The sequence below is a fragment of the Stenotrophomonas sp. YJH_SMC_54 genome, from assembly GCF_059368435.1.
This window is the reverse complement of record NZ_JCAFRS010000005.1, coordinates 227474-283681: the sequence shown is the minus strand read 5'-3', so window position 1 is coordinate 283681 and position 56208 is coordinate 227474. Positions and strand designations below refer to the sequence as shown.

Here is a 56208-nt window from a genome sequence, read left to right as displayed (position 1 = left end):
AGGATGCCCCCGGCGATTTCGCACTGGTCAAGGGCGTAGCGCAGTACGACGTCACCAACGAGGATCAGTGCGGCCACATCGAGCCGGCCACCGGCACAGCTGCACGTATCACCAGCCAGGAACCGGTGGAGCTGCGCAAGGTCGCTGAGGGCGAGTACCGCGGCACGCTATATGTGGACCGCATGCTGGATGAGGACTACTACGGTCGTGGCGTCTGCAAGTGGGAGTTCACCGGTGCCGGGGCAATGCTGAAGGCGACGGGTGCCGAAGAAGAGACCCGCTTCCTCACCTTCGTCGACGCCAAGCCGCTGACCGAAGGTGGCGCCCATACGCTCTACTATCCGGATCTGGTCTATCCGAAGGCAGATCGCGTTCCCAACTTCCCAGCCAGTGGCGAGCCCGATCGCAGCAACTACGCCGCTGATCTGCAGGACAAGCTGTTTACGATCACCCTCTCCGCAAGTGAGGTCGCGCCGTGACCATCACCTCTCAGGACTACGCCGCGTTATCCAATGACGCCTACAAGGATCGGGCCGTCGGCCGACGTGAACCCGGCCAAGAAGAAAAAGTCACGTTAAACGGCCATGAGTACAAGATACTTGAGCATGTCAACAATCGTCTCAACGGCTATCAGGGCACCGTCTATCAGCGCGTAGACACCAAAGAGATCGTCATTGCGCATCGTGGCACCGAGCAGATCGCTCGCGATGCGATTCTGACCGACGGCGGCATGGTGGTTGCGCGCACCAACGTGCAGGCGCCTGACGCGATTGCTTTGACACAGAGGACGCTCGAAGGCGCCGCGCTTCAATCCCGCTTGAACGGTGTGCCCGCGCCCCAGGTCACCGTCACCGGTCACTCCCTCGGCGGCGCTCTTGCCCAGATCACCTCGCACCACTTCAACGTCAAGGGCGAGACATTCAATGCCTACGGCGCGGTCAGCCTCAGCTACCGCATTCCGGAAGGCGGCAACACCATGATCAACCACGTCATGGCCTCCGATCCGGTCAGCGCCGCGTCACCGCATTTCGGCCAGGTACGCATCTATGCCAAGCCCGACGAGATCAAGACGCTCGCGGCAAACGGCTTCAGCAATCACGCCCTGCGTGATCTGATTCCGGACCGGCCGATCATTGCGGCGACCAGCTCGTTCGGCGCGCACAAACTGGGCAACTTCCTCGACGAAGGCTCGGTGCTGAAGCACCCGGAAACGCAGAAGCTGGCGAAAGACAACGCCAAGATGATCGAGGAGTATCGCGACGACGTCGAGTCACTGCGTCGCGGCGTCACCCGCGCTGCACGCGGCATCCCGGGCGGCGCCATCGATCTGTACGACCACATCCGCGGCCCGCTGCAGCCCGGTGAACCGGCACGCCGCGAAGCGGAGAAGAATGGCCATCACACCAGCATGCTGCGCATGGACGATGCCAACCATCTGGGCAACCCGCTGTTCAACGACGCGATCCGCGGCGTGCACGCACATGACGTGCGCGTTGGCCGCGTGCCGGACGTGATGAGTACGCAGCTGGCGGGCAGCCTGGCGGCGGAGATGCACGCTGCAGGCGGCAAGCGCATCGACGAAGTGGTGATGAACGCCGATGCCTCGCGCAGCTTCGCCGTGCAGGGCCAAGGCGGTGACCCCGCCCACCTTCGCGTGTCGGTGGATACGGCAGTGGCGATGAACACGCCGCTGGAACAGAGCAGCCAGCGCATCGACCAGCAGGCTGCAGGCCAGCGCCTTGCGCTGGAGCGCGACCAACAGCTGGAACAGCAGCAGCATCAGACCCGCAGCCTGCAGGCCTGATGGACAGCGCGGGAGCCGGTCATTCCGGCTCCCGCCTCAGCACCGTGACTCAGGGGCTGGTGGCCGCGACCGGCGCAGATGCACTGGCGGTCACGAACAGATCCGGCCCGGAATCCGGGAAGCCGCCGCAGGCGCGATCGCCCGGCGCGACCGGATCACACGGCCACTGGCTGCGCGGGACCTTGTCGCGCAACTCGAAGCGATCGCCGGTCCAGACCACGAAGGCGAGATGCTCGCGGTTCCAGTCACTGAACGCACGCGCCCCACCCTTCGGCACCGTCTCCGGATACTGCACGAACCAACGCATGGCCGGCCCGAACTGCAGCTTGCTGTGATCCAGCGTGATCCTGCCCTCACGCGCCAGCTGGCGTGCGCGATCCGCCTCGGTCACCTGTGGCATGGCCGGCATCGCTTCGGCGGTAACATCCCTCGGCGGCGCATCGCCACGCACCTGGTACACACGCTGGCCCACATAGGCCTCGCGGCAGCTACCCGCTGGCACACGTACCGGCTCCGCGCTGTAGCCATCGCGGTTGGCGACCTGGTCGCTGCAGGTGAACGGCGCGGACACCAGGTAGAACGTGCTGTCGGCGTCGCGCCCTTCCAGCGAGCGCACCCAGACGTCGCCCATCCGCACGATGAAGTCCGGGCGCTGGCCGTACCCAGGCACCGCCTTGAACCAGGCCTTCTGCTGTACCTCTCGCTCGCGCCAGTTGCGCGGCAGGTGGATGTCCTGCTCGGGCAGCGCAACCAGCAGAGCGGCCAGATGCGCCGGCATGGTGCCCTGGCAGGCGCCGGTCAGCAGGTCGCCCTGGGTCGCCAGTCGCCCGGCCAGATCCACCGGGCAGCGCGCACCGAGCGCCCGCTCGGCCGCCCGTTCGGGCGGCAATGGCACGATGGCCAATGCGGGCGGTGCGGGTGCTACCGCCGGAACGGTTGGCTCGGCGGTAGCAGGCGGTGCCGTTCCTGCGGGCGCATCAGCGATCGCCTGTGCCGCGGCGGGCGTTTCCGCGACGGGCGGCGCTGTCTCCTGAGCCTGTGCCGAGGCTGCGGCAAGTCCAAGTGACAGCAGCCAGAGCGGCGGCAGGCGGCGCGCGGATGCATTGCAGTGGGCGGCGGCCTGCAGGGCATTCAAGGGAACGATTCGCATGTGGTGTCCTTACGGGTGGGTTTCCATGTCGGCGCCACAGGGCGCCACGCGTCGTACGTAAAGCGCCAGCGGGCACCCTGCCCGCCGGCACCAAGTGCTACAGGGATCGGGAACGCTGCTCCTGCTCGCGGGCGAGCGCGGCCGTCGGATCCTGCTGCGCAACGCTGGCCGCCAACTGCTGGCTGCTCTGCGCCAGTGGCTGCTGGGAGGCCTGCTCCCGGTCAACAGACGCACGCAGCATGGCCGGATCACCCAGCGCGCCCTGCACTGCAAACAGCGTACGGCCGTCGTTGCCCGCCAGCAGATGATCGATGCGCGACAGGCCGGCCTTCTGCGCCCCCAGCGCCAATGCGCCAGCGGTATTGTCGAGCTCCTGTGCACTGCGCAGTCCACTTTGCGGCCCCATCTGCCGCAGGTGCTGGCGCGCATCCTCGAACAATGCGTTGCCGGGCTCACCGGCATGCGACATGTCGCGTGCAACGGTCTGCGCCGGCGCACCGACTTCGCCGCGATCCAGTCGCGCCATCACGTCCGGCGTCAACTTCTGCTGCCAGACCTCAAATCGTTGCCGGCGCGCCTCGATGCCATTGAGCGCGCCGTTGAGCGCATAAGTTGCTTCGCGCACATCGTGGCGCGCCCCCTCCGGCACCCGTGTCTGCCACTGCCATACGGCAATACGGCCTGCGTGCTCGGGCTGCGCTGCCAGCTCCGGGTGATTCACCAGGTCCAGATCCAGCGCCTTGCCGGCACGCTCGTAATTCTCCTTGCCGACCAATGGCAGATAGCCGCGGCCGTGGTACTTCAGCGCGTCACCAGGCGCGTCGTTGCCCATGCGCCCGCCGTACATCAACTCAGCCAGGTTTTCCGGGCGACCACGCAGCGCTTCCTGGCGGGCGCTCTCCAACGCGGCGTTGCCATTGCGCCACGCAGCCTCCACCGGGATCTGCGAGATTCCCCGGGTGAAGTTGAAGCTCTCGTTGAGCCGGCTCAAGCCGCGCGACTCGTGCCCTGCCTGGGCCATGAAATTGGCCAGTTCAAGCGGGGAGTCGATGCCGGCTTTGGTCGCCTGTCGCAGCAGCTGCGACTCTCTATCGGTCGACACAGTGCAACTCCTGAATCTTCATCAGCGCGGATTCCCTTCCGCCGGTTGGAGCTTGGCTCATGGAAGCGACACCTCGGCAACACTGGATGGGTCGAAGTCCTCGAACCTCACCCTGCCCAGCTCCGCCGCCGAGTAATCCCGGATGTTGGTCGCTTCGGTCTCGATATCCACGACCTTGCGTCTCACCCCGTCAACCCAGCAGGCCTTGTCCGCGGGCGCATAGCGGAACCGGTAGGTGCTGCTCCAGCGCTCGCGGCTACCGCCGTTGGTGATCACGCTGAAGGTGCCCTTCTCGACCATTGCATACGCAAAAGGGTCGCCGGCCAGGCCACCTCGGGTGGAACACGGCACCAGCTTGTCGTTGCGCGCGGCCAGCTGCCAGCGCCCGCGCCCATCACCGCGCAGCAACAGCAGCACCCGGTTTGGCCCGTGCTGGCCGGGCACCAGCCCTTCCGGCGTCGGCTGGTCGATGACCAGCAGCTGATACTCGATGCCATCGCCGTTGAGTTCGCCTCTTACGGCTTCCAGCAGGTTCGCACCGGACGGAACAAATGCCAGGGCATCGTCCATGTGTGCGCCAACCCTGTCTTCCATCCCCTCCCACTCCTTCAATGTGGTCATGCCGATACCCGCCTCCCTGCCCAGCCGGAACGCGTTCCGGCTTATCCGCGCCTGCGCGGACAGGAATCATAGCCTTGCGTACGGCAAGACCGCGATGATGGCGAGCGTCACCCGACGCAGGGGCTGACAGCGTCCTCATTGGACGGAAGAACCCCTGCATTCGGCGGCACTGGCGCGTCATTTTCATGACGCGTGGGGAGCTTACCGCGAGGCGTTCTGCCGCGTCGAAGTGCGAGGAAATCGAAAAGCGGAATTGATCACAGAAAACGGGGCTTAGCGTGAATGGCGCCTTACCTGATGAACAGATCCGCCGTGCAGGCCGTTCTGGCGATCCCGCATTGTCCCTGCGGCAGCTGCTTCCATGCCGCCTTCGCGTTGCATTGCTGCATCGCGACAATGACCGCTCCCTGTTCGGACATGGCGGTGGCGACGCTGGTGGTTTCAGTGCCCAGGCCCGCGTGGGCGACCGCCACGCATTGCGCCTGGAACAGGGTCGCCAACGTACATTCGCCTTTCCCGAACTCCTTGCACTCCTTCATGGATGCACGCTTGGCCTTGCCCCGCGAGCGCATCGAGTTGCTGATGAAGGTGTCGCCGCGGGCATCCATCGCCACGCCACGCACGGTCTGCGCCCAGTTGGGGCGATTGTTGTACGGGGAGCCTGAGCTGCTCACCGGAATGGGCGCACAGCCCTGTACACCCTGGCCACCGATGGGATACATGCCCTGCGGGCAATTGCCTTCGGCAAGCGCGGTGAACGGCAGCAGGCCTGCAATCAGCAGGCACGGGAGAAAAGCGAGGTGGATTCGTTTCATGGGGAGACCCATTCCTTTGCTGCCCATTGTGAGGGGTGGGATGACCTGAGCGGACGATCGTTGCCCACTGTCGATGCTGGAGCCAAGAGAACAAACGGAGCTGCGCCCAAACACATGAAGCTTTCCGCCGCCATCGCGAGTTGCGCTGACTACCAGTCCGACAATCCGATCAACGGGCCAGAATGACTCATAGACCGGCTTCGTACAGTCCTCGTATGCAACCTGACACGCCTTTCCATCGGTGTCGACGCACGACTGCTGGGCAAACTTCCGCGCTTCGGCGGAGTCCTTGGCGCTGGCAAAACCGGCGCGGGAAGCCCCGCCCTGGCTATTGGGAACCTACCATGCAACGCACTGGTTTCTATACGTGTAGATGACTCGGCAATCGGAAGCACCGCGCCTACCGTAGTCTGCCAGAGCAAACTGCTCCGCGTTCTCCTTGCTCGGCCGGCCCGTCGCAACACCGGCATCTGCGGTCGCGTCGGACGACGCAATTGCCCCCCACGTCTTATGCCACTGACCCGCGGGCCCGGGTTCGCGGGCAGTTACCCCTGCCCCAGGAATCGGGGCGCACCCACCAACCCCTTGATCGCCGATGGGGTACTGGCCGGACGGGCATCGGCCATCGGCACTGGCGTTGCTGGCAACAAGTAATGCAGCGAACAGCAGAGCAGAAATCACGAAAGCTGAATCACCACGCAGAGATTTGAAGTCGGCCATTGCCTTGAATCTCCGTGTGATGTCACAACCGATCAGTCTTGCTGGAAGAACGGCTTGGTACAGTCAGAATGGAAAACGGAGCAAGCCTGACTTCCCAAATCCTTGCAGTCCTTGATTGCCCGCTCCTGCGCCTGTTCTTTCGTCGCCCCGGTGTTGAATCTCATGCCATTGTCCGGTCGTGCAGCCCGGACAACCGCATAGCACTGGTTGTAGTAGGTAAAAACGACTGTGCAGTCGGTAGCTCCGCCCTGCCGGCATCGCTCGACCGCTTGGCGCTCTGCCGAAGCCTTGGCCTGATGCCCAGTGGCCGAACCTGCATCTCCTCCAGGCGAGCTGGCGACAGCACCCCATGTCTTGACCCAGTACCCGGGATTCTCCTGCGGGGCGCTCTTAGCCGCGCCGGGTATGGGTGCGCAGCCACCAACGCCTTGGTCGCCAATCGGGTACTGACCCGGAGGGCAGCGCCCTTCAGCGAACGCCGAACTGACGTGCACAGAGCCCAGTAGGATCAGGGACAAGCACAGATGCTTTAGAGAGGCGCTTACGTTCATCAACTGAATCTCTAGTTTCCATGACTCGGATTTGCCGCACCACGCTGACCGGGAACCGCTGAACCCGGGCCTCCGGTTCCATCAAACATCTTCCCCATCGCCGACTGCTGACCATGGGAGTTTGAGCCAGAAGACGACTCCGGAGCCGCCGGCGGCGGAGCCGACATGCCCGGCGGACGACCATCGGCACTCGGCGAGGCACTTGCACCACCGCCTATCTGCGAATATGCCATGAAGGTGCCCAGGGTACCCTGGAAGAACATCGCTGCCATTGGGGGTGTAGTCAGGATCAACGCGGTGAGGATCAGGCCCATGCCTCCCTGCTGCATTGCCTGGCTGGTCATGCCGTCGGACATGCTTTCCTTGAGGATGAATTCCTGCACCAGCGCTGTGGTCCAGAAAGTGGCCGCCACACGTACCACCATGTCCAGTGCGATGGAAACCATCGCTGCAAGTACGGCCATGGAGAACATCGTGCCAATGCCGTAGAACAGCCAACGTTGGAACAACTGCTTGGTCTGGTCGAACAACAGGCAGAGGATGAACAGGGGGCCAAAGCCGATGAACAGCGCCATGGCGATTTCATACAGCATCAGCATCGCACCAGCGGTGATGGCTGGACCTGCGGTGCCCATGCCGATGAAGAACAGTGCCCGCTTCTTGTCCTCCAGCAGCTCCCCGTCATTCATGATCTGGATGGCGTCGATACTGGAAAGTGCCACCTGCATCCATGCCAGGCTCTTGTCGATCTGAGCTTCGGGTGACTCGTTCGAGCCTGTCACGACCTTCGTGATTTCTGCCTTGACGTCGTGGGTGAGGAAGCTCTGAAGGTTGGTGCCGAAAGCGCCCATCGTGGTGGCCGCGCTGACGATCAACGCCGCACGCGCCATATTGGTCACCAGCACCATCATTGAGTCCCGGCTGCGGCCGGTCACGATGCGGAAGCCCTGCACCAGCACCCACAGGGTCATGAGCGTGAGGGCGATGCCGCCGACCCACTGCATCATTTCCCCCATCATGTCGATGCCGAACTTGTTTATCTTGCTTCGCAGGAAGTCGAAGATGAACTTGAAGAACACGAAATCCCCGATCGATTGGACACGTGCAACGTGCCCCATCAAATCCTGGAATCCGCCATTGAAATCAAAATTGGCAATCGACCTGATCATTTCCGCAATCCCTTGATGTATCCCTACCGGACAACCTCGTGGAGCGGGTGCCTATGCACCTGCCCCAAGCGGCGTCAGTCGACGTGCAAAGCGCGTTCCAATGCGGCCGTCTTGACCAGCTGCGAGATGACGCCCGGCTTGCCCTTCAATGCCACGCGCGCCAGCACGCGCTGATTGGCCATCATTGACTCCTGATAGGCGTCGTAGGACCGCATGCGCGCCTCCCACTCCTGCTGCAGCTTGGAAATATCGTTTGCCGTACGCAGGGAGTCACTGTTCACGGCCGAAAGAGTTCCCGCAAGATTGCCATCGGCGCCGCCTCGCCAGCCCATGATCTCAGACAACGACGCGTTGATGCTGGGAATGGTCTTCTCGATGAAATCCACCGTCTCGTTGCGCTTCCGGTTTTCCATCATCTGGATGTTGACGCACAGCTGCTGCTGCTGCGCGTAGAGATCACCGGAGGTATCCAGCACAAACTTCTTCAGCAGGCTGCCAGCGCTGAAGCCCGCCGACGTACGGCAGAGGTCGGCGACCATATAGTCGTCTGGAACCCGCTCCAATGTGGCGCCTGGCGGCAAGCCGAAGTTGTTGATCATGCCCTGGATCTGGACAAGCGCATTTTGGTACTCCTGGAACGTCCTTCTCCACCGAGTTACCTGAGCCGCGTACTCCAGCCCGTCAGCCTTCATTTGCGCCTTCCCTTGGGCAAAGTCCTTCAGTGCCTGCATGAGATTACTGAGGTCGAAGACAGGGTAACCACCGGCCGAAACCGACGTGGTGGAGAACATGACCATGCTCCCCAGCAGGATGGCTGCCAGGCGCTTCTGACGCAGACCGCGGTGGCGCTTGTGATTTCGGGATGTCATGCTCATGTTCTTCTCCAGGGGAATGGATTTCATTCGGCGCTGTCTGATCCAGGGCTTTCAAGCCGCATCGGTTTCGGCAGAGGCCTTGGCTTTACCAGAGCCCTTTCGGTTCTTGTAGAAGTCCTCCAGCCACTGTTCCGGCGTGAGTTCGTCCACGGTGATCCGATTGCGGACTGCAGCCGTCTGCAGCACCCGATGCATGATGTCGATGTTGTCGGTCGAGGCCGAGATCACCGACAGGATGTCGTCCATGCCACGCAGGTTGAGCTGGCAGACACTGGAAGCATGGCCCTGCTTGACCAGGAAGCAGCGCGAGCGCTCGTCCAGTGCCGTGACCACCTTGAACTCCGCCTCGGTCAACTTCAGGCCATCCATGTAGTCGCTCTTGCTGGCGTTCGGGTTCGGCAGCAGGATGAGCGTGGCGGTCTGCTCGATCAGGGCAGCGGAGATATCACTCTTCAGCGCGTCTTCCGGGCTCTGCGTGGCGAAGATGCCCAGGCCGTTCTGCTTACGGATGGTCTTCTGCTTGTTCTTCGCGAACTCCTTCAGGCCACCCTCGCCGTCCAGGATCTTCCAGAATTCGTCCATCACATAGATCAGCGGTCGACCGTCGATCAGCGATTCCAGGCGGTGCAGCAGGTAATTGATGACCGGCACGCGCACTTCGGGATTGTCGATGATGTCGGTGTAGTCGAAGCCGATGATGTTGGCCTTGCTCAGATCCACCGTATCGATCGGATTGTCGAAGACCCAACCCAGCGAATTGCCCGAAGTCCAACGGCGCATGCGCGCATAGAGGCCGTCGTCGCCCATGTTGGGCAGGCTCTTCTGGAAGTTGGTCATGCTGCGCAGATGCATCGGCGTATCGAGCATGCTCTCCACCGCACGGTAGATGTCCTCTTCCTCGCGGGCGCTGTACTCGCGCTTGCCGGCCAGCACCTTGATCAGGTCGGCCAGGAACTGCACGTTCGCTTCGTTGTTCTCGCACTGGAACGGGTTGAAGCCAGTCGGCGCACCGTTCTCCAGGGCCAGATAATTGCCACCGCAGGCACGCACGAATATCTCCGCACCACGGTCCTTGTCGAAGAAGAAGATGGTCGGTGACGGCTCGTACTTCTGAACCTGGCTGAGCAGGAAGTTGATCAGCGCGGTCTTGCCGGTACCGGACTTGCCGATCACCATGGTGTTGGCGATCGCCTTCTCACCCAGCGAATTCTCGGATGGATGGGTGGCATGGAAATTGAAGTAATACGGCTGACCGTTGGTGGTCTGCAGCGTGGTCACGCAGTCGCCCCACGGGTTGTTGTGCTGCTTGCCGGTGGCGAAGTTGTGCAGCGGCGACAGGCCGAGGAAATTCAGCGAGCTGACGTTGGCCAGCCGCGTGCGGAAGCGCCAGTTGGCCGGCAGCTGCGAATAGAACGACGAGGTGACTGCCAGATCCTCCTTGGTCGACACGAAACCGGCGTTGGACAGCTCGGCACGGGTCGAGGCCACGTTCTGCGACAGCTTCGCCTGGCTGTCGCCATACACCGCGATGATGAAGTGGTATTCGCCCAGCACGAAGTTGCCTGACGACAGATGATCCATCGCCTGGTCGAGTTCGACGATCTGACTGACCGCCTTGTCGCCCGAGGAGATCATCATGCCCTTGGTCCGGTCCAGCACCTTCAATGCGTCCTGGCGTCCCATCGGGCTGAACGAATGGGTGATGACGTACTCGTAGTCCAGATACTTCAGACCATTGAGGATGCCCGGATAGGTGCCCTCGGCATATTCCTTGATATTCAGGATCGCGCCGAAATGGTTGACGCCATTGGGCGTATTGATCACGAAATCGCCGGTCTTGGCCGAGAACATATGACGGCTGACCGGAAGATAGTCTTTCACAGGCGCCGACAGCACCGGTACCGGCTCATCGATGCGGTTGATCAGGTAGCCGAACAGCTCAAGCGTTTCGGAAAACACCACGCCGTTCTTGGCTTCGTACATACCGAGCCGGTAAGGCGCGTAGTCGCGGATCACAGCTTCGACGTTGCCGGCGAGCTCCATCAGCTTCTCGACGGCCTGCTCCTGCTCGGCGCGCAGCTTGTCCACGTTCGCGGACTTCTCCACGAAGCGCTTTCCCGCCACCACCGGACGATAGATCATCGTCAGGTACAGCTCGTTCTGCATGATGCGCTGGGAGGACAGCATGCCCATGTACTGGTCGGACACATCCTGGTTGAAGCGCTGCTTGTAGTAGCTCTTTCCCTTCAGGGTGCGACGGCGCCGGATGTCATGCACCCAGAAGGCAACGTTGACGAAATCCGGCGCGCGCAGCGTCTGCAGCAACCGGTTGAAGGTGTTGTGCCGATGCTCAAGCTCCCATTCTTCGCGCCCCACGAACGGCAGCCCTTCCAGGTGCCACGTCAACAGGTAGTCGCCGCCCGTGGTCTTCACCACATTCGGAGCCACGTGCGACGACAAGGGGATGAATTCGCTGATGGAGGTATCTGGGTTGAACATACGACTGCTTCCAAAAGGTACTGCCGACAAAGATGCGGAGTTGGCCAGGCGGGCGCTCAACGCCCGCCTGGCCGGATCCAGCCCTCAATCCCTGGGGGCTGGCTTGTTGCGGTAGTGATTCGGGTTGAACACCCACATGCCATCATGCTCCTGCACGTTGCGCACCTTGAGCTTGAACATCAGGCGCAGGCCCAGCAGGCGGAAGATCATCTCGTCACGCTTGGCCATCTGCCGCATGATGAAGATGGCCACCGGGATGGTCAGCAGAAACCAGAAGTTCGTGTACATGCTCAGCAGCAACAACCCACCCGCCACCATGAAAAATGGCAGGTAGGGAACGCCCAGGAACATCGCTGGGCGCGTGCATCCCCGGAACAGGACGTTCTTATGCACTGTAGTACTGGACGGCGTGCTTGATCATTTCAAACGCCATGCCAGCGCCGTCGCCACCACCGACCTTTTCGCAGCTGCCAGCCTCCTTGCCGAGCAGCATGCGCGCGATCTGGCCTGCCGCGCCGATCAGCACACCGCCGATGAGGATCGGGGCCACGTCACCGATGCGCTTGTGGGCAAACGCAATCTGGTAACCGGCGAAGATCACGGCGATCGTGACCACGGCGATCGAGGCCATGTTCAGCAGACCGTTGATGTTGGAGAAGAAGCCGCAGACCTTGCCATCGGTACCACCGAAGTCAGTGCCGGCCAGGGCCTGCGGAGCGAACACAGCACCGGCGAATGCGACGGCCATCAGCATGGTCTTCAGCGTGCGCTGGGCCTGGACGAGGTCGAGATTGAATCGCTTCATGGATTGATTTCCTTGTTGATGGACTAACACAACTGAATCGACCAGCCGGGGGACCGGTCGCACCACGACTTCGTCAGAACACGAAGGCCGCATCCCCTGCGGGAATCTGCTGCACCGGCGCACGGGGCGCCGGTGCGTTGTAGAAATTCTGGGTGTCCGCTGCCGGCGCGTTACGCTCATTCCACGGGCGCAGCATCACCGGCGCGTTCGCGCCGGCAGCCATCCCGGGAAGCTGTTGCGGCATGGCTGCCCCGCCCTGCGCCGCACCAGGCTGCTGATACGGCTGCGGAGCCTGCTGCGGCATGTCGTTTCCACGCTGTGCCTGTGGCTGCATCATTCGATCGACCGAGCCCAGCACCACGCGCGATACCGCCTGGTCGGCGATATTCAGCAGGCTGCCGCGGGCCATCGCACCGGTGGATGGGTAAACGGTGTAGGCGCGGGCCGGGTCATTGGACGGCACGTACACCGGCGCACTGGCCTGGGCGACGATGCGTGCCTGGGCCGGCGAGGCCGTCTGCGGATGATGTTCGACCCTGACCACCCGACGCTCGCCGCGGCTGACCACGTCAATCGGCGCGACGCCGTTGCTTGCGACCTGCTGACCGCGGCGGATCGAGTCGTAGATCTTCTGCACGTACCCGTGACGGAAGCCGGTCTCGAAGTTGCCCGAGTAGTAGCAGCTGAACGACTTGCCCCAGTCACCACCGGAGCGCTTGTAGCAATCGGCGAGGATGCGCGAACCAGCCTGCAGGTTCGGGCACTGCTGGAAGGCCTTCTCGTAGGAATCCAGCCCGTACTTGCCCAGGTTGTAACGGTTGACCTGGGCCAGGCCAATGGAGAAGTTGTAGCCCTTCTCCTCCAGCATGCGAACGGTGGCCAGCGCCTCGTCGAGGGCCTTGGGCTGGCGCACCAGGGCGCCGCCGACCACGCCGATGGCATAGGGGTTGCGCGACGATTCCACGTTGATGACGTGCTGCATCACGTCCATCGAGACGGCCATTTCCGGGCACGCCATCATTTCCAGTCCTGGCAGCATTGGTCAGCCCTCCTGCCCTGGGCACGCCCAGGATTGAAGTCGATGCCGGTGATGTAGCGCGAGCCGGCATGCGCCTTGATATGCACGACGATGTCGATGGTCATCATCAACAGTCGCTTGATCACGTTGAACTCCAGGCCCGAACCCTCGGCCGAGGCCTTCACCATCAGCGCCAGCTGATCCCAGGTCTGCTCCGGGCTACCGGCATGGCAACTGGTGATCGAGCCCGGGTGGCCCGATGCGCAGTTGCGGATGAAGTAGAACGCCTCGTCACCGCGCAGCTCGGCCAGGATGATGCGTTCTGGCTTCATGCGCAGGCAGGCTTCCATGCAACTCTTTGCGCTGACATTGCTGGTGCTCTGCCCGCCCTTGGAGTACAGCAGGTGCACCACATTGGGTTGGGTCAGAAACAGCTCGCGTGCGTCCTCGATCGTGACCAGGCGCTCGTTGTCCGGGATATGATTGACCAGCGCTTTCATGAAGGTGGTCTTGCCGCTACCGGTCGCACCGGAGACCACGATGTTCTTGCGGTACATCACCGCACGACGGAAGAACTCTGCGTACTCGCGCTGCTGGCGCAGTTCCAGCAGCTCGCGGTCCTGCTCGCTCAGACTGCCATCCTGTTCCAGGATCTGGTTGAAGAAACCATCCTCGTGGTACTGGGTGAGCGACTTGGTGTGCTTGGACGGCAGGCGGATCGTGATCGAAACCTTGCCGGCATCACAGGCAGGTGGAATCACGAACTGCGCACGCTGGCCGGTGGGGAACGTGAGCGACACCACCGGATCGGCATCGGTGATGCGCTGGCCGGTGTTGCTTTCGTTCACTACGGCGGTGCAGAACTGCCGGGCCCGCTCGAAGGTCAGGCCCGGCACGTCCACCCGCTGCCACCCGGCCCGGGTTTCCAGGTACAGCTCACCGGGACGGTTGATGCAGATTTCCGTCACTTCCGGGGATGTCATGTACTCGGCGATGCCCAGCACTTCGTACTGATAGCGCAGGAAATCGCTGGAAACGAGGGCGAGGGGTGACACTTCGGCGTCCATGGTTGTTCTTCGGGTTACCGGCGCGGGTTGAGCACGTTGGTGAAGTCAACGTCCTTGGCGACGTAGACGTTCACGATGGTGCCCTGGTTGATGGTGACAGTCGGCGGGCGATTCGAACTGGTGAGGGCTTCGTTGGCGAGACGCTCCATCGTGCGCGCGGTGGCGCTTTCATAGGGCGAACGAACGGCGAAACCATTGCTGGAAACCGTCGTCGACTCTGGACCATGCTCGGCTGCGGCGTACTTGAAGGCGTCGGCGATCAGGCTGATCATCAACGCCGACGCAATGCGACTACCCCAGTGCGCGCTGTACTGGCCAGGATGACCAGCACCACCCAGCTGATCCACGCCCGGGCTGGACATGGCCACGTCGATGCCATTGGGCGTGGTGATGCGATCCCAGATCACTTCCACGCGCTTGCCCTTGGGACCGCCACCGTACGCACCATAGATCTTGGACCCCTTGGGCAGCAGCAGGCTGCGGCCGTTGATCGAGTAGACCGGCTCGGTCAACAGGCACGACGTATAACCTGCAAGATCGGTGATGATGCGGGTCTCGAGTACACAACGCAGATAGGTGCCACGCACCAGCAGCGCGTCGGGGCTCCGGATGTAGGAAGCATTGGACACATCCTCCACATCAGGCCCGCGGCGCACCTTGGCCGGCGGAGCATTGCCGTTCTGCGCCTGCAGCGCAGCCAACGTGGCCTGCATGTAGGGATCGTCGTTGTCCCCTGCTGCGGCCTGGCCGCCAGCGTCGCCCGTGCCCACGCCTGCGCCACCACTACCGGCAATGCGGCGATCCAGCAGACTCGGGCCACGCTCGACCTCGCGTTCGGGTTCGGCACGAGGAATGAACGTCGGGCCCATCGTTTCCTGCGGCGGTGGCGGCAGCATCGGAATGGGCTCGGCGGCTTCCCGGGCGGCCTCGCGAATCGCGGAGGGTGCAATGATCGGCAGGTCGGGGGTGCTCGAACGTGCAACCTGCGGCGGCGCCTTGGCTTCTTCAGCGTCTTCCTTGCCCTTGCGCAGCAGCAGGAAGCCCATGGCCAGCAACAACACCAGGATGCCGCCGAGGAACAACAGCGCCTTGCGGTTCAAGCGCTGCTCTTCCGCAGAGCGAAGCTGTGGGGCACTGGCATCCAGATCCGGCGCCGCCTCTGCCTGCGCGTGCCCGTAGTAGGGGTTCGCCGATGGCTCCTGAGCCGCAGGCCCCTGTCCGTACGGAGACGGATTCGGATCGTTTTCGGGAGTGTTCTGCTGGCTCATTTCTTCACGTTCCTTCGCAGGCCGACGACGAAGTCGCCGTGGCGGATGACCAGGTACGGGTACGTCCCGTGCACGATCAGCGTATTGCCTTCAACCGTGGTGTTGACCACGAAATCCTCGCCATACTCCTTCTCGCGACCGAATACGGCCGGGAAGATACCGGTCTTGTACTCGGGCGAGTTGGGCAGTTTCAGATAGGTGAAACGGCCATCGTCGTAGGCGTTGACCGGGACCAGCCATCCCATCTTCTTGGCCTTGCTGGTCGAATAGGAGTAGTTGAAGTTGTATTGGCGATCCTTGGCCAGCTCGGTACTGAGCAGCGGCTGCGCTTCCTCCTCGACCGCCGACTGGGCAGGGCCGAACACAGTGTCATTCGGATAGACGAATGCGATCTTGTACTGCACGCCGGCGCGACGGGCCTGCTCAAGCTGGCGCCAGTCGGTGGCAACGACCTTCAGCTCGAAAATGTACGAATGGGTCTCGGTACGCACCATCATGTTGGTGTCGACGTCGACGTTCTTCGGCTTGAGGTAGAACACGTTCTCGCGACGGGTGAGTTCCCAGCCGCTGCTGAAGCCGGTGCTGTAGTCGAGGATCTTCTCGTTCGGGCTCAGCTCGATCTGGGTGGTGAGGCCCAGGCCGGTGCGAACCGGGTAGATGCGGTCCTTCTCATACTCGTAGTGGTCAACTGCCTGTGCCATCGCCGCGCTGGAAAACACCAGCGACAGCAACGACAGCAGCGCCCACGCGCTTCCCCTGATTTTTCGACTACTCATCGGTTGCTTGCTCCATCAGCATTTCCGGTGGAATGGTTCGGTGCCGGCATCATTGCCGGCTGTCCCGGCGCGACCTGCCCCGGCATCGGCTGCCCCTGGACCGGCTGCCCCTGCATGGGCGCACCCTGCATCGGCTGCATCTGCCCATTGGCCGGCACTGCGACAGGCTGACCGGTGGCGGGATCGATCATGGTGGCAGCGGCCGGATTGTTCGGAACGTACATGCCCTGCGCCTGCTGCGCGGCGAGCTGTGCCTGTTGCGCGGCATCCTGGGCCTGCTGCTGCATGGCACCGTCATCCGGCACGGGCACGCCGCGCGCATAGTCGTTGTCGACACGGTACTCCGTGACCTGGAACGCCAATGGGTTGAGCACGCGGTCCTGTTCGGAGAGCGCCAGATTCTGGTTGTACTGGAAGCGCATGGTGACCAGCTGGTTGTCCAGATAGGTCGATACACCGCTGCGCTTGTCAAGCAGGCTGCGCTGGATGCGCACGGACGCGCCACGGAAGCTGCCGTTCGCCTGCACGCCCAGCGGGGTGATGCTGAGGATCTTGACCCTGATCGCCTTGCCCCGGCCGTACATCACGAACGGATTCTGCGGATTGTTGCTGGCATAGCGCTGCTTCATGCTTGCGGCCACGGCATCACTGGACATGACGAACACCAGCTCCCAGTCGCGCAACCCCATCACCGCGGAGTCGTACGACTCGCGCGCCAGCACGTACTGGGCGACATTGCTGCGGTTGACCGCTTCATTGGTGGTGATCGTCTCGCCCTGGAACGTGCCCCTCAGGCGCGCCACCGTGGCGGTACCCGTGTAGGCATCGGCCATCACCAGGAACGGCACCTTCTCCTTCAGCGGCAGCATGTAGTAGTAGCCGCCAGCCAGTGCCAGCGACATCAGCAATGAGCCGGTGGCGACCCACCAGGCACGGCGCTCACTGCGACGCGCCATGTCGGCCACGGTGATCTCGTAGCTGACCGCCTTGGCGACCGACTGCTCGACCTTGGGACTATTGCCGGGATCCTTCTTGCGGAACATGGATTCTTCCGTACTGCTGAAACATCAATGGGCGTGGCACCCCTGCGACAGGCGCGGGGAGCGGCACGTTCGATGATTTCGAGGTGGACTCAGGTGCCGCTGTTGGAATCAGCGCCCTGTGCCGACGCGGTCGGCGTCGAGCCAGCGCTCTGCACAACGATCTGGTTGCCAACGATGGAGACGGAGATGCCCTGCGCTGCATAGGCCGCCGTCAGATCGATCACGGCCTGCTGAGCGTTGGTGGTGTCGATGTTGGAAACCGCGCCGTACAGGGTGAAGTCCGAGCTCAGGCGGTAATCCAGCGTGCGTCCGGAATCCTTGGCCCAGCGCTCGAGCATGGCTTTGAGCGTGCCATCCATCGGCGAGGCCTGGTAGACGTAGCTGGAGTACAGCGGGATCTCGGTGGTTGCCGCAGCAAAGCGGTTCACCGGCTTCCAGCGGCCTCCGAAATCGGGAGCGGACTTGGTGGCGCAACCGGCCACCATCAACGCCGCCACTGCGGCGATGGACATTTTCGCGATAAACGCCTGATTCATACGGGCTTCACTTTGACGTACGAAAAAGCAGTCCCGAGCATTGGTCCCCTGGTCGTCCGGCGCTGCGTCGCGCACGCCGGAATCGGAGCGACGCACTGACTGGCAGCACACCCACTCCGGCTCCCCTGCAGCCAACGGCCGCCAACCAAGTCGCGGGGCCGCCAGAAACTCCCGGCGACACACCCGCATACCTCACCAACGTCGAAACCATCCATGTTTCATGGCACAAACTCCTGGCCACCCTGCTCTACAACATCTGCCATCCATCACACATTTCTGAACGGCATGCACAGGGTCGCACAACCACGCGTCAATTCCATGTCAGACAAGTCTGAAAATCTATGAACAAATGCCGAATTCTTGACTCAACTCACGTTTTCACGTCAGTGAATATGAATCTACGTCACAAATTTAACGACGTGAATTAGACGTTAAGCATGGGAACGTCGACTTTCGGCAGCAGCCGCGAGGTGAAGTAGCGATCCTTGTAGTAGCGGATCTTGTCGCATTTCACCGGATGCGGTATGCCCTCGTACAGGAACACTTCCTTGTCCGGTCCCATCGCCTTCAGCTCCTGCGGCAGCATCAGTGCCCGCCGCTCCTCGGTGAAGCTGTGGGTCTTCTCGCGGGCGTGCGTGACGTTCTTCTTGCGGATGGTGGTGTAGCCCAGCATGTCCGAATAGTCGTTGGCGTCCTGCTGCTCGCGCGGCGCGTACAGGATCTGCAGCGCGTGGTTGGTGATGATCGTGCGCGAGACTTCCCGGCCGTAGGTGGCATCGAGCTGGGACATGCTCTGGATGATCGGCAGCAGGCGGATGTTGTAACCGGCCATGTAGGACACCGCCGAGGCGATGATCTCGACCTTGCCGATCGAGGTGAATTCGTCCATCAGCAGCAGGCACTGGTACTTCAGGTCCGGGTTGGACTTGGGCAGTTCCTTGGTGTTGAGGTTGATCAGCTGGCTGAAGAACAGGTTGATGATCAGCCGGCTCTCGGCCAGCTTGTTCGGCTGGATGCCGATGTAGATGGTCATCTTCTTCTTGCGCACGTCGGTCAGCAGGAAGTCGTTGCTGCTGGTGGCCTTGTCCAGCACCGGGTTGATCCAGGGATTGAGCGGTTCCTTGAAGGTGCCCAGGATCGAGGCGAAGGTCTCGTCGGCCTGGGACAGCATGTTGGCGAACGCCGATCGCGCGTTGCCACTGAGGAATGAACGCTCCGACAAGGCCTTGAGGTACTTCTTCAGATCGGTGCCATCGCCGGATGACAACCGGTAGACAGAACCCAGCGTCGGCGTGCCCGAGCCGCCCGGGAAGCCGCTGCTGCGCTCGTCGTCCCAGTTTTCGAACAGATACAGGGTGAAGGCCATGAACGCGTTGCGCGCCTGGCTGACCCAGAACTTCTGGTCCTCGGCGCCGTCCGGATACAGCATCGCGGCGATGCTCATCAGGTCCGACACCCGGAATGCCGGATCATCGGAGACATAGCTGAGCGGGTTCCAGCGGTGCGTGCGCCGATCCTCGGCGAAGGGATTGAACAGGTAGATCTCCTGGCCCTGGCTGGCGCGCCAGCCGCTGGTCAGGTCGAAGTTCTCCTGCTTGATGTCCAGCACCACCAGCGATTCGCCGTATTCCAGCAGGTTCGGGATGACCACGCCCACGCCCTTGCCTGAACGGGTGGGTGCCGCAAGAATCACGAACTGCTGGCCATCCAGCCGCACCAGTTTGCCGCCATGGCTGCCGACCACGATGCTCTGGCCGGTCTTCTTGAACATGCCATGCCTGGACAGGTCGGCGCCGGTGGCGAAACGCGCGTCGCCATGCAGCGAGCGCTTGTCCTTCTTCAGCAGCAGCACCAGACCGGTCACCAGCAGGACCAGCAGCGGCAAGCCGAAGCCCACGTAGCCGGCCCACTTGATCTTGCCCACGAACGGCGCAACCTGCGGTTGGCCGATGGCGTGGTAGTACTGGTAGTACGTGTTCCAGGTGAACAGCTTGGTGTCCAACCCCAGGAACAACAGGGTCAGGTAGCCGGAAAACACGAAACCAAGCAGCAGGGTCGCCAGCGTGACGATGGCGATGAGCAGATACTTCTTACTGGGCAACACCCGAATCCTCCATGATGCGCACGAGGGCGCGACGGCCTAGCGGCGGCGCCAGCGCGACGCCTTCTTCCGCAGGTTGTTTTCGTTCTCCAGCCCGGGCTCTTCGCCCTCTTCACGCACCCGCTGCAACAGCAGTTGGCGCGCTTCGGCCAGTGATACCAGGTCGGTCAGACGATCCCCATCGTCGGCGACGACCGCATGGCCGACCACATCGCCCGGAGCGTACACCGGCTCGTAGGACACTGCTACCAGCTGATAGCGGCCACGGGTTTCCAGCACATGCCTGAATTCCTGCATCGCATTCCTCCTTGTCGGGGCAACACTGCGTCCCCTGCCCCGCCATGATGCCCATCGCAGTGTCATCGGCGTATGCACAAGCGCTACGGTTTCTGCGCGAAACTGTCTGCGGATATCCAAGGAGACTGCAATGGACTGGGTAGCACTTGCACGCACGCTGGCCACCGAGGCCCACGCGGGCCAGACGGACAAGGCCGGCCAGCCTTACATCTGCCATGTGGCGCGGGTGGCGGCCGCGGTGCGCGGCGACGATGACGCCGAAGTGGTGGCCTGGCTGCATGACGTAGCCGAAGACTGCCCGGCGTTTGCCGCACAGATCGAGGTCTTTCCCGCCCCGCTGCGCGAGGCGGTGCACCTGCTCAACCGCGACGCGGCCCCCGACGCGGACAGCTACTACGCGCGCATTGCCGCCCACCCGCTGGCACTGAAGGTGAAGCAGGCCGATCTGGATGACAACGCCGATCCGCAGCGCCTGGCGATGCTCGACGCGGCGACGGCCGGGCGCCTGCGCGGCAAGTATGCGCACGCCCGGGCAGCGCTGGGCATCTGATCGCGCCGCGCGGTGGCCGGTGGGCGAACGTGTCACCGATCAAACGCTGATTTACCCTGAGTGCTGCTGCCCTTGTTGCGGTGCAGCAGTACAATGACCGGCTCCCCGCCCCCATCGCGCCCCGCATGAGCCCCAACTCTTCCCTGGCTGCGCGGCTGACGCCCCGTCAGCGCACCCTGATCATCCTTGCCCTGTCGCTGGGCGGCTTCGCCATCGGCACCAGTGAATTCGCCAGCATGGGCCTGATGCTGGAGATCAGCCGCGGCCTGTCGATTTCCGAAACCCAGGTCGGCCACCTGATCAGCGCCTACGCCATCGGCGTGGTCGTCGGCGCCCCGATCCTCGCCTTCGTCGGCGCCAGCTTCCCTCGCCGCAAGCTGCTGCTGGCACTGATGGGCTTCTATGCCGTCGGCAACCTGGCCAGCGCACTGGCGCCGAACTACGGCACGATGCTCATTGCGCGTTTCGTCGCCGGCCTGCCGCATGGCGCCTACTTCGGCGTGGCGATGCTGGTTGCCGCCGCGATCAGCCCGGCCGGCCAGCGCGGCCAGGCGATGTCGCGCGTGTTGCTGGGCCTGTCGATCGCGATCCTGGTCGGCAATCCGCTGACCACCTGGCTGGGCCAGCAGCTGAGCTGGCGCACCGCCTTTGCCCTGGTCAGCGTGCTGGCCATCGCCACCGTGGCGATGATCGCGCGCTTCCTGCTGCCGGACCCGGACGAGGTCCGTACCTCGCCGATGCGCGAACTGCGCGCCTTCAACACCACCCAGGTGTGGCTGGCGCTGGCGATCGGCGCCGTTGGCTTCGCCGGCATGTTCTGTGTGTTCACCTACCTGGCACCGACCCTGGTGCAGGTCACCGGCGTGGCCGAATCGTGGATGCCGCTGGCGGTGGGCGTGTTCGGCATCGGCGCGATCATCGGCAACATCGCCGGTGGCTGGCTGGTGGACAAGTTCCACTTCAAGGCCGCCGCGGTGGTGCTGCTGTGGTCGATCGTGATGCTGCTGCTGTATCCGCTGGCCGCGCAGTCGGTGTGGACGATCGGTCCGATGATCATCACCGTCGGCACCATGGGCGCGCTGGCGGCGGTGCTGCAGACGCGCCTGATGGACGTGGCCGGCGAAGCACAGACCCTGGCCGCCGCCTCCAACCATGCCGCCTTCAATACCGCCAATGCACTCGGCCCGTGGCTGGGTGGCATGGCGATCAGTGCCGGCTTCAGCCCGGCCAGCACCGGCTATGTCGGTGCCGCCACCGCCATCGGCGGCCTGCTGCTGTGGTGCGTGGCGGTGATGCTGGACAGGAAGCGCAAGACAGCCGGCGTGGGCAGTCACTGACCTTCGCGCCGGATCGTCAGCTGCTGCCCGCGCGGCGGCGGCGATCCGGCCGCAGCAACGCCGTATCGCCGGCCGCAAGTGTCGGGCGCGCCAGCTCACCGCGCTTGACGCGCTCCAGCACCCGCCGCGAGTTGGCCGCGCAGTCGATGCCCTCCGGCCGCGCCTGGATGTCCTCGATCAGGGCCAGCAGGTGCGCCCGGCTCTCTGCCAGCCGCAACTGCAGCGCCTCGATGTCGGCCACCTTCTGCTGCAGCATCGAGATCAATGCGTCGTGCTGCCACTGGCCCATGTCCGGTGGCAGCAAGGCGCGTATCTCCTCCAGGCTGAAGCCGGCGCGCTGCGCACCGGTAATCAGCTCCAGCAGCAGCACCGCCTGCTCCGGGTAGTCGCGGTAGCCGTTGGCCTGCCGCTGGACGACCAGCAACCCTGCCTCCTCATAGAAGCGGATGCGTGACGCCGCCAGGCCCGTGCGGCGGGCCAGCTCACCGATCTTCATCTGCCTGAATCCTCGACATCGGAACCCATTGACCTTCAATAAAACTTGAAGGTTAGCGTAGCGCCATTCCCCTGTCCTGGAGCTGTCCCATGTCGCTGTTCTCGCCCCTGGCGCTGCCTTCCGGCGCCCTCATCCGCAACCGCATCGCCAAGGCGGCGATGGAGGAGAACATGGCCGACGCCGACCACGCCCCCTCCGAAGCGCTGCTGCAGTTGTACCAGCGCTGGGCCGACGGCGGCGCCGGACTGATCATCACCGGCAACGTGATGGTCGATGGCCGCGCCATGACCGGCCCCGGCGGCGTGGTGCTGGAGGACGATCGCCACCTGGAGCGTTTCATCGCCTGGGCCGACGCCGCGCGCTCGCGCGGGGTGCAGATGTGGATGCAGATCAACCACCCCGGGCGGCAGATGCCGGCCGCGCTCGGCCAGCCGGCATTGGCGCCTTCGGCGGTCCCCTTGGACATGGGCGCACTGTCCAAACAGTTCGCGCCGCCGCGGGCGATGACCGAGGCGGATATTGAAGACGTGATCGCTCGCTTCATCCGCAGTGCCGAGCTGGCCGAGCGCGCCGGTTTCAGCGGCGTGGAGATCCATGCCGCGCACGGCTACCTGCTCAGCCAGTTCCTGTCGCCGCTGTCGAACCGCCGCGATGACCGCTGGGGTGGCAGCCTGCAGAACCGTGCGCGCCTGCTGCTGGAGATCGTGCAGGGTGTGCGCGCGACGGTGGCGCCCATGTTCGTGGTGGCGGTGAAGCTCAACTCCGCCGATTTCCAGCGCGGCGGCTTCTCGCCCGAGGACGCGCGCGACGTGGTCGAGATGCTGGCGCCCCTCGGCGTGGATCTGGTCGAACTGTCCGGCGGCAGCTATGAAGCACCGGCCATGACCGGCGCCGCACGCGACGAACGCAGCGTGGCCCGCGAAGCGTACTTCCTCGAATTCGCGCGCGAGATCGCCACGGTGGCAACGATGCCGCTGATGGTCACCGGCGGCATCCGCCGCCGCGAAGTGGCAGAGCAGGTGCTGGCCAGCGGCGTGGCCATGGTCGGCATCGCCACCGCGCTGGCGATCGAGCCGGATCTGCCGCAGCACTGGCAGCAGGGCCGCGATCCGGTGCCGACACTGCGCGACATCAACTGGCGCAGCAAGCCGCTGGCGGCCAGCGCGCACATGGCCGCAGTGAAGTATCAGCTGGGCCGGTTGAGCCGGCGCCGCCCCACCGCACCCACGGTCTCACCGGTATGGGCCCTGCTGCTGGCACAGGCGGCCGCAAAGTGTCGGACCCGCCGCTACCGGCGCTGGATCGGCGCCCGCGCCATCGCACACTGAGCCGCGCGGTCTTCTCATCGCCGCAGCGATGCTCCACCATCTGCAGGATCGGCGGCAGTTCCGCCGCCGATCGCAGCATGGAGACGGAACCCACGTGGCAGCAGGATCGACCAGGAACCGGGAGAAGCTGCTCGATGACCTGCTCTCGCTGGGACGTAACTGGGCGCTGGCGATCGCCATCGCAGGTGCCGGGGCAGCAGTTCACTACAGCGAGTCGGTGTACGAAGCAGGAATCTGGCGAGGCCTGCTGCCTACCATCTGCTTCCTGGTCGCGATCATCTGGATCGTGCTCAGCATCATCCGCTTCGACCTGACCCTCCAGCAGCACTTCGAGCGCAAGCGCACGCGCTGGCTCAGCCGCCTGCTCTATGTCGTGCTGCTGGGTACCGGCATCACCGCCGTGTTCTTCGTGACCGAACTGGCGTCCAACAACCACATCGCAAGGATGTGCGACGCCGTGGCCAACGAACCGGCCAGCCGGATCCACCGGTCCGCCGAGTGCCAGCGCCTGTACCAGCATCGGGCGGCGTACCGGCAGCGGTTGGAATCGGCCGAGGGCGAGTTCGACTGAGCAGATGCGTGGGCGAAGGCGCACGAGGACTCACACAGGGGTCCAGCAAGGGTGGATTCGAAATAGTTGTATGGACTTCATTGCAACGCGACGCCACGCTTTCTTGCCAGAATGCCGTGATCGAACGCAGTCCATGAAGTCACCCCCCGCCCGCTCCCGTCTCCCCGCCCGGCCGCGGAAAATCGGCAGCGAAGTACGCATCTTCAGGCGCTATCACCAGTACGCCATCGTTGCCGCCGGAGCCGGACCACTGGCAATACTCCTGTTTGCCGTCGCACCCGAACTTGGGCCGCTTCCGGCACTGGGCGCGGCAGCGATTTTCACGCTGTCGCCGCTGATTCTCGGCTTCGTTGTCTATTCCCCACAACGGGACCGGGTGGTACTGGAACAGGATCGTCTGGTATTCCAGCACCGTCCTCCTCTCCCGTTCAAGCAGATCCGGTCCTACAACCTGGACGATCATGTCGATCTGATCCTGATCGATGGACCGAGCGTGCTGCTGCAGCGCACGCGGGCATCGATGCATGATTTCCCAACCTTCCGGGACGCACTGGCAGAGGCGCTCGCAGATCGGCCCGCCAACGCTGCCGCGGCTCCGCAACGTCGCCACTTCTTCGGTGCCTGGCCCGCACGCGTTTGGGGTGCGGGCCTGTTGCTGGCGACGGCGGCACTGGTGATCACGGGCGTACTGCATGGCTGGCCGTTCTACAGAGCACCGATCCTTGGGATCGTGCCCGTGGTGGGCATTGGGCTATTGCTGTCGCGCCGCCGTCACTGATCACGCCGTCGGCGAAGTACACATGGCGTGGATGTGTATTCGGGCACAGTACGCGCGCCGCTCACGCTTGCAACCATCCAGCCACCATGCTCCACGCGCCTGCCCCCGCACATCACGATGCCATCGCCCTGCAGGCGGGCGTGCTCGGCAGCGTGTTGGGCGTGGCTCTGTACAAGGCCATCGCGTTGTCGGCGCTGGCGACCGGATCCTTGATCGTGATCGGGCTGTGGCTGCTGGCCTGCGCGCTGCTGGCTGCCTGGGCACTGGCCGCCTGCCTGGCCTGCCTTGCGCTGAGCCGGCGCGTATTCGTGCTGATGCTGGCGCTGAGCATGATCCTGATGATCTGCGTCGCCTGACAGCAGCAGGCGCCGGACCATCGCGCATCTGTTACAGAATAACAAGTGCAATTGGACGGATTGCTCGTGCCCGGGGTCACGTATTTGAATTCCATGGCCAGCCCGGCACCACCCGAGACCCCCCATGACCCTGCAGCCCCTGCTTCGCGCCTCCCTCACCGCCATTGCCCTGGCCACGCTCAGCGCCTGTGCCACGTATGACGACAGCAACATGCACCAGGCCTGCCAGGAGTCGCCGCATCTGAAGGACCTGCCACCCGAAGTGGCTGCCCGCGAGAGCCGCTGCAACAAGAGCATGGAAGTGTGGTCGAGCGAGCGCAAGGGCAGTGACAGGCCGATCGACCTGAGCGGCAAGAAGAAGGATCTCTGAGCCGCCGGGCATCTTGATCGTTCCAATGCATGCGGATGACCAGCCCGTCACGATCGGGGGGGCAGGATAAGGCCTCCCCATCACGACGACTTTCCCGATGCCGGCCACTGGTCACCCTGTCATCCATGCCTTTGAAGCTGTGTTCGACCTGTCTGGCGGGGTGGAGCGCATTACGGCGCTCACTGTCATCTGCCGGCATTGCTCTGAAACCCGCTCGGCCAGCGAAGACAATCTGGTCCAGCTGCCGGGCGGCGCCTTGTTCCGCTGCGACGGATGCGGCAGTCATCAGGCGGTGAGCCATGCGCGGGTTGCCGATTGGCAGGTGAATTCGCTTCTGGGTGTCTGAGGCTGCAATACGACGGTGCCACGACGCAGGCTGTTGGCGCAGGGATGATGGTGCAGTCAGAGGGCGCCCCGTGAGTCACCTCGTGCGCCGCGCAGGGCCGATGACAGCCAGGGCAAAGGAGCTGTGCAGGGCGCAATGACATCACCTCGGCTAAGCTGCGGCACCTTTCTTCGCGCACGGCCATGCATCCCTTCCCCCTTCCTGTCTCGGCACCCGATCAACTCGCCTACCGACTGCTGCAGGACAGCGACTGGGCCCGTTCCGCCGACGCGACCAACGCTCCTCCCGAACTTCGCGCTCTGCTGGCGATGATCCTGGATTCTCCGGAGCCGCTGTGGATCGCATGGGGCCGCGACAACAAGGCGTTCTTCTTCAACGATGCCTACCTGCCGATGCTGGGCGGCAAGCTGCACGGCGCCATGGGCAGCCGATTGGAAGACGTCTGGGCGGACGTCTGGGCCGACGTCGTCGATGCTGTCAACGACGCCTTTGGCGGCACGAGCCGCAGTTTCAAGAACATGCCGTTGATGATGGACCGTGATGGCACGTTGCGCGAGACATTCTGGACGTTCTCCTACTCGCCGCTGCGTGCCGGTTGCGGAGGCGTGGCCGGCATCATCTGCATGGTCAGCGAGCAGACCGAACGGGTGATCGAACGCGACCGGCACACCCGCCAGGTGGCGGCCATCACCGAGCAGGCACGCGAGGCCCATCTTGAACTGGTACGCGCCCGCGAACAGCTGCGGCAGTCGCAGAAGCTGGAGGCCATCGGCCAGCTGACCGGCGGCGTTGCCCACGACTTCAACAATCTGCTGCAGGTCATCACCGGTTCCGTGGACATGCTGCTGCATACCTGGCCGGCCGAAGATGCGCGCCTGCGCTATGTACAGGCGATCGAAACCGCCGCTGACCGCGCCACTCGCCTGACCGCCCAGCTTCTGGCGTTCTCGCGCAGGCAGAGCCTGTCGCCGCAGGTATTCGACCTCTGCGAGAGCGTACGCGCGCTTTCAGACATCATCACCACAGTGCTGGGTGCACGCATCTCCGTGTCGGTGAACCTGCCCGACGCCCCGTTGCCGGTGCTGCTGGACCGGACCCAGCTCGACACCGCACTGATCAACATCGCGGTGAACGCGCGCGACGCCATCGACGGCCACGGCAAGGTGACGATCGATGTGGAACAGCTGACATCGGTGCCTTCCGTGCGGTTCGCGGCGCCGATGAAAGGCAACTTCGCTGCGATCAGCGTCAGCGACACCGGTGCCGGTATCGATCCGTCCGTGGTGGACCGGATCTTCGAGCCATTCTTCACCACCAAGGGAGTGGGCGCGGGCACCGGGCTTGGCCTCAGCCAGGTGTTCGGCTTCGTCAAGCAGTCCGAGGGCGAAGTGGACGTACAGAGCCAGGCCGGTGTCGGTACGCGCTTCACGCTGTATCTGCCGCTGGCGCAGGCTAACGCCTCCATCGAGCTGCCGACCGCGCAACCGGGATTGCTGCATGGTCACGGATTGTGCGTGCTGGTGGTGGAAGACAATGTGGATGTGGCCGAATTTGCAGTCGGTGCGCTGCGCGAGCTTGAGTACAACGTCGTACTCGCGCGCAATGCCGACGAAGCACTGGCGGAGCTCGAGCGCGACGCTGCGCGTTTCCACGTGGTGTTCAGCGACGTGGTCATGCCCGGGACCAATGGGCTGGATCTGGCCCGCACCATCCGCAGCCGCCTGCCCGATCTTCCGATCATCCTCACCAGTGGCTACAGCGAACTGCTGGCCCGCGATCCAGGCCACGGTTTCACGCTGCTGCGCAAGCCCTACTCACTGAAGCAGCTGGCCTTGGTGATGACCGAGGCCAGCTGTCGCTCGCAGACGATGGTGACTGCGCATTAGCGGGCAGATCACCGGGTCGGACCGGTCCAGGAAGCAAGCGCTGAATCGAGGCCGGACATATCCCCCCGTGTGCCACAGGCCCAGGCAACGATGCCATCCGGGCGCACCAGCACCGCCCCCAGGCCCGACGCCACATCCCCGGTATCTGCGGCGCAGGCGATGGAAGGCTGCCAGCGTTGGCCATGCTGCGGCGGCGAAGACGCCGGGTCGAAAACAAGCAGCGCCCCCTGCCCCGCTCTCAGCAGTTCGCCCAGGCGGCGGCCATCGACCAACCGGAAGTCCGGCGCGCTCCTGCCGACCAGCGGGTGGTCCCCGTCAAGATCCAGCTGCTGCGAAACACCCCAGATCCGCTCGGCCAGATACGTGGCCCCATCGCGGGTGCCGGCCAGGTCGGCCATGATCGCTGCCAGTGCGCGCGAACCGGCCCCGGGTCGCATCAGCGCAACCTGCGCGCGCGACCAGTCCAGCACCTTGGCGCCCACCGGATGGCGCTCAGCCTGATAGCTGTCCAGCAGCGCCTCATCGGCCTTGCCCCGCGCCACGGCGGCCAGCTTCCAACCGAGGTTCATCGCATCGCCGATGCCGAGGTTCAGTCCCTGGCCGCCCAACGGCGAATGCATGTGCGCGGCATCACCTGCCAACATCACACGTCCGCTGCGATAGGCCGTCGCCTGGCGCGCAGCATCGGTCCATGTCGTGGCCAGGTGCAATGCAGTGATCGTTGCCTCGCAGCCAGACACCCGCCGCAGCAACGCTTGCGCGGTGTGCCGGTCCAGTGGCGTGCGATGGCCGGCGCCACCATCGAAATCGGCCAGCGCCAGCATGCCTGGCGGGTTGAAATTGCACATCCCGTGATCGGTGAACTGTCGGCCTGGTGTGAGTACACACCCATCTGCCAGTTCGACCAGCAGCGTGTACCCGGTGAACTCTGGCCCGGTTCCAGCAAAGAGGAAGCCCGATTGCTTGCGTACCGTGCTGCGGGCCCCATCACAACCGACCAGCCAGCGGCCGTGGACCCTGCCGGAGCCGGTGTGCACGGCAACCTGCGCCTCGTGCGCATCCACCGCCTGTACCGCACGCCCGCGTTCGATGCGCACGCCCAGCGCAGCCGCACATTCGGCAAACACCGCTTCCAGGGCCTGCAACTCCACCGCCATCTGGGTGCCCGCCGGTGTCGGCAGGCGCCAGCTCCAGCGCGCCTGGTCCACATCGTCCAGTGCAAATGGAATACCCGCGAAGTGCCCACCCAGCGCACGCGGCTGCGCCAGCCAATGAGCGGTGCCGGGCGGCGGTGCGCCCTTGTCGGGCTTGAGGACCTGTGTCGCGGCGACCGCGTCCAACAGGCCGCGCCGATCCAGTGCCTCCAGCGTGGGGGCGTTCAGGCCGCGCAGCCCGAATGGCAGGCGCTTCAACGGCGAATCAGCGGACCCGGCCTGTTCCAGAACCAGCACCGAACACCCGGCCTGGGCCAGTTCGCAGGACAGGAACAAGCCAACCGGGCCAGCACCGGCAATGACAACGTCGTACAGCATGGAGATTCCTTGTGAGCGCCGGGTCGGCGCTCTGGCGGCCCAAATGTTACACTCGGTGTACGTTTTAACAAGTGAACCGCCCATGACCTCGCCCCCTGGTCGTCGCGAACAACGCAAGGCCGAGACCCGACAAGCGATTTCGGACGTCGCCACCGAGCTGATCATCCGGCGCGGCTTCGAGGCCGTCTCCATGTCCGAGATCGCCGAAGCCGCGGGCGTCTCACGCAAGACGGTCTTCAACTACTTCGCCAGCAAGGAAGACCTGGTGTTCGATCGCGATGAGGAGGCGCGCATGCTGCTGCGCGAGGGCATGATGGCGCGCAGCGCCATGACCCCGCTCGCGGCCTTCCAGTCACTCGTGCGTGAGTTGCTGGAGGCCGGCCATCCGCTGCTGCGCATCAATACCGGCGCTGCCGCCTTCTGGGGCACCGTGGCCGAGAGCCCGGTACTGGTCGCGCACGCGCGACGCCTGCAGGCGCAGTTAACTGACGATCTGGCGCGATTGATGGCCGACGCTGTCGGCCGGCCCGAACATGACGCCGAAGCGCGACTGGGCGCGGCCATGCTGCTGGCGTCGATGGTGGCGGCCTATGAGAAAGGACTGGCAAGCCAGCTGCAGGGCGAGGACCCGCGTGAGGCCATGCGGCAGCTGATCGTGCGCGGTGCCGCCGGGGTACTGGTGGCCTTGGCGGGCACCCCGTATACGGACCCCGGCGCGCGTCCATAGCGCATCCGGGGAATAGGCGTCGAAGTATCGCAAATGCTAATCTTTCTCATTTGCAGACACGTGACCCTCCCCAATGCCCCTGCCCATGCCCCTGCAACGCACCCTGTGCCTGGCGCTGACCCCGCACGTGGCGACCCTTGCGCATGCAGCTGAGTCCTCCGCTGCCGCACCCAAGGATCTGGACAAGGTCGAAGTCCGCGGACGCGCACAGACACTGTATCGGGTAGACGATGCTGCGGTCGGCACCCGCACCGATACCCCCCTGGAGCTGGTCCCACAGTCGATCCAGGTCATCCCGCGTGAACTGATCGACGACCAGGCCGCGCGCCAGGTGACCGACCTCTATCGCAGCATCAGCGGCATCAGCTATTTCAGCTATGCCGGGGTGACCCTGCGCGGCTTCCGCCAGGAGAACGTGCTGTATGACGGCCTGCGCGGCGACCCGTACGCAGGATTTTCGGTGCCGCAGCTGTTCAACATCGAGCGCGTGGAAGTGCTGAAGGGGCCGGCAGGCGCACTGTATGGCGGGGGTGATGCGGGCGGTGTCATCAACTACGTGACCCGCAAGCCGAAAGCCAGCGACGAACGCCGCATCGAGGTCCAGCTCGGCGACAAGGACTTCCGTGCCGGATCGATCGAGGGTACCGGGCCGTTGAATGCCGCCGGCAGCGTACGCTATCGCGCCGGGCTCTATGCCGACAGTGAACAGGGCGTGCGCTGGAACACCGACAGCGAGAGCGTGATCGGCGACGCCTCGCTGGCCTTCGACGTTGGCCAGACCGGCGAGCTGGTGCTGCAGTTCACCGACATCACCCAGAACCTTGGCGGCAACCGCCTGCGTGGCGTGCCGGTCAACGATGCAGGCACGTTCCTGACCGACCGCCGCTGGAACCACAACGAGGCCAGTGATTTCCTCGACATGCGCGCCAAGGTGGCGCTGGCGCAGTACCGCTTCGCGCCGCTCGATTCTCTGGACCTGGACTTCGCCGCCCGCTGGTTCAGCAACAGCGAACACCAGATGTACCACGAGCCGATGGGCCTGATCGATCGCGACCGCGATGGCGTGGCCGAGTGGATGACCCGCCAGCTGCGCAACCAGATCCGCGACAACGAAGCATTCACTGCCAACGGCAATGCCGTCTGGCGGGTGACCACCGGCGCGGTTGAGCACAAGGTGCTGTTCGGTGCGGACGTGTACCAGCTGGATGCGGATTTCACTGCACAGACCGCCAACAGCGCTGACCTTGCACGTGGTGCGGGGCCGGTGCGCGGCATCGACCTGTTCAATCCCGTGTACGGCGCCAGTACCTGGCACGACTACAACCTGGCGGCCCTGCCCTGGCGCAGCACATCCACCCGCAGCAAGCGCCATGGCGGCTACCTGCAGGACGAACTGGCACTGGGCCCGCGCTGGCATGTGCTGGCCGGGGTGCGCTGGGATGGCTTCAAGGATGAGGATCGCATCACTGGCAACAGTGTGGATGGCAACGATCTCAGCTGGCGGCTGGGCAGCACGTTCACCGTGCGTGAGGGCCTGAACGTCTACGCCAACGTCGCCAGTGGTTTCGTGCCGCAGAGTGCCGCCAACCAGAACCCGGCCGCTGGCGGACCGTTCGATGCCGAGCGCAGCAAGCAGTGGGAAGTAGGCATGAAGTCGCTGCTGGCCGACCGTGTGGCCTTGAACATGGCGGTCTACCGGATCGACCGCAGCAACATCGTGCAGGCCACCGGCGAGGTGATCGGTGGCGTGAACCAGTTGGCCGCGCTGGGCCTGGTACGCAGCACCGGCATGGAGCTTGACCTGCTGGCCGACCTCAGCGAGCGCTGGGTGCTGAATCTGACGTACGCCTACAACGATGCGCGGGTGAAGGACGCCGGACCGAATGGCATCACCAACGCCTCAGGCGACCGATTCGCCAATGCGCCGCGCAACAAGCTGGGGTTGTGGACGCGTTATGACCTGCCGGCGATCAACTCCGCCATCGGTTTTGGCGCCGATCACGTCGGCGAACGCGTCAGCCTGGATGGGCAGACGGTCAAGGCCTACACCGTGTTCGACGTGAGCTGGAAGACCACGTGGAGGCAGTGGCAGTTCCAGGCCAACGTCAAGAACCTGTTCGACAAGGTGTACGCGGCCAGTGGCTTCATTGAACGCAACGGGCATTTCCCCGGCGATCCACGGCGGGTGTATGTGCAGGCGGCCTACAGCTTCTGACCGGAAGCACGTGTAGCGCTGATCCACTGCCGGCAAGCAGATCGTTGCCTGGCACTGGTCCACGCGTGTCCGAAACCGTCGGCACTTCCAGTCACTTGTGCACGATCTCCTCCGCCTGTAGCGTTGCCGTTGCCCAAGGAGGGCTATCAACGGAGTGAAGCATGAAGATTGGATTCAAGCTGTCTGTTGCTATTGCGGCTGCTGCACTGACCCTGGGAATCGGCAGTGCCTCCGCGCAGTCCCGCTGTACCCCTTGCTATACCGCGTATGACGCGTGCCTGGCGGCGGGTAATGGCGAGAAAGTCTGTTACCCGGCGTTTGCTCGTTGCCTGCGGAACAGCGGCTGCACCATCCCGTAAGCCACGCACTGCCGTGATGCGTGCCGGCCCCCATTTCGGGGGCTGGCATTGGCTGGCAGGCGCTGCGCCTTACTACTGAAAAGGTTCCATACGCGACTGGCGGTGTGATTTCATCCCATCCGCATCGCATGGTTCTCGCGCGCCTGCACATCAATTTCCTGCTGGCGTTGCGCGGCAGTCTGCTGGCGATCCAGGTCGACCGCTTTCATCTGCTGCAACGACTGCGCAACCGGCGTCTGTACTGCTATATCCGTGGGCATTGAAGCGCGCAGGTGGGCGGGGTCGGTCATCTCGCCCTGCACCACGAACACGTTCCGCCCTGCGGGAGCGTCGGCCGTCTGGGCGCTCAGCAGCACGTGATCGGCGCGTTCAAGCTGGTTGCGGCGGGCCAAGGCCATCACGCTCGCCACAAGACGCTCGCTGTTCTCATCGTGGGTACGTCCCGCGCTGGCATCGATCGCGGCCACGCCTTCGCGCACCTGCTGCAGCAATGTGTACTCACGGTGGCCAGGACCAATGTCGGCCAGACGGGTCGGCGCCTGTGAGGGATCCGCCACGTCGTCCACGGCTGCGGTAAGCGGGCTGCGGGTAATGGTCCGATATGGGTCGTCCGGGTGGAACTGGGTTCGCTTCTCCAGGCGCTCCAGACGAACCTCGCGCGCGTCGTTGAGTTCGGCGATACGTGAGGGATCGGTGATCTCGCGCAGCGACATGTGACCGCCGCCCGCACTGATGCTGGCCCATTTCCTGTCCGCCTCGAAGTACATCGCGTAGTAGCTGTTGCCACCGATGACGTTCGGATCGACCGCCGAGCGCCCTTCCAGGGCCTGGGTGGCTTCCAGCACGCTCAACCGGGTGAGGTACTGGCCGCCTTTCGTCCATCCCATCTGGCTGATGGCATCGACGCTGGTGTTGCCTACACGCGGGCCTCCGGCGTAGTCATTGTTGAGCATGTTGGTCCAGATCTGTTCCAGCTTCGCGGGGCCGCTCTTCTGCTCAGCCGCCTGCAGCAACACGCGCGGCGTCCAGCAGTTGGGATCGAGTTCATGCCGTTCAAATGCACGGTCGTGAGCCAGCATTACATCCTTGCCGGGAAGATTCAGTGCCAGGTCTGGGCGGCCCTGCTCCATCCAGTACAGGCGTCGCTCCAGGTCCTGGCGCAGAAGCGTCTGCCCAAACATCTCCCATTGGCGCTCGCTCAGCTGCGCATCGGGAAAGCCGGAGCCCTTGCCCTCCTGATCACGGGCGTAATCCTGCGCGTAGCTGTTTGCAACGCGGCCTGGCAGGCTGTCGTTGCGAACAACACCCAGCGCAAGCGTGCCATAGCCATCCGCATCTGGCAGCTGCGACAGATAGTTCCAGTACAACTCGCGGTTTCCGGCCTTGGCATAGCTGGCCAGAATCTTGAGATTCTCTTGCGTCAATCCACTCATAGCCTGCTCCTGAGTGCATTCACTACCGGACGCGGGAGCGCGCGAGAACATCCCGCACCGCATCTTCCATCCGCTTCCAGTCCGCCAGGAAGGCCCGCTTGTAGTTCAGCGAGATGGAAAGCTTGTTCTCCACATCCGAGAAATAGTGGAAGCACCCCGCGGCGGCTTGTCCTTGCTCACTGATGACCTGATCGCCCTGCAGGCGAACGCCATCCCCCCGGAACGCCGTGCTTTCGCATTTGATGAATGTGGCCAGGCCGCCGTTGGGAGCGCGCGCGATGTACCAGTCATCTTCAAAGGCAGGATTGCGCGTGGGCGGTTTTCCATAGCGTGCTTCGTATTCCTTCGAGAAAACCCCCATCCTCGTTTCATCGATGGCGTAAGGCGTCAGACCCATGACGTCGGGCCGCGCAATGCGCAGATCGAGCCGATCCCGAGGATCCCCTCGCTCCACCGATCCTTCCTCGGTGGATGCCTGGTTAGAGGACAATCGCTCCAATGATGTTTCGATTGGCGCGCGATCGATGTAATCGATCGCCACAGCAATCTCCTTCCGGAAATCATTCGTACGCGGATTCGCCCGCGCACCCGGCGCCGTCGGCTTCATGTCCGGCCACTCGATGACCAGCGTCACGCCCTCGCCCGGCCACGGTGCGATCTGGCTGTCCAGGTAGTTGGCTGGAATGCGGAAGGTATTCGGCCCGAGCTTCACGTCCACGGGCGCATCGGTATAGGTGTGGCCGTTGATCGTGCGGCCGGTCTGGGTTGCGCCGGACATGGCGGAATTCCTTTCGTGTTCGTTGGACGGTGGCCGCGCACAGGCGCCGGCACTCACTGCAACGGCAAGTGCAAGCGTCAGACACCGGCTGGGGGACATCACGTGCATGGGCATTCCATTGCAGGGTTCCAGCGCCACTATAGGCAACCGGGCGTCCACGGAACAGGAACCGCATCGCAGCCCTTCATGAAACCAGGCTGCGCGCCACATACGCTGCCTGCAGTACTGCGGATACTGCTTCGGCACTCCACTCCAGGTCTCAGCCGTTGCTGTCCGTGCCTTTATGGCCGCGATAGGTTTCACCCCACTCGCGCATGGCAAGCAGCACCGGCACCAACGTGCGACCGAATTCGGAAAGCTCGTACTCCACCTTCGGCGGCACTTCCGGGTACACGTGGCGGATCACCACCCCGTCAGCCTCCAGTTCCCGCAGCTGGCTGGTCAGCATGGACTGGGTGGCGTTGGGCACACGCCGGGTCAGCTCCATGAAACGTCGCTTGCCTGTCATCAGGTGAAACAGAATGATCGGCTTCCACACGCCGCCCATCACCGACAGCGTGACTTCCACCGCGCAACCGCTCTTGCCATCCCAACGCCTGCTACGCATGCATACTCCGGAAAACCATAGTACCTACGGAAATTCATCGTTCTTGTTGCGATAACGGTGCGAGCCTAGCATGGCCCCATTCCTTGAATGTGAGGCCCAGCATGACGTTCAAAGCACTGCTCACCCGCAAGACGAACAACCAGGTTTCGACCGAGCTGGTCGATTTTGATGAAGCCGATCTGATGGACGGCGACGTTCTGGTGGACGTCGAGTACTCCACGCTGAACTACAAGGATGCGCTCGCCCTGACCGGCAAGAGTCCGGTCATCCGGACGTTCCCGCTCATTCCCGGCATCGATCTGGCAGGTGTGGTGCTGGAATCCAGCAGAGCCGACTTCCAGCCAGGCGACCGCGTTGTGCTCAATGGCTGGGACCTGAGCATGGGACATCACGGCGGGCTGGCCCAGCGCGCGCGCGTGCGGGGCGAATGGCTCAACCGGATTCCCGGCAACTTCAGCACCCGCGACGCCATGGCCATCGGTACCGCAGGCTATACCGCCATGCTGTGCGTACTGGCCCTCGAACATGCGGGGCTGACGCCCGAAAAGGGCGATGTGCTGGTGACCGGCGCCAACGGTGGCGTCGGTTCGATCGCGGTGGCGATCCTCTCAAAGCTGGGCTATCGCGTGGTGGCCGCCACCGGGCGCCCGGAACACGCCGAGTATCTGCACAGCCTGGGTGCCGCCGAGATCATCGACCGCGCGCAGCTTTCAGAACCGCGCGAGCGGCCGGTGAGTGCCGAGCGCTGGGCCGGGGTGGTGGATGTGGCCGGTGGCCCTACCCTCGTCAACGCCATTGCCGAGACGAAATACCGAGGCACCGTGGCCGCCTGCGGGCTGGCGCAGAGTGATGAGCTGCATGGCTCGGTGCTGCCCTTCATTCTCCGCAACGTGACGCTTGCCGGCGTGGATTCGGTGAATGCGCCGCAGGAGGTTCGCCAGCGCGCCTGGGATCGGCTTGCGACTGACCTGGACCCGCAGAAGCTGGAAAGCACCGTGCAGCAGATCGGCCTCGCCGAGGTGCTGGATGTCTATGAGCAGATCATTCCGGGCAAGGTGCGTGGGCGGATTGTCGTGGATGTGAATGCGTGAGCAGATCGTCTGGATCAACTGCATCTGATGCAGCTTCCATGCTGCGGCGAATGGTGAACATGCAGTAAAACGACGCGGGCGGTGGTGTCCCCAAGCCACTGCCGCTCGCATACGCTCGGGTTCCCATCGCTGCCTGGACACCCGACATGCCAATGACCGCGTTCGCACTTGCCGCTGCGCTTTCGGGCCTGCCCGACATCACCTGGGAGCGCGAGCGCGCCGAGGATGCGCACCAGCTCATGCTGTGCCAGATCTATCGCGATGCGCTGAAGCAGAACGAGGGCAAGGACGATGCCTATCCACGTGCCAAAGCGGTCTGCGACCTGCTGGCACGCGAGTACAAGGACAAGTGGGATTTCAATGCGCAGGATGCCCTGGCCGCTTCGGCGGTGGATCTGGACGAGCTGATCCGACGCGGTGATGTGGTGGAAGTACCGCCGACGAAGCAGGAGCGCGCCTACGAGTGATGGCGTGCCCGCGGGCAAGGCCGCACGCATCTTCAAGGGCCCTTATCATGTGGGCCTGGGGGCGCTGTACGCCCCACTGAGGCTTGCGGGGCAGTATCTGGATGTCTATGGAATGGCGCCCTTCGGGCTGGGGCCGACGCTTGACCCGTTCGCCCCATTGGTCGCTGCGGCTTGATGGCGAGTACGTTGAACTCAGTGTCTCCGGCCAGCAGTACCGGCTGCGCGTGGATGATGATCAGCAGGTGCAGGTCCATCGAGGGGTCTTCTGGTCACGGGTCGAACTGCAGACCGGCGATGCTGCCGGGCTGTGCGTGGACGGGCTCCCCAACGGACCAGCGTCCCGGCTTGCGGGGGCCCTGCAGCACCTGCTCTTTGCGCGAACCACGCGTGGACGCAAGGCCCTGTTCGACACGATTCTGGAGCAGATCCAGTCCTGGTTGAGCGACGCGGATGCCCTCATCGATCGTGGCGGTGCCGGCCGCCGCTGGATCACCCATGAGCAGCAGCAGGCGCTGCTGGCGAAGCGCTCAGACCTGCCCCTGCAGCCGCCTGAGCTGGAGCAGCTGTTCCGCGATGAAGACGTGCATGAAGATCTGCATGCGGACAGCCATCGCGCAGCGCTGGACGCCCTGCGCGACTGGAACCTGGATTGGCCCGCTGCCTGGGCCGAAGCCAATGAGGCCATGACCCTGCGCGAGCTGGTGTTGGCCAGGGGCTTCCTGGGCCGTGTCGAGAGCAAGCCGCTGACCGAGGAACAGGCCCGCGCCGTCATCTGCTTCGACAATCGGGTGCAGGTCGTGGCCGCGGCCGGCTCCGGCAAGACCTCCACGATGGTCGCCAAGGCCGCTTATGCCATTGACCGCGGCTTTGTCGAGCCCGAACGCATCGTGATGCTCGCCTTCAACAAGGATGCGGCCAAGGAACTGGAGGAGCGTGCGCAGCGAACCTTCGATCGACTCGGCATGGGCAACACCGTGGTTGAGGCCCGGACCTTCCACGCCCTGGGCCTGGCCATCATCGCCAGCGCCACCGGCCGCAAGCCCGACATCCCCGAATGGGCCATTGACGCCACGCTGGGCTTCAACAAGCTGGCCGAACTGGTGGACGACCTGAAGGATCGCTCGATCCACTTCCGCACCCAATGGGACATGTTCCGCCTGGTGTTCGGGCGCGACCTGCCGGCATTCGGCGCGGAAATGGAGGCCGATGGCTACGACCGCGATGGCACGCCCTACATCCGCACCCTGCAGGGTGAGCGGGTGAAGAGCCTGGAAGAATGCGTGATCGCCGACTGGCTGTTCTACAACGGCGTGACGTACGACTACGAGCGACGCTACGAATTCGATACGGCAACCGACACCCATCGCCAGTATCGCCCCGACTTCTATTACCCGGACGCCGGCCTGTATCACGAGCACTTTGCGCTGGATGCCGATGGCCAACCGCCGCCGCACTTCGCCCATTACGCCGATGGCATGCACTGGAAGCGCCAGCAGCATGCGGCACGCGGCACCGCCCTTGTCGAAACCACTTCGTTTGGTCTGCGCAGTGGACATGCCCTGCAGGATCTTGCGGAGAGGCTTGGCGAGTCCGGTGTCGAACTCGACCCCAACCCCGACCGCGAGCTGCCCGAGCAGGGCGCAAAGCCCATGCCGGACGCGGATCTGATCGGGCTGATGCGCACCTTCATTGCCCATGCCAAGAGCAACTGCCTGACGCTGGACGATATGGCGGAGCGCCTGCGACAGATGCCCGAAGACCAGTTCAAGGAACGGCATCGGCGCTTCCTGGAAATCGCCAGTCCTGTTTTCCAGGCCTGGGACAACGCACTGGCTGACGAGCACGGCATCGATTTCGAAGACATGCTCAACATGGCGGCCGACCTGCTCGAACAGGGCCGCTATGAATCGCCCTACGAACTGGTGATGGCCGACGAATTCCAGGATGCCTCGCGCGCCCGCGCCCGGCTCTGCCGAGCATTGGTAAGTAAACCAGGACGCTACCTGTTTGCAGTAGGCGATGACTGGCAGTCGATCAATCGCTTCGCCGGCGCCGACGTTTCGGTGATGACCGGATTCCGCGAATGGATGGGGCATGGCCAGGTGCTGAAACTGGAGCAGACATTCCGCTGCCCGCAGGCGCTCTGCGATGCGTCCAGCCGCTTCATCAGCCGGAATCCAGCGCAGATTGCCAAGGCGGTTCGTTCTGCCGCACCGGCAATGGGGCCAGTGCTGCAAGCGTTCCAGATGAATCGTCGCGAGGAGCTGCAGGATGGCGTTCGCCAGTACCTCGCCAGGCTGCATCAGCAGCTGTTGTCAGGCGCGGTGCCGCAGGGCCGCAATGGGCGCGTGACTGTATTCATCCTGGGGCGGTATCGCGCCGATCGCAGCGCGGTACCACCGGATTGGAAGACTGCCTTCGGCAGCACGATGGACGTGGAGTTCCTCACGGTCCATCGGTCGAAGGGATGCGAGGCGGACTACGTGATTCTGCCGGGCATGATCAACCGCAGCTTCCCGAGCCTGCGCTCGGATGACCCGGTGCTTTCCCTGGCAATGCCGGAGGGTGATACCTACCCGCTGAGCGAAGAGCGGCGGTTGTTCTATGTCGCGCTGACGCGTGCGCGACGCTCGGTGGCCATGTTCACCCTACAGGGGAAGCGTTCGCCGTTCCTGGACGAGCTGGTGAAGGACGGAGCAGTGGAAGTGACCGCGATTTCAGGCGCAGCCATCCACGAAGAGCGCTGTCCGGTGTGCAAGGTCGGCGTGTTCGTGGACCGCAATGGGCCGCATGGGGCCTTCCGGTCGTGCTCGAGTTACCCGTTGTGCCATAACAAGCCGAGGGGTGGGCGGCCTGGGTGAATACACCCTGCTCCATCCACATGCGCCTGACTCAGGGTGCCGGCCCTGAGCCATGGCACCTCCGGAAAAGAAAAAGCCCCTCCTGGGCCGAAGCTTTCGTCTGAATGGAGGCGGAGTTGCGAGGCATCGCAAAGACCCCGCACGTCCTCACGACGTCTTCTTACGGGATCATGCAACCTCCGTACTGCAGATAATGGTGAACACACAGCGAAGCTCCACGAGCGGCGGTGACCTCAAGCCACTGCCCCGCTCATACGCTTCCGCGCGGACACCCGAAATGTCAATGACTGCATTCGCGCGTGCCACAGCGCTTTCAAGCCGGTCCGGCATCACCTGGGAGCGCGATCGCGCCGAGCATGCACACCTGCTCATACTGCGAGGAACCCATTGAGATGCGCTGAAACAGAATGTGGGGAAAGACGATACCTGTCCCCGAGTCAGCGCGGTCGGTGACCTGCTTGCGCGAGGCACAAGAACAAGTGAGAGTTCGAGGCGCAGGTTGGGCTCAATGCATCAGCAGTCGATATGAACGAGCTGATCCAGCCTAGCGCGCCAGTGGAAGTGTCGCCGACGAAACACGATGGCACCTACGAGCAATCACGCGCCATCCTGACGCCGCGATCCTCTCAGGCCGCCGAGAACTGCAGAGTCAAGAGCGCGCTCCATTACCCACACCTCATCGACCTCGAACCTTCCCCGGCGACCCGCTCTCGATCTGCTCGACCAGCTCATTGAAGACGGGCCTCCTCTTCATTATTTCCAGCACCGAATCGCCCACCTCATCCAAGATCATGGGGTCCGCACCACAGGAAAGAAGATAGACAACGGCCTCGAAACCTTCATTAATCACCGCATTCGCCATCGGCGTCAGCCCAATATCTCCGAGCACGTCAATATTCGTCACGAACGGCATCAGCCCCTTCAGCAGCTCCACGTCATTGTTGAACGCCGCTACATGCAGCGGTGTATCGTCATCGATCCCATGGCTTTCAGGGCACGTCAGCTCGCAGCCTTCGAAGGTGTGGTAATCATCGAACCTCGCAAGCAGCCTCTTCAGTTCCGGATCAGTTGCACTCATCGGGGCACTCCCTCCGAAGTCTCTCTTCAAGGATCTTCAGCTCCGCCCAATCTCTGGCATTCACCGCAGCATGGCGCCCTCCAGGGTACTTTGGCGTCATCCATCGCATGTCCCATGAATGCCGCGCCAAGGCAAGCTTCTTCATGTACTCGATTCTATTCCTAAGATTTCTGCATGGATCCTCATCCCGCTTATATCCCTGCTGATTCAACTCTTTGTACTTCCGGTACTCGAGATCCCTTCGTTCCTTATCGGTCAACCACGCCGAATTCATCAGCGCCCCCAACAGCGACGCGTTGCCGCTTGTCGGATCGAGCCACGCACCGAGATCCATGAACTGCGCTGCCGTTGCACTCGATGCCACAACGCCTGCGGTATCCATCTCCGAGCTCCGCCCTGTATCGGCCAGCTGTCCAGCCAAGCGCTGCAGCTCGCGAAGACCCTTTGGGTCAACGCGCTGGACAGGCCGAGCACTTACATAACTGAATGTTGAAATACCCCCAGCGAGCCCAATCGGATCGCTTTGGGAGTAGCGCCCCACTACTGGGTCATACTCGCGTTGATAGTTGTAGAACAACCCGGTCGCTTCCGTCGCCTGCTGCCCCGGGAAACGAAGTGAAAGGTCGAATGCCACGCCATCTCCATCTGGATCCGTATTCGGCATCTGATTGCCGAATACTTCGCTCTTGCTGCTCCATTCCCATATGGCAGTGTTGCGGACAGGATCGACCACGACGCGCGGCGTTCCGAGGTGATCGGGCTGGATGTAGACCAACTCCGGAGAACCAGCGTCTGCAGAGCTGATCAATGCCACTGGATAGTCTTCAAGCCAGATCGCCTGCTGCGACCGACCTGATTCAAAGTGGTCGCCCAGCCATTGCCCGGCTTCGTCATAGAGGGTGATCTGCTTATCACCGCCGAACGGAACGCGAAGAATGCGCTCCCCTAGGTGATTGTATGCGTAGCCCTCAAGCAAATTCCCGTCCTGCTTCACCGCTGCCATGCGATTGGCGTCGTTGTACACGTATTCCTTGCCTTCCACGCGAACGGTGTTGCCGGAGGCATCATGATCGCGCCCCACACCATCCACAGCCGTCAGGTGATGACTCGTCGCGGGATAGGTGTAGAGCGAGGCGCCACCCGCGGTCTTCAGCGACGTGCGGTTACCAGTGGAATCGTATGCATAGGTTTCGATGGGCGTTGCGGTGAGCCCATCCTGAGTCTGCGTGAGGCGCCCCAAGGCATCATAGGCATAGCGGGCCATCACCTGCGAGCCACTGCCATTCTTCAGCGCCACGATGGAGCCAACGGGATCGTAGCTGTAGCTCTGGGAGAGCCCCCGGGAGTCGGATCATTCACAGCCTGTGCGCGATAGTCGAGATCCAGAGAACGATCCAGCCGCCGACCATTGCCATACGTCCAGCCGATCGCCGGACCGAAGGCGGCGTAGGCTACGTCCTTCACCACGACCTGCCGGGCCTGACCAAGCCGGGTCAGGCCAATTTGATTCACACGATCAAAGCCATCCCGGACGTAGTCGACAATGCTCCCGTCCGGGTACACCAATGTCGCAAGGTTTCCGGATGGACTGTAGGAGTATCGCACTGTCCGTGTCAGACCATTGATCGTCTGCACCTTCCGGGTGATCTGGCCAAGCCGACCGTAGCAATACAGCGTGCTGCCGCCAGCATGCTGCACCTCGCCGAGCCTCCCCTTTGCAAACCGCTCGTCGGCAGGGCACGACTCTGGCGCCAGGTCATAGCTGTAGCTCACGTCAAGACTGGTATCCGGGTAGGCAATTCCAATCACCCGATCCAGAGCATCGTACCGATACGAAGCAGTAACACCACGGGCATCGGTGAACGTCCGACGGTTACCACCGGAGTCAACCGTGTACAGACTGGCACCGCTGTCTGGACTGACTTGCCCAGTCAGGTCGCCGTAGCCGTTGTAGGAATAGGTTGTAGACAGCCCCTTGGGATCAGTTACCCGGGTCACCTGATCCATGGCGTTGTAGTGCGTACGGACTTCCACATTCAAACCGCCGACATCCTGAAGGGACAGCACAAGGCGATTCAATGGATCGTATTGCTGTCGGTTCTTGCGGCCCAGAGCATCGGTCGTGGAAGCGATGTTACCGTTGGCATCGTAGGAGAAATCAGTGGGATTGGCGCCGGCATCCGCCTCTGTCGCCAATTGCCCGAACTGGTTGTAGATCCGGCTGAGCGCTCGCTTCAGTTCGCCATTTACATCCCGCGTCTCTTCCGCGACGCGATTCCCCGCATTGTCCAGGATGAAGGTGATTGAGTTTCCTTGGCTATCGGAAATCGCCGTCAATCGGTGAGCTACGTCGTAGGAGTAGGAAATAGATGATCCATCTGGCTGTGTCACCTGCCTGACTAGGCCTGTGGGCCAGTAGTCGAGACTGATCGCGCGCGCACCGGCGCCGGATGCGGAATCAAATCTGACAATGGCTGGCCAGCCACGTGGATGGTACGCAATCTCGGTAACGATGCCATTGGGGTCTTTGACAGACGTCGGTCTTCCAGCCCCGTCATAGGCAAGCACCTCGGAGATGTGACCCGCTGCGTTAACGACTTTCCACAGGTCGCCTTTCCTGTAGAGGCATGAGCCGGAGCCCGCAGCGCAGCCCGCATCGCTGCTGGGATAGTAGACATAGGAGGTCGTGTCAGTGACATCCAATCGGGGTCCGTCGACCTGAGTAAGCAGACCAAGCAATGGGCACCGCGCTGCAGCCACATCGTCCGCTTCGCAGTAGGTGCTTGTCGTGGTTCGCGTCTCGCCCGTCGCCGGATCGACCTGCGTGGCAGCCAGCGCTTGCCCGCGTGCGTTATAGGTCCAGGTGGACTTGGATACCAATACGTTCGCCGCATCAAGAATGCGGCGCTCGACCGGCACCCTTAAACTGGAATGCCAGTCGGTCTGCACGGTTCGCCGCAGACCCGTTGCATCGTTGGCAGCTTCGACACGCTGGACTTCGAGCAGGCGCGCGTTGTGACTGAATGTTGTCTCGTTACCGGCAAAGTCCACCGATGACTACACCATGCCATTCCCATCATAGGTCTTGGCCCTGGCGGTGTTGCTACACCCCAGACACAGCTCATCGAGGGACGCGAGCCGGGCGACACGATGCTTCACATCGAAGCCATAGTGGCGCACCTTCCCCAAGCTGTCGGTGACAGTCGTCGTGCCATCGTCATTGAACGCTAGCAAGGTTCTATCGATGGTACCCGTCGCGTAGTCACCGTGGACACTCAAAACACCACGCCGATAGCCATCGTAACCCCAGCTCGCGTAGCGCTGACCACTTTCATCGGTGATGCCCGTCAACGTGTGGGGCTGGGAAACACCAGTCGTCTGATCCAATTCGTTGTAGTGGTAGCGACGGACGGACTCACCGGCTGGCGCTTCCGGATAGGAAACGCTGACCAGATCCCCATCGGCGTAGCCATATCGGATAGCACGCCCGGTTGGCAACGTAACCGATGCGACCATTCGATCCTTGTACGTGAAGACCAGACTTCGCCCTTCGGGGTCGGTTACCTTCTCCAGCCTCTTGATGCCATCCGCATAAGCATTGGACAGTACCTGTCGATGACCGCCAAGATCGGTGATCGATGTGAGCAGACCATCACGATCATAGGTTTCTACGGTGCCGTCGCCGCGCGAATAGGTGAACGAGCTGAGTGCCCCTCCACTCATGAAAACACTGATCCTACCTGCAACATCTGCATCGCTCAGCCACTCATCGCCAACGCGAGTGAAGCTCTGCCGCGCTCCATTTGAGCGCCGCGCAATGATCCGATACATCACATAGTTGCCATCCGTCACCGGATAAAGGCGTGCTGAGTACGAATGCGTCCAACCCGCCCCCATCGGCAGAGGATCACCTTCAAGCGCCCGACCGCTGTTGTATGTCCTCTCCAGGCTCAGCGGGAAGACGCCCGCACCAACAAAGTCGACTTCATGCTGCCGCTTGTTGCCGGTGGCGCTGTCAATGGGATTGCTTCCGTTGCCTCCCGCAATGAGACAATTGCTGTCGCATTTCGGTGAGCCGTACTCGCCAGTTTCAGGATCCTCGAGACCGGGAAGCGGATACTCGGGTGGGCCGTCTTTCTGAACGCATCGCCCTGCGCGCCTGCTCCACTTCTCCTCGGAAGGACACCCAAACCCCCAAGCTGCCACATGCAATCGTGACTGCCCCACAGGACGCATGAAAGCGTGAGGTCCAGGCGGGTTTCCGATCCAACCGACCCCATATCCAGGTGCGCAATAGTTGTGCCCAGCGTATGCAGGCAGTGTTGCCTGGCATGTAGCCATTGCCTGCTGCATAGACGTGTATGCACGCGCTGCAGGGGACATCGCACAGCCCGCCACAAAGAGAAGCGTAATCATCAGCCGAGCGGCAAGCCAGCTGATACCTGCTTCAGAAAGAAATGTACCCGGACTTCCCCGTCGGATCTTCCTCATGACCTTACCTCTTCCTTGAAATTGCCGATCGAACTTGCCTAGCAACAGCATTTCGCAGCGGGTACGGAGGCTTCGACATGTACATAGGACCATATCGATGCAGCGCTGCCCGTCGCTCCGATCCAACTGTGCTGCTATCCATTGCTAACCATCAGCCGATGCTTCCAGTCGGCAGGCGGGGCAACAAGCTTCTTGAGGAAGCTACACGATGCCCGCATCAATGACATTGCCCATAAGCGTCAACTGAGACAATTGGCAGCGAATCTGGGCATAGCCGAACGAGATCGACCCACCAGTTCGTGCAGCAATATCCGGCACAACCGGAGTCAGACTGATGACACGAGCCCTCAACTGACGGCATTCGCCCACGAGATCCTTCTCGCACTGTCCGGAAAAACAAAAGAGCCCCTGTTTCCAGGGGCTCTTCTGAACCTCTTGGCGGAGAGAGTGGGATTCGAACCCACGGAAGGTTTGACCCTTCGCCGGTTTTCAAGACCGGTGCCTTAAACCGCTCGGCCACCTCTCCAATCTGGTCCCGGTCGCCCGGGCAGCGGCGTATTCTCGCACGTGAAGGCCATTTGCCCAAGACCACCCTTGCCCCCGCCCCTCGCATCCGGCACGGTGAGGGCTCGACTGCATCCGGAGCCGCCATGGCCCACCTCGATCTGGCCAACCTGCGCACCACCCTGCTGGACGATACCCAGCTGGCCGCAGTGGCCCTGCATCGCACCTTCGCCGGACACCTGCCGGTCAACAGCGGGCATCTGGTTGTCTGCGATCCGCTGGTGCAGGCCGAGGCGCCGGCGCTGGCCGACTACACCGCGCCGCTGGGCCGGCATCCGGTCGAAGTCATCGTGCACAGCGGCCGCCCGGCGTTGGCCGTGGTCTGGTTCAAACCCCGCGAAGCCCTCACTGCGTCTGCCCTGCACTGGCAGATGGCGCGCTGGACCACGCAGGACCTGACCGGCCTGGATGAAGACAGCTTCATCGGCTATCCGGTCGACGCTGGCATCGGCTGCTTCATGGACACCGACACCCAGCGGGCGCTGCTGGCCCTGATCGAACAGGCCGATGGCGACGAAGACAACGCGTGGTCGGATGCGCTGATCGACCATGACGGCCTGGATGAAGGCGCCGAGTACCGCCCCTGGGGCGAGGACTCACCGCACGGCCTGGTCGTATTCACCAGCGGCTGGGGCGACGGCGTCTATCCGAGCTACTGGGCGCTGGATACGTCCGGCATTCCGGTCGCTCTGGTCACCGATTTCCTGTGCATCCAAGGCGGTGATGGGCGCGACCAGCGCGAGATCGCCGACCAGGCGTATCGCGACAACCTGCCAGCTGCGGAGGCCGAGGCGCTGGCGCGACTGGTGGCCGCCGTGGAGCGCGATGACGTGGAGGCACTGCGTGCCCTGCTGGAGGATGCGCCGCAGCGCGCCAACCAGATCGAGCCCGGATGCGGTGGCACCGCCGTGTTCGAGGCGATCCGTCTGGATCGCCCAGAGGCGTTGCGGGTACTGCTGCAGGGCGGCGCGCTGCCGGCAATGCCCGAGCGGCTGCACATGAGCAAGGTGACCAGTTACCTGGACTACGCGCGCTTCCTGAAGAAGCCACGCAGCGCGGAGCTGATGGCGGTGCTGGAAGCACCGGTCATTACCGAGCCCAGGCCGGCCGCACCGCCGCGGCGCAGCTTCTGGGACCGGCTGTTCGGCCGGAACTGACCGGGGCCGAAAAGTAGCAACGCCGGGCATGGCCCGGCGCTACCGTTTCACAGATTGGCGGTGCAGTTGCGGGTAGGTGCCTCAGCCCGCGTCCACCGCCAGCGCGCCCAGCGCACTGGCCTTGATCCGCTCCTTGGCCTTTTCACAGGCGCCACCGCAATCCAGGCGCGAGGCCTCCAGTTGCGGCGGCAGATGTTCGGCCAGGAAGTCGATGAACACGCGCACCGCCGGCAGCAGGCCGCGGCGCGAGGCGAACACGGCATGGCACACGCCCTGCGGCAGCGACCAGTCCGGCAGCACCACTTCCAGCTCGCCGTTGCGCACGGCGTCGGCGCACACGGTTTCCGGCAGCATGGTGATGCCGAAACCGTCCTTCACCATGCTCTGCAGCAGCGGGAAGTCGAAGCCGGCCACGCGCGGCTGCAGGTCGACCCGGCGCACTTCGCCTTCCGGCCCGTGCAGCTCCCAGCGTTGGCGGGCTTCGTCTTCGCTGATGCTGAGGGTGACGTGCTGGGTCAATTCTTCCGGATCCTTCGGCCGGCCGGCGCGGTCCAGGTACTTCGGGCTGGCCACCAGCAATTCCTGCACCTGGCCGAAGCTGCGCATCACCAGGCTGCCGTCATCGTCCAGGCGCGAGCGCACGCGCAGGGCCACGTCGTAGCCTTCGTTGATGATATCCACGCGGCGGTTGCTGATGTTCAGCTGCAGGCGCACCTTCGGGTACTGCTCGAGGAACTTGGGCAGCAGCTTGGGCAGCTGCATCTGCGCCAGCGACACCGGCACGCTGGCGCGCACCACGCCGCGCGGTTCCGCGCTGAGGCGGTCGACAACTTCACGCGCGGCCTGTGCCTCGGCCAGCATGGTCTGGGCGTGGCGGTGCACGCTGGTGCCGACATCGGTGACCGCGAAACGGCGCGTGGAGCGCTGCAGCAGGCGCACGCCCAGGTCGGTTTCCAGCTGGCTGATGCGGCGGCTCAGTCGCGACTTGGGGATACCCAAGGCGCGCTCGGCGGCGGCGAATCCGCCGTGGTCGACCACCATCGCGAAGTAGTACAGATCATTCAGGTCATGCATGCCCGAGTTCCATATCTAGAACAATACGTGGCATTCAATCACCTTTATTCCGCCTTTGCAACAACCTATCGTTCTCTCCGTCGGCGGGGCCACCCCGCCCCTTCCCTCCAGAACATAGGTGACTGCCATGAAGCTTCTGCATCTCGACGCCAGCGTGCTTGGCGACAATTCCGTCTCGCGCCAGCTGTCGGCCGCCGTGGTTACCCGCTTCACGGGCCAGATCGATGGCCTGCAGGTCGATTATCGCGATCTTGACGCCAATCCGGTACCGCATCTGCGCAGCAGCTCGCTGGCCAGGACCGATGCCGCCGAGGCGACCGATGCTGAACAGGTGATGCAGCAGTTCCTGGAGGCCGACATCGTGGTGATCGGCGCGCCTATGTACAACTTCAGCATTCCTTCCACGCTGAAGGCCTGGATCGACCGCGTGGCCGTGGCCGGCCGCACCTTCAAGTACACCGAGAACGGCCCGGTGGGCCTGGCCGGTGGCAAGCGGGTGATCATCGCCAGCAGCCGCGGTGGCATCTACACCGACTCGCCGGCCGACTTCCAGGAGCCGTTCCTGCGCCAGGTGTTCGCCTTCATGGGCATCAACGAGGTCGAGTTCGTGCGCGCCGAGGGCATCGCCTACTCGCCGCAGCACCGTGAAGACGCCATAGCCGGTGCACTGGCAGCTCTGCCGTCGCACGAAGTGGTCGAAGCCGTCGCTGCATAAGCGTTCCAGCGTTCGGCGCCGCTCTCTCCTCGTCGAGGCGCTGAACGCGGGCCGTGGATCCCCTCCCCCATCCCGGCCCACCCTGGCGGCCCCGCTTTGCGGGGCCGTTTTTTTGCGTCAGTAGATCCACGCCATGCGTGGATTCGGTGCCATGCGCGGCGCTCACCAGCACGTTAGGCTGGGGCCATGAACTACATCGTGACCACTGCGCACCGCAGCGAATTTCCGCACCCGATCACCCTGCGCCGCGGCCAGACGCTGGTAGTGGGCGAACGCTATGAAGGCCCGGAGGGCTGGGATGACTGGTTCCTGTGCGAGGCCGAGGGGCAGCACCCCGGTTTCGTGCCGGCGCCGGTGATCGGTCGCGACGCGCAGGGTGGCGCGTTTGCCACGGAGGACTACTGCGCGCGGGAACTGGATGTGGATCCCGGACAGCTGCTGCGTGGGCAGCGCACGCTCAATGGCTGGGCGTGGTGCGTGCCGGAGGCCGGCGACCCGGGATGGGTGCCGTTGGAGAAGTTGCGCGCTGTGGAGTGATCGTGGGGTTCATCCACGCATGGCGTGGATACGGTGCCATGCAAGCATGGCACCCACCCGAGCCGCAGCAGTGCCATGCAAGCATGGCACCCACCAGAGCCGCAGCACCGCCCGATCAGGGAATCAGGCGATGGTTTCCAGGCCGCCCATGTACGGGCGCAGGGCTTCCGGCACGGTGATGCTGCCGTCGGCGTTCTGGTAGTTCTCCATCACCGCGATCATCGCGCGGCCGACGGCCACGCCCGAGCCGTTCAGGGTATGCGCCAGTTCCGGCTTGCCGGTGGCCGGGTTGCGCCAGCGCGCCTGCATGCGGCGGGCCTGGAAATCACCACAGTTCGAGCACGAGGAGATCTCGCGGTATGTCTCCTGCGACGGCAGCCAGACTTCCAGGTCGTAGGTCTTCACCGCAGAGAAGCCCATGTCGCCGGTGCACAGCAGCACCTTGCGGTACGGCAGGCCCAGCTTTTCCAGCACCACTTCGGCGCAGCGGGTCATGCGCTGGTGTTCGGCATCACTGTCTTCCGGGCGGCTGATCGAGACCAGCTCGACCTTCTCGAACTGGTGCTGGCGGATCATGCCGCGCACGTCGCGACCACCGCTGCCGGCCTCGGCACGGAAGCACATCGAGTGGGCGGTCATGCGCAACGGCAGGCGTTCGGCGTCGACGATCTCGTCGCGCACGATGTTGGTCAGCGGCACTTCCGAGGTCGGGATCAGGTAGCGCGTGGAATCGCCCACGGCCGTCTTGAACAGGTCGTCCTCGAACTTCGGCAGCTGGCTGGTGCCGCGCAACGAATCGGCGTTGACCAGCAGCGGCACGTTGGTTTCCTCATAGCCGTGCTCGCCGGTGTGCAGGTCGACCATGAACTGGGCCAGCGCACGGTGCAGGCGCGCGATCGGGCCGCGCAGCACGGTGAAGCGCGAGCCGGACAGCTTGGCCGCGGTCTCGCCGTCCAGCCAGCCGTTGCGGGCGCCCAGTTCGACGTGGTCGAGCACCTTGAAATCGAACTGGCGCGGGGTTCCCCAGCGCGACTGCTCGACGTTGTCGTTCTCGTCGGCACCGGCCGGCACGTCATCGGCCGGCAGGTTCGGGATGCCCATCGAGATCGCTTCGATCTTCTCGCGCAGCTCGTCCAGCGCCACTTCCGAGGCCTTCAGCTCGTCGGCGAAGGCTGCGACCTCGGCCATGATGGCCGAGACGTCCTCGCCCTTGGCCTTGGCCTGGCCGATGGCCTTGGAACGGCTGTTGCGCAGGCTCTGCAACTCCTGGGTCCGCACCTGGATGCGCTTGCGATCAGCCTCCAGGGACTCCAGGGCAGACACGTCGAGCTCGAAGCCGCGGCTGGTGCGCAGGCGTTCGGCGAGGTCGGCGGGCTGGTGGCGGAGCAGGGCTGGATCAAGCATGGCAGGTGTCGTGGTGGGTATCAGGGATGGGATTATCGCTTGTTATACGGATTTCTGCCGCCCGGTTCATTCCCGCCGTGGCAGAATCGAGCCATTCCGTACTGGTCCGGTCCATGTCTGCACCCCGCTCGTCGTCCGCCAAGTCGTTCACTGTGCATATCCCGCGCAACGCCCTGAAGATCGCCGGCATCGCCTTCGGCGTGGGCGTACTGCTGTTCGTGCTGGTCTGGCTGACCGGTCGCGACAAGGAGTTCTTCCGCGCCGATCCGGCTGCCCAGACCCCGCAGGAAACCGCCCAGATCGAGCCCCTGCCGGAACCACTGGCCGCTGCCGCCGGTTCCAGCGACATGCCCGATGCCAAGCCGGCACCGGTGGAGGAAGAAGCGCCGAAGCTGGTGGAAACGGCCCCGCCACCGCCCGCGCCCGTGGCTGAAGCGGCTCCTGCTGCACCGGGCCCTGCGCCGGCGGCCACCGGCAACAGCCAGCCGATGCCGATTGCCGGCCAGTCGCCGCCGCCGTCCTATCCCGCCGCCGCCCTGCGCGCCGGTGAAACCGGCACGGTGGTGGTACGCGTGGACGTGGACGCCACCGGCTATCCGAACAATGCCACGGTGATCCAGCGCAGCGGTTCACGCGAGCTCGACCGTGCCGCCACCGACGCTGTGCGCCGCTGGCGCTTCACTCCGGCGCAGAGCAACGGCCAGGCCGTACCCGGCAGCATTGAAGTGCCGTTCGACTTCAAGACGCAATAACTGAACACTTCCCGGCAGGCAAACTGAACCCTGCCGGTGGCGTTGACGCAACGCTGACACTTCCCGTCCGTGGCTCGGGCAACACTGCCCACGTCGTCCATTGACGGAAGGAGTTTGCGATGACCGCCACCACCCATGAAGACCTTCATTCGCCGCAGCTGCCGCAGGATTCAAGCGCGCAGCACAAGCCCACGTCGCTCTGGATGTGGATCGCGCTGATCGTGGCGATGTTTGCCGGCGCCCTGCTCTGGCTGCGTCATTCGAACCAGGAAGACGTGGCACCGGCGCCGGTCGGTGAGCGCATGCTGCCGGCCCCTGAGCAGCCCGCGGTGACGGATGCAGCGGCCCCTGCCGCGCGCCAGGCAACCCCGGCTACTGCTTCGCGGAAGGCCGCGCCGGCAGTGCGCAATCGTGAAGCCCGCCCGCTGGCCAGCAACCGCATGCCCACCTACCCCGCCGCCGCGCTACGTAGTGGCGTGCAGGGCAGCGTGATCGCCAGCCTGAATGTCGATACCCGCGGCAATGTCGCCAGCGCAGCGATCGTCTCGCGCAGCGGGGAGCGCAGTCGCGATCTGGATCGTGCGGTGCTCAATACCGTGCAGAACTGGAAGTTCCAGCCGGCGGTGCATGACGGCCGCGCAGTAGCAAGCGTAGTGCGGGTCCCGGTGGACTTCCGTACCGAGCAGCGTTGATCGCGGACGAGGGGTTCGTGATGTTTAGACGGAGGCTTCGGCCTCCGTCCTTTTATGCGGGAAAGCGTGCCAACCAAGGTCGGCACCTACCGGGAGATGTGTGCGTGCCAACCAAGGTTGGCACCCACCGGGCAATGCGATCCGCCGGGCATGACCCGGCGGATGCAGTAACGATCAGGCCAGGTTGAATCCGGCGCTGCGGGCCAGGCCGTCGAAGTCCGGGAAGGACGTGGCGACGTTGGCGATATCGTTGATGCGCACCTCGCCGTCACTGATCTGGCCGGCAATGGCGAACGCCATGGCGATGCGGTGGTCGCCGTGGCTTTCGATGGTGCCGCTGCCCAGGCGCACGCCACCATGCAGGGTGGCACCGTCTTCAGTTTCGTCCACCTGCATGCCCAGCGCGCGCAGGCCGGTGGCCATCGCTGCGAGACGATCGGATTCCTTCACCCGCAGCTCGGCGGCGCCGGTCACCACGGTCTGGCCTTCTGCAGCAGCTGCCGCCACGAACAGCGCGGGGAACTCGTCGATCATGTCCGGCACCAGTGCTTCCGGAATGCGTGCACCCTTCAGCGGGGCGTAGCGCACCACCAGGTCCGCCACCGGTTCACCGCCCTGCTCGGCCGGGTTCTCTTCGGTGATATCCGCGCCCATCAGGCGCAGCGCATGCAACAGACCGGTGCGGCGCGGGTTCAGGCCGACCTGTTTCAGGCGCAGCTCGGAGCCCGGAATGATGCTGGCAGCCACCAGATAGAACGCCGCAGACGAGAAGTCGGCCGGCACCACGATATCCGTGGCACGAAGGCGTTGGCCGCCGCGCAGGCGCGCCTTGCCCGGCGAGAATTCGATGTCCACGCCGAACGCGGACAGCATGCGTTCGGTGTAGTCGCGGGTCGGGTGCGGCTCGACAACGCTGGTTTCGCCCTGCGCGTACAGGCCTGCCAGCAACACCGCCGACTTGATCTGCGCGCTGGCCACCGGCGAGGCGAAGTCGATGCCATGCAGCGTCTGGCCGCCATGCACGTGCAGCGGCGGCGTGCCGTCATCCTGGGTGTCGATCTTCGCGCCCATCTGCGACAGCGGGCCGGTGACGCGGCGCATCGGTCGGCCCGACAGCGACTCGTCGCCGATCAGCGTGCAGTCGAACGCCTGGCCCGCCAGCAACCCGGCCAGCAGGCGCATGCCGGTACCGGCATTGCCGCAGTCCAGCGGTGCGCTGGGTGCCTGCAGACCGTCGATGCCGACGCCGTGCACGATGCGCTGCGACGGGCTGGGGGTTTCGATGCGCACGCCCAGCTGGCTGAAGATGCGCGCGGTAGCGCGGGTATCTTCGCCTTCCAGGAAACCTTCGATATGCGAGGTGCCATCGGCCAGCGCGGCGAACATCACCGAGCGGTGCGAGACCGACTTGTCGCCGGGAATGGTCAGGCTGCCCTGCAGCGGCTGGCCCTTGCGGGCGATCCAGTGTTGCGCGTTGCTCATCGTTCGATCATTCCGTAAACGCCGGCAGCGCCGGCGATGCATCAGGGAGCGGCGGCCAGGGCCGCCGCAGCAGCACTCAGGGCACGGCCACCGGGTAGGAGCCCAGCACCTTGATCTGTGCCGAGTGCGCTTCCAGTTCGGCCAGTGCGGCCTGCATCGGCGCGTCGTCGATGTGGCCGGCCAGGTCGATGAAGAAGCCGTACTCCCACTTGCCGTGGTGCGACGGCCGCGACTCGATGCGGTTCATGCTGATGCCGTGGCGGGCGAACGGGCTGAGCACGTCGAACAGCGCACCGGGCTTGTCATGGATGAACACCAGCACCGAGGTGCGGTCGTGGCCGGAGGTCGGGAAGATGTTACGGCCCACCACCAGGAAGCGGGTGGTGTTGTCGGCATCGTTCTGGATCGGCTTGGTGACCACCTTCTTCAGGCCGTACACGTGGCCGGCACTCTCGCCGCCGATGGCAGCCGCGTCGTCGGCGTTGCGCGCACGGCGCGCACCTTCGGCGTTGCTGGATACCGGAATCTTCTCGGCCTTCGGCAGGTTGGCGCGCAGCCACGCCGAGGTCTGCATGAACGACTGCGGGTGTGCGTAGATGCGCTCGATGTCCTCGATGCGGCCGCTGCGCGACATCAGGTACTGCTGCACGCGCAGTTCCACTTCGCCACAGATCTTCAAGTTGGAGGTCAGGAACATGTCCAGGGTGATCTGGATGGTGCCCTGCCCCGAATTCTCCACCGGCACCACGCCGAAATCGGCGTTGCCCGCTTCCACTTCCTGGAACACTTCCTCGATGCTGGCCATCGGCAGGCCCAGCGCGGAGCGGCCGAAGTGCTTGAGCACCGCCTGCTGGCTGAAGGTGCCTTCCGGGCCGAGGTAGCCGATCTTCAGCGGCTCCTGCTGGGCCAGGCAGGCCGACATGATCTCGCGGTAGACGTGCACCAGCAGCTCATCGCTGAGCGGGCCTTCGTTGCGGTCCACCACCATGCGCAGCACCTGCGCTTCGCGCTCGGGGCGGTAGTAGTCGACGGCAGCGGCCAGCTTGCCCTTGGCCTTGCCGACCTGGTGGGCGAAACGTGCGCGCTCGGCGATCAGGCTCTGGATGTCGCGGTCGATCTGGTCGATCTTCGAACGCACATCGGCCAGCGCCAGCGGCGCCAGGGTGGGCGCCGGGTTCGACGCAGCCTTGGACGTGCTCTTGCCCTTGGCCTTGGTGGAGGCGCTGTCCTTGGCCGGTTCGGCCTTCTTCGGCACCTTCTTGCTGGATTTGCTGCTTGCCATCGGAATTCCCTGTTGCGGGGCACGCACCCGACGGTGCGCGCCGTTCATTGCTCAACCGTGACGCTGCTGGAAATCGGCCATGAAGGCGACCAGCGCCTCGGCCCCGGCCAGCGGCATGGCGTTGTACAGCGAAGCCCGGATGCCGCCGACCACCTTGTGACCCTTCAGCGCCAGCAGGCCAGCGGCCTTGGCTTCGGCGACGAAGCGGGCGTCGAGTTCGGCATCGGGCAGGAAGAACGGAATGTTCATGCGCGAACGGGCCGCATGTGCGACTTCATTGCGGTAGAAGCCGCCGGAGCCGTCGATGACGCCGTACACCAGCGCGGCCTTGGCGGCGTTGCGCTTGGCGAACTCGGTCAAGCCGCCCTCGGCCAGCATCCACTTGAACACCAGGCCGGCCAGATACCAGTTCCAGGTCGGCGGGGTGTTGAGCATCGAATCGCGGGCGACGTGCGAGCGGTAATCGAAGATGTCCGCGCGCGGCTGGCCACTGCGCTCGAGCAGGTCGCGGCGGATGATCATCACCGCGATGCCGACCGGGCCCAGGTTCTTCTGCGCGCCGGCGTAGATCACGCCATAACGGCGCACATCCAGCGGTTCGCTGGCGATGGACGAGCTGAAGTCGGCGATCAGCGGGACGTTGCCGGTATCGGGCACATCACGGAATTCGACGCC

52 protein-coding genes, 1 tRNA gene and 1 pseudogene (2 of these 54 only partly in view) are annotated in these 56208 nt (G+C 63.8%); 21 read left to right on the top strand and 33 right to left on the bottom strand.

Going from position 1 to position 56208, the window contains the following annotated elements; translation table 11 throughout:
* Together AC5P5S_RS08430 and AC5P5S_RS08425 are read left to right on the top strand one after the other, a co-directional pair.
* Nucleotides 1–479 carry the 3' portion of a hypothetical protein gene (locus tag AC5P5S_RS08430; protein ID WP_012480629.1) on the top strand. The gene continues 175 nt to the left of window position 1, outside the view, so the window shows 479 of its 654 coding nt (coding positions 176–654); the start codon falls outside the window, past its left edge; its stop codon occupies nt 477–479.
* Entirely contained in the window at nt 476–1804 is a 1329-nt protein-coding gene (locus tag AC5P5S_RS08425; RefSeq protein WP_049396621.1) for an XVIPCD domain-containing protein, read from the top strand. Before AC5P5S_RS08430 ends, AC5P5S_RS08425 begins: the two co-directional genes overlap by 4 nt.
* 49 nt (nt 1805–1853) lie before the next feature.
* Here AC5P5S_RS08425 and AC5P5S_RS08420 read toward each other — a convergent pair whose 3' ends face one another.
* The 19 genes from AC5P5S_RS08420 to AC5P5S_RS08330 all read right to left on the bottom strand — a co-directional run bounded on the left by AC5P5S_RS08420 (nt 1854) and on the right by AC5P5S_RS08330 (nt 20217).
* Nucleotides 1854–2954 (bottom strand): hypothetical protein, encoded by a 1101-nt coding sequence (locus AC5P5S_RS08420; protein WP_099473707.1) that lies wholly within the window; start codon nt 2952–2954, stop codon nt 1854–1856.
* 97 nt (nt 2955–3051) lie between these two features.
* Complete coding sequence (locus AC5P5S_RS08415) at nt 3052–4056, bottom strand: XVIPCD domain-containing protein (RefSeq protein WP_099473709.1); 1005 nt, start codon at nt 4054–4056, stop codon at nt 3052–3054.
* Between the two features lie 57 nt (nt 4057–4113).
* Nucleotides 4114–4650 (bottom strand): hypothetical protein, encoded by a 537-nt coding sequence (locus AC5P5S_RS08410; protein ID WP_005410114.1) that lies wholly within the window; start codon nt 4648–4650, stop codon nt 4114–4116.
* Nucleotides 4651–4967: 317 nt separating this feature from the next.
* Nucleotides 4968–5519 (bottom strand): DUF4189 domain-containing protein, encoded by a 552-nt coding sequence (locus AC5P5S_RS08405; protein ID WP_012480633.1) that lies wholly within the window; start codon nt 5517–5519, stop codon nt 4968–4970.
* A gap of 312 nt (nt 5520–5831) precedes the next feature.
* On the bottom strand, nt 5832–6212 hold the full coding sequence (locus AC5P5S_RS08400; protein ID WP_012480634.1) for a DUF4189 domain-containing protein: 381 nt from the start codon (nt 6210–6212) through the stop codon (nt 5832–5834).
* A gap of 32 nt (nt 6213–6244) precedes the next feature.
* Nucleotides 6245–6763, bottom strand: coding sequence for a DUF4189 domain-containing protein (locus AC5P5S_RS08395; protein ID WP_012480635.1), 519 nt, complete (start codon nt 6761–6763; stop codon nt 6245–6247).
* Nucleotides 6764–6774: 11 nt separating this feature from the next.
* Nucleotides 6775–7932, bottom strand: coding sequence for a TrbL/VirB6 family protein (locus AC5P5S_RS08390; protein ID WP_012480636.1), 1158 nt, complete (start codon nt 7930–7932; stop codon nt 6775–6777).
* Between the two features lie 74 nt (nt 7933–8006).
* Nucleotides 8007–8807 carry a hypothetical protein gene (locus AC5P5S_RS08385; protein WP_123958716.1) on the bottom strand — a complete coding sequence of 267 codons (801 nt, stop codon included), beginning with the start codon at nt 8805–8807 and terminating at the stop codon, nt 8007–8009.
* A 51-nt stretch (nt 8808–8858) separates the two neighbouring features.
* Nucleotides 8859–11306 carry a VirB4 family type IV secretion/conjugal transfer ATPase gene (locus tag AC5P5S_RS08380; RefSeq protein ID WP_024958424.1) on the bottom strand — a complete coding sequence of 816 codons (2448 nt, stop codon included), beginning with the start codon at nt 11304–11306 and terminating at the stop codon, nt 8859–8861.
* Nucleotides 11307–11390: 84 nt separating this feature from the next.
* Nucleotides 11391–11699: a VirB3 family type IV secretion system protein gene (locus AC5P5S_RS08375; RefSeq protein WP_012480639.1), complete on the bottom strand. Its 309-nt coding sequence runs from the start codon at nt 11697–11699 to the stop codon at nt 11391–11393.
* A complete protein-coding gene (locus AC5P5S_RS08370) occupies nt 11692–12111 on the bottom strand; it encodes a TrbC/VirB2 family protein (RefSeq protein WP_012480640.1) in 420 nt (139 codons plus the stop codon). Before AC5P5S_RS08370 ends, AC5P5S_RS08375 begins: the two co-directional genes overlap by 8 nt.
* Nucleotides 12112–12184: 73 nt before the next feature.
* Nucleotides 12185–13150 (bottom strand): lytic transglycosylase domain-containing protein, encoded by a 966-nt coding sequence (locus tag AC5P5S_RS08365; protein ID WP_012480641.1) that lies wholly within the window; start codon nt 13148–13150, stop codon nt 12185–12187.
* Complete coding sequence (virB11, locus tag AC5P5S_RS08360; RefSeq protein WP_495276304.1) at nt 13129–14196, bottom strand: P-type DNA transfer ATPase VirB11; 1068 nt, start codon at nt 14194–14196, stop codon at nt 13129–13131. The genes AC5P5S_RS08365 and virB11 overlap by 22 nt, the downstream gene beginning before the upstream one ends.
* A gap of 14 nt (nt 14197–14210) precedes the next feature.
* Complete coding sequence (locus AC5P5S_RS08355) at nt 14211–15464, bottom strand: TrbI/VirB10 family protein (RefSeq protein WP_012480643.1); 1254 nt, start codon at nt 15462–15464, stop codon at nt 14211–14213.
* Nucleotides 15461–16240, bottom strand: coding sequence for a TrbG/VirB9 family P-type conjugative transfer protein (locus AC5P5S_RS08350; protein WP_012480644.1), 780 nt, complete (start codon nt 16238–16240; stop codon nt 15461–15463). Before AC5P5S_RS08350 ends, AC5P5S_RS08355 begins: the two co-directional genes overlap by 4 nt.
* Nucleotides 16237–17283 carry a VirB8 family type IV secretion system protein gene (locus tag AC5P5S_RS08345; protein WP_062607307.1) on the bottom strand — a complete coding sequence of 349 codons (1047 nt, stop codon included), beginning with the start codon at nt 17281–17283 and terminating at the stop codon, nt 16237–16239. Before AC5P5S_RS08345 ends, AC5P5S_RS08350 begins: the two co-directional genes overlap by 4 nt.
* An 89-nt stretch (nt 17284–17372) precedes the next feature.
* Nucleotides 17373–17819: a hypothetical protein gene (locus tag AC5P5S_RS08340; RefSeq protein ID WP_012480646.1), complete on the bottom strand. Its 447-nt coding sequence runs from the start codon at nt 17817–17819 to the stop codon at nt 17373–17375.
* A 424-nt stretch (nt 17820–18243) separates the two neighbouring features.
* Nucleotides 18244–19923, bottom strand: coding sequence for a type IV secretory system conjugative DNA transfer family protein (locus tag AC5P5S_RS08335; protein ID WP_005410127.1), 1680 nt, complete (start codon nt 19921–19923; stop codon nt 18244–18246).
* Nucleotides 19924–19959: 36 nt separating this feature from the next.
* Nucleotides 19960–20217: a hypothetical protein gene (locus AC5P5S_RS08330; RefSeq protein ID WP_005410128.1), complete on the bottom strand. Its 258-nt coding sequence runs from the start codon at nt 20215–20217 to the stop codon at nt 19960–19962.
* Between the two features lie 130 nt (nt 20218–20347).
* Between AC5P5S_RS08330 and AC5P5S_RS08325 the strand changes: the two genes are divergently transcribed.
* On the top strand, nt 20348–20767 hold the full coding sequence (locus AC5P5S_RS08325; protein ID WP_012480647.1) for an HD domain-containing protein: 420 nt from the start codon (nt 20348–20350) through the stop codon (nt 20765–20767).
* 125 nt (nt 20768–20892) lie between these two features.
* Nucleotides 20893–22104, top strand: a complete 1212-nt coding sequence (locus AC5P5S_RS08320; RefSeq protein ID WP_005410130.1) for an MFS transporter — start codon at nt 20893–20895, stop codon at nt 22102–22104.
* A gap of 16 nt (nt 22105–22120) precedes the next feature.
* Here the strand turns inward: AC5P5S_RS08320 and AC5P5S_RS08315 are convergent, their stop codons facing one another.
* Entirely contained in the window at nt 22121–22600 is a 480-nt protein-coding gene (locus AC5P5S_RS08315; RefSeq protein WP_005410131.1) for a MerR family transcriptional regulator, read from the bottom strand.
* Nucleotides 22601–22689: 89 nt separating this feature from the next.
* Between AC5P5S_RS08315 and AC5P5S_RS08310 the strand changes: the two genes are divergently transcribed.
* The 7 genes from AC5P5S_RS08310 to AC5P5S_RS08280 all read left to right on the top strand — a co-directional run bounded on the left by AC5P5S_RS08310 (nt 22690) and on the right by AC5P5S_RS08280 (nt 28235).
* Nucleotides 22690–23928 (top strand): NADH:flavin oxidoreductase/NADH oxidase family protein, encoded by a 1239-nt coding sequence (locus AC5P5S_RS08310; RefSeq protein WP_062607309.1) that lies wholly within the window; start codon nt 22690–22692, stop codon nt 23926–23928.
* 94 nt (nt 23929–24022) lie between these two features.
* Complete coding sequence (locus AC5P5S_RS08305; RefSeq protein WP_049460718.1) at nt 24023–24499, top strand: membrane protein; 477 nt, start codon at nt 24023–24025, stop codon at nt 24497–24499.
* Between the two features lie 133 nt (nt 24500–24632).
* Nucleotides 24633–25277 carry a hypothetical protein gene (locus tag AC5P5S_RS08300; RefSeq protein ID WP_062607311.1) on the top strand — a complete coding sequence of 215 codons (645 nt, stop codon included), beginning with the start codon at nt 24633–24635 and terminating at the stop codon, nt 25275–25277.
* 86 nt (nt 25278–25363) lie between these two features.
* Entirely contained in the window at nt 25364–25633 is a 270-nt protein-coding gene (locus tag AC5P5S_RS08295; protein WP_005410135.1) for a hypothetical protein, read from the top strand.
* Between the two features lie 124 nt (nt 25634–25757).
* Nucleotides 25758–26003 carry a hypothetical protein gene (locus AC5P5S_RS08290; protein WP_044570470.1) on the top strand — a complete coding sequence of 82 codons (246 nt, stop codon included), beginning with the start codon at nt 25758–25760 and terminating at the stop codon, nt 26001–26003.
* Between the two features lie 97 nt (nt 26004–26100).
* Nucleotides 26101–26349, top strand: coding sequence for a hypothetical protein (locus AC5P5S_RS08285; protein ID WP_005410137.1), 249 nt, complete (start codon nt 26101–26103; stop codon nt 26347–26349).
* 182 nt (nt 26350–26531) lie between these two features.
* Nucleotides 26532–28235 (top strand): ATP-binding protein, encoded by a 1704-nt coding sequence (locus AC5P5S_RS08280; protein ID WP_062607313.1) that lies wholly within the window; start codon nt 26532–26534, stop codon nt 28233–28235.
* Between the two features lie 8 nt (nt 28236–28243).
* Here the strand turns inward: AC5P5S_RS08280 and AC5P5S_RS08275 are convergent, their stop codons facing one another.
* Nucleotides 28244–29767, bottom strand: coding sequence for an FAD-dependent monooxygenase (locus tag AC5P5S_RS08275; RefSeq protein WP_231336597.1), 1524 nt, complete (start codon nt 29765–29767; stop codon nt 28244–28246).
* 82 nt (nt 29768–29849) lie between these two features.
* Between AC5P5S_RS08275 and AC5P5S_RS08270 the strand changes: the two genes are divergently transcribed.
* Nucleotides 29850–30494, top strand: a complete 645-nt coding sequence (locus AC5P5S_RS08270; RefSeq protein ID WP_231336598.1) for a TetR/AcrR family transcriptional regulator — start codon at nt 29850–29852, stop codon at nt 30492–30494.
* A 73-nt stretch (nt 30495–30567) separates the two neighbouring features.
* Nucleotides 30568–32709, top strand: coding sequence for a TonB-dependent siderophore receptor (locus tag AC5P5S_RS08265; RefSeq protein WP_081113777.1), 2142 nt, complete (start codon nt 30568–30570; stop codon nt 32707–32709).
* A 469-nt stretch (nt 32710–33178) separates the two neighbouring features.
* On the opposite strand, the gene AC5P5S_RS08260 is transcribed toward AC5P5S_RS08265, so the two are convergent.
* From AC5P5S_RS08260 to AC5P5S_RS08250, 3 genes are all read right to left on the bottom strand, one after another.
* Entirely contained in the window at nt 33179–34501 is a 1323-nt protein-coding gene (locus tag AC5P5S_RS08260) for a Smlt3024 family type IV secretion system effector (protein ID WP_049407067.1), read from the bottom strand.
* Between the two features lie 22 nt (nt 34502–34523).
* Entirely contained in the window at nt 34524–35387 is an 864-nt protein-coding gene (locus AC5P5S_RS08255; protein ID WP_062607322.1) for a Smlt3025 familytype IV secretion system inhibitor, read from the bottom strand.
* A gap of 151 nt (nt 35388–35538) precedes the next feature.
* A complete protein-coding gene (locus AC5P5S_RS08250; RefSeq protein ID WP_005410145.1) occupies nt 35539–35886 on the bottom strand; it encodes a winged helix-turn-helix transcriptional regulator in 348 nt (115 codons plus the stop codon).
* 101 nt (nt 35887–35987) lie between these two features.
* Here AC5P5S_RS08250 and acuI point away from each other — a divergent pair, with 101 nt between their 5' ends.
* The 3 genes from acuI to AC5P5S_RS08235 all read left to right on the top strand — a co-directional run bounded on the left by acuI (nt 35988) and on the right by AC5P5S_RS08235 (nt 40305).
* The gene (acuI, locus tag AC5P5S_RS08245; protein WP_049396600.1) at nt 35988–36977 is read left to right on the top strand and encodes an acrylyl-CoA reductase (NADPH); all 990 of its coding nucleotides are present in this window, start codon (nt 35988–35990) and stop codon (nt 36975–36977) included.
* A gap of 146 nt (nt 36978–37123) precedes the next feature.
* Nucleotides 37124–37444 carry a hypothetical protein gene (locus AC5P5S_RS08240; protein ID WP_049396598.1) on the top strand — a complete coding sequence of 107 codons (321 nt, stop codon included), beginning with the start codon at nt 37124–37126 and terminating at the stop codon, nt 37442–37444.
* 107 nt (nt 37445–37551) lie between these two features.
* A complete protein-coding gene (locus tag AC5P5S_RS08235) occupies nt 37552–40305 on the top strand; it encodes a UvrD-helicase domain-containing protein (protein WP_231336599.1) in 2754 nt (917 codons plus the stop codon).
* 676 nt (nt 40306–40981) lie between these two features.
* Here the strand turns inward: AC5P5S_RS08235 and AC5P5S_RS08230 are convergent.
* The 4 genes and pseudogenes from AC5P5S_RS08230 to AC5P5S_RS08215 form a co-directional block, all read right to left on the bottom strand.
* Complete coding sequence (locus AC5P5S_RS08230) at nt 40982–41383, bottom strand: ankyrin repeat domain-containing protein (RefSeq protein ID WP_043034632.1); 402 nt, start codon at nt 41381–41383, stop codon at nt 40982–40984.
* Nucleotides 41384–41819: 436 nt separating this feature from the next.
* Nucleotides 41820–43627 (bottom strand): annotated as a pseudogene (locus AC5P5S_RS08225) (RHS repeat-associated core domain-containing protein); the annotation flags it as partial.
* A gap of 813 nt (nt 43628–44440) precedes the next feature.
* Nucleotides 44441–45619, bottom strand: a complete 1179-nt coding sequence (locus tag AC5P5S_RS08220) for a DUF6531 domain-containing protein (protein WP_140416101.1) — start codon at nt 45617–45619, stop codon at nt 44441–44443.
* Nucleotides 45620–46310: 691 nt separating this feature from the next.
* Nucleotides 46311–46400 (bottom strand) — tRNA-Ser (locus tag AC5P5S_RS08215).
* A gap of 124 nt (nt 46401–46524) precedes the next feature.
* Between AC5P5S_RS08215 and AC5P5S_RS08210 the strand changes: the two genes are divergently transcribed.
* The gene (locus AC5P5S_RS08210; RefSeq protein ID WP_049396719.1) at nt 46525–47595 is read left to right on the top strand and encodes a DUF4241 domain-containing protein; all 1071 of its coding nucleotides are present in this window, start codon (nt 46525–46527) and stop codon (nt 47593–47595) included.
* 81 nt (nt 47596–47676) lie between these two features.
* Here the strand turns inward: AC5P5S_RS08210 and AC5P5S_RS08205 are convergent, their stop codons facing one another.
* Nucleotides 47677–48669: a LysR family transcriptional regulator gene (locus tag AC5P5S_RS08205; protein WP_005410175.1), complete on the bottom strand. Its 993-nt coding sequence runs from the start codon at nt 48667–48669 to the stop codon at nt 47677–47679.
* A 127-nt stretch (nt 48670–48796) separates the two neighbouring features.
* Here AC5P5S_RS08205 and AC5P5S_RS08200 point away from each other — a divergent pair, with 127 nt between their 5' ends.
* Nucleotides 48797–49384: an FMN-dependent NADH-azoreductase gene (locus tag AC5P5S_RS08200; RefSeq protein ID WP_049396721.1), complete on the top strand. Its 588-nt coding sequence runs from the start codon at nt 48797–48799 to the stop codon at nt 49382–49384.
* Nucleotides 49385–49570: 186 nt separating this feature from the next.
* Nucleotides 49571–49921 carry an SH3 domain-containing protein gene (locus tag AC5P5S_RS08195; RefSeq protein ID WP_049396723.1) on the top strand — a complete coding sequence of 117 codons (351 nt, stop codon included), beginning with the start codon at nt 49571–49573 and terminating at the stop codon, nt 49919–49921.
* A gap of 123 nt (nt 49922–50044) precedes the next feature.
* Here AC5P5S_RS08195 and serS read toward each other — a convergent pair whose 3' ends face one another.
* Nucleotides 50045–51325, bottom strand: a complete 1281-nt coding sequence (serS, locus tag AC5P5S_RS08190; protein WP_005410178.1) for a serine--tRNA ligase — start codon at nt 51323–51325, stop codon at nt 50045–50047.
* Nucleotides 51326–51438: 113 nt separating this feature from the next.
* On the opposite strand from serS, the gene AC5P5S_RS08185 reads away from it, so the two are divergent.
* Both AC5P5S_RS08185 and AC5P5S_RS08180 read left to right on the top strand, forming a co-directional pair.
* Entirely contained in the window at nt 51439–52077 is a 639-nt protein-coding gene (locus AC5P5S_RS08185) for an energy transducer TonB (RefSeq protein WP_005410179.1), read from the top strand.
* Between the two features lie 119 nt (nt 52078–52196).
* Nucleotides 52197–52769 carry an energy transducer TonB gene (locus AC5P5S_RS08180; protein ID WP_062607331.1) on the top strand — a complete coding sequence of 191 codons (573 nt, stop codon included), beginning with the start codon at nt 52197–52199 and terminating at the stop codon, nt 52767–52769.
* A gap of 174 nt (nt 52770–52943) precedes the next feature.
* On the opposite strand, the gene aroA is transcribed toward AC5P5S_RS08180, so the two are convergent.
* From aroA to serC, 3 genes are all read right to left on the bottom strand, one after another.
* Nucleotides 52944–54251 carry a 3-phosphoshikimate 1-carboxyvinyltransferase gene (gene aroA, locus AC5P5S_RS08175; RefSeq protein WP_062607333.1) on the bottom strand — a complete coding sequence of 436 codons (1308 nt, stop codon included), beginning with the start codon at nt 54249–54251 and terminating at the stop codon, nt 52944–52946.
* Nucleotides 54252–54327: 76 nt separating this feature from the next.
* A complete protein-coding gene (gene pheA, locus AC5P5S_RS08170; protein WP_024956386.1) occupies nt 54328–55533 on the bottom strand; it encodes a prephenate dehydratase in 1206 nt (401 codons plus the stop codon).
* A 51-nt stretch (nt 55534–55584) separates the two neighbouring features.
* Nucleotides 55585–56208, bottom strand: partial view of a 3-phosphoserine/phosphohydroxythreonine transaminase gene (gene serC, locus AC5P5S_RS08165; protein WP_060380285.1) — the 3' portion only. It continues 462 nt past the right edge of the window; 624 of the gene's 1086 nt are visible here — the last part of the coding sequence; the start codon falls outside the window, past its right edge; its stop codon occupies nt 55585–55587.

What these genes read in the sequence shown, in the direction of transcription:
- AC5P5S_RS08420 (WP_099473707.1), bottom strand. Translation starts at nt 2,954, where the DNA reads ATGCGAATCGTTCCCTTGAATGCCCTGCAGGCCGCCGCCCACTGCAAT.
- AC5P5S_RS08410 (WP_005410114.1), bottom strand. Translation starts at nt 4,650, where the DNA reads ATGGAAGACAGGGTTGGCGCACACATGGACGATGCCCTGGCATTTGTT.
- AC5P5S_RS08405 (WP_012480633.1), bottom strand. Translation starts at nt 5,519, where the DNA reads ATGGGCAGCAAAGGAATGGGTCTCCCCATGAAACGAATCCACCTCGCT.
- AC5P5S_RS08400 (WP_012480634.1), bottom strand. Translation starts at nt 6,212, where the DNA reads ATGGCCGACTTCAAATCTCTGCGTGGTGATTCAGCTTTCGTGATTTCT.
- AC5P5S_RS08395 (WP_012480635.1), bottom strand. Translation starts at nt 6,763, where the DNA reads ATGAACGTAAGCGCCTCTCTAAAGCATCTGTGCTTGTCCCTGATCCTA.
- AC5P5S_RS08390 (WP_012480636.1), bottom strand. Translation starts at nt 7,932, where the DNA reads ATGATCAGGTCGATTGCCAATTTTGATTTCAATGGCGGATTCCAGGAT.
- AC5P5S_RS08385 (WP_123958716.1), bottom strand. Translation starts at nt 8,807, where the DNA reads ATGAGCATGACATCCCGAAATCACAAGCGCCACCGCGGTCTGCGTCAG.
- AC5P5S_RS08380 (WP_024958424.1), bottom strand. Translation starts at nt 11,306, where the DNA reads ATGTTCAACCCAGATACCTCCATCAGCGAATTCATCCCCTTGTCGTCG.
- AC5P5S_RS08370 (WP_012480640.1), bottom strand. Translation starts at nt 12,111, where the DNA reads ATGAAGCGATTCAATCTCGACCTCGTCCAGGCCCAGCGCACGCTGAAG.
- AC5P5S_RS08365 (WP_012480641.1), bottom strand. Translation starts at nt 13,150, where the DNA reads ATGCTGCCAGGACTGGAAATGATGGCGTGCCCGGAAATGGCCGTCTCG.
- virB11 (WP_495276304.1), bottom strand. Translation starts at nt 14,196, where the DNA reads ATGGACGCCGAAGTGTCACCCCTCGCCCTCGTTTCCAGCGATTTCCTG.
- AC5P5S_RS08355 (WP_012480643.1), bottom strand. Translation starts at nt 15,464, where the DNA reads ATGAGCCAGCAGAACACTCCCGAAAACGATCCGAATCCGTCTCCGTAC.
- AC5P5S_RS08350 (WP_012480644.1), bottom strand. Translation starts at nt 16,240, where the DNA reads ATGAGTAGTCGAAAAATCAGGGGAAGCGCGTGGGCGCTGCTGTCGTTG.
- AC5P5S_RS08345 (WP_062607307.1), bottom strand. Translation starts at nt 17,283, where the DNA reads ATGTTCCGCAAGAAGGATCCCGGCAATAGTCCCAAGGTCGAGCAGTCG.
- AC5P5S_RS08340 (WP_012480646.1), bottom strand. Translation starts at nt 17,819, where the DNA reads ATGAATCAGGCGTTTATCGCGAAAATGTCCATCGCCGCAGTGGCGGCG.
- AC5P5S_RS08330 (WP_005410128.1), bottom strand. Translation starts at nt 20,217, where the DNA reads ATGCAGGAATTCAGGCATGTGCTGGAAACCCGTGGCCGCTATCAGCTG.
- AC5P5S_RS08325 (WP_012480647.1), top strand. Translation starts at nt 20,348, where the DNA reads ATGGACTGGGTAGCACTTGCACGCACGCTGGCCACCGAGGCCCACGCG.
- AC5P5S_RS08320 (WP_005410130.1), top strand. Translation starts at nt 20,893, where the DNA reads ATGAGCCCCAACTCTTCCCTGGCTGCGCGGCTGACGCCCCGTCAGCGC.
- AC5P5S_RS08315 (WP_005410131.1), bottom strand. Translation starts at nt 22,600, where the DNA reads ATGAAGATCGGTGAGCTGGCCCGCCGCACGGGCCTGGCGGCGTCACGC.
- AC5P5S_RS08310 (WP_062607309.1), top strand. Translation starts at nt 22,690, where the DNA reads ATGTCGCTGTTCTCGCCCCTGGCGCTGCCTTCCGGCGCCCTCATCCGC.
- AC5P5S_RS08300 (WP_062607311.1), top strand. Translation starts at nt 24,633, where the DNA reads ATGAAGTCACCCCCCGCCCGCTCCCGTCTCCCCGCCCGGCCGCGGAAA.
- AC5P5S_RS08295 (WP_005410135.1), top strand. Translation starts at nt 25,364, where the DNA reads ATGCTCCACGCGCCTGCCCCCGCACATCACGATGCCATCGCCCTGCAG.
- AC5P5S_RS08290 (WP_044570470.1), top strand. Translation starts at nt 25,758, where the DNA reads ATGACCCTGCAGCCCCTGCTTCGCGCCTCCCTCACCGCCATTGCCCTG.
- AC5P5S_RS08285 (WP_005410137.1), top strand. Translation starts at nt 26,101, where the DNA reads ATGCCGGCCACTGGTCACCCTGTCATCCATGCCTTTGAAGCTGTGTTC.
- AC5P5S_RS08280 (WP_062607313.1), top strand. Translation starts at nt 26,532, where the DNA reads ATGCATCCCTTCCCCCTTCCTGTCTCGGCACCCGATCAACTCGCCTAC.
- AC5P5S_RS08275 (WP_231336597.1), bottom strand. Translation starts at nt 29,767, where the DNA reads ATGCTGTACGACGTTGTCATTGCCGGTGCTGGCCCGGTTGGCTTGTTC.
- AC5P5S_RS08270 (WP_231336598.1), top strand. Translation starts at nt 29,850, where the DNA reads ATGACCTCGCCCCCTGGTCGTCGCGAACAACGCAAGGCCGAGACCCGA.
- AC5P5S_RS08265 (WP_081113777.1), top strand. Translation starts at nt 30,568, where the DNA reads ATGCCCCTGCCCATGCCCCTGCAACGCACCCTGTGCCTGGCGCTGACC.
- AC5P5S_RS08260 (WP_049407067.1), bottom strand. Translation starts at nt 34,501, where the DNA reads ATGAGTGGATTGACGCAAGAGAATCTCAAGATTCTGGCCAGCTATGCC.
- AC5P5S_RS08255 (WP_062607322.1), bottom strand. Translation starts at nt 35,387, where the DNA reads ATGCACGTGATGTCCCCCAGCCGGTGTCTGACGCTTGCACTTGCCGTT.
- AC5P5S_RS08250 (WP_005410145.1), bottom strand. Translation starts at nt 35,886, where the DNA reads ATGCGTAGCAGGCGTTGGGATGGCAAGAGCGGTTGCGCGGTGGAAGTC.
- acuI (WP_049396600.1), top strand. Translation starts at nt 35,988, where the DNA reads ATGACGTTCAAAGCACTGCTCACCCGCAAGACGAACAACCAGGTTTCG.
- AC5P5S_RS08240 (WP_049396598.1), top strand. Translation starts at nt 37,124, where the DNA reads ATGCCAATGACCGCGTTCGCACTTGCCGCTGCGCTTTCGGGCCTGCCC.
- AC5P5S_RS08235 (WP_231336599.1), top strand. Translation starts at nt 37,552, where the DNA reads ATGGAATGGCGCCCTTCGGGCTGGGGCCGACGCTTGACCCGTTCGCCC.
- AC5P5S_RS08230 (WP_043034632.1), bottom strand. Translation starts at nt 41,383, where the DNA reads ATGAGTGCAACTGATCCGGAACTGAAGAGGCTGCTTGCGAGGTTCGAT.
- AC5P5S_RS08220 (WP_140416101.1), bottom strand. Translation starts at nt 45,619, where the DNA reads ATGCGTCCTGTGGGGCAGTCACGATTGCATGTGGCAGCTTGGGGGTTT.
- AC5P5S_RS08210 (WP_049396719.1), top strand. Translation starts at nt 46,525, where the DNA reads ATGGCCCACCTCGATCTGGCCAACCTGCGCACCACCCTGCTGGACGAT.
- AC5P5S_RS08205 (WP_005410175.1), bottom strand. Translation starts at nt 48,669, where the DNA reads ATGCATGACCTGAATGATCTGTACTACTTCGCGATGGTGGTCGACCAC.
- AC5P5S_RS08200 (WP_049396721.1), top strand. Translation starts at nt 48,797, where the DNA reads ATGAAGCTTCTGCATCTCGACGCCAGCGTGCTTGGCGACAATTCCGTC.
- AC5P5S_RS08195 (WP_049396723.1), top strand. Translation starts at nt 49,571, where the DNA reads ATGAACTACATCGTGACCACTGCGCACCGCAGCGAATTTCCGCACCCG.
- serS (WP_005410178.1), bottom strand. Translation starts at nt 51,325, where the DNA reads ATGCTTGATCCAGCCCTGCTCCGCCACCAGCCCGCCGACCTCGCCGAA.
- AC5P5S_RS08185 (WP_005410179.1), top strand. Translation starts at nt 51,439, where the DNA reads ATGTCTGCACCCCGCTCGTCGTCCGCCAAGTCGTTCACTGTGCATATC.
- AC5P5S_RS08180 (WP_062607331.1), top strand. Translation starts at nt 52,197, where the DNA reads ATGACCGCCACCACCCATGAAGACCTTCATTCGCCGCAGCTGCCGCAG.
- aroA (WP_062607333.1), bottom strand. Translation starts at nt 54,251, where the DNA reads ATGAGCAACGCGCAACACTGGATCGCCCGCAAGGGCCAGCCGCTGCAG.
- pheA (WP_024956386.1), bottom strand. Translation starts at nt 55,533, where the DNA reads ATGGCAAGCAGCAAATCCAGCAAGAAGGTGCCGAAGAAGGCCGAACCG.